Consider the following 54,137-nt stretch of genomic DNA (forward strand, 5'->3'; position numbering starts at 1 on the left):
CGTCGGTGCCGGCGGCGTTGGAGCCGCGGACCCGGGAACCGTAGGAGGTTCCGGCGGCGGCAAGGTCGTCGCCGGTGAGCGTGCGGAGCTTGACGAGAGCCAGGACCCGCTCGACCTTCTCCTCGGTCGCGTATTTGACGCGAGCGGCTTTGGCCAGCACCTGGCCGCGGCGGATGATGCCGCACCAGCCCGGTTCCGGGGGGAGGCGCCGGAGGTCGATGCTCTCGGCGGTGCTGGAGCCGGTGAGCATGGCGGCGGTGCCTTCGCCCGGGCGGTGGCCGATCATGGTGCCGTTGCCGGCCATCAGGCCGCGGGCCTTGCGGCCGCCGATCAGGTCGTCGCCCATGGGGTCCTGGGTGATCTGGATGACGCGGACACCGAGTTTGCGGCCCTCGCGCAGGATCTCCATGACCTGGGCCTGGGATTTCTCGGACAGTTCACCCTTCGCCGTGGTGGCTTCGTCGATGACGAGGGTGAGCACCGGGTCGGTCTCAGCCCGGCCGCGCCACTTCGAGACCTTCGCGGTGGCGCGGCGGCTCTTACGGGAGCGCATCACCGAGTGCGCGGCAGCGATGGCCTGCTCCCACTCCTGCTTGCCCTCGACGGCCCACCAGTCGCAAGCGCCGGCGAGGTGCGCGGCCGAAGTGCCCTGTCCGCCGTCGACGTAGAAGACGACCTCAAGGCCTTCGACGACACCTGGAAGCACCAGATGGACCAGCGTGAACGACTTGCCGGTGTTCGAGGTGCCGACGATCATGGCGTGCTCGACGCCGCTCTCGTTGTACAGCGCCACGCCGATCTCGCGCTGGTCAGCGGTGTCCGCGATGGGTATCCCACCGGTCTCGGTTAGGACTGGGCCGTTCCAGACCGCCGCGACCTTCTCCAGGTGCCGGGTCGGGGTGAGGGTGACCTGGATCTGTCCGGAGTCCTCGCGGTTGGCATTGAGGTCGACGGTGCCGATACCCATGTGCAGGGCACGCTCGAGGTGCTTGCGGAGCTCGCTACTGACGGCATCTTCGGCGTGGACCTCGTCGGCCAGGTCGAGCGCGAACGCGATCGTGCCAGCCACCGGCTCGCGCAGCGTGGCCACAACGATCCGGGAGCCCTGTAGTTGCTTGGGGCCGCTCGGGCCGCCGACCGTGTGGGGCCAGGCCGTCAGCAGCGCTTTCGCCTCGTCTGACAGTTCGACGAGCTCGTCCTTGGGTTCGCGGATCTGCCGGGAACGTATCCACGCGAGGGTCTGCGGTCCGGTTGCGGCACCCAGTGCCGCCGCGGCGAAGCCTGTACTGAGCCCGGTCCAGTGCATGCCAGCCGAACCGGCGACCCACACGCCTGTGCTCCATCCGGCTGCCCCGGCGAGCCATCGGGTGGCGATGAGCCGCTCGAGACGGCTCAGCCAGGTCCGGCCACCGATCGTGTCCGGACCCTTGTGGGCGGCCAGCAAAGCGAGCGCGGCCGCGATGCTCATGCTGATCGTGGCCGGTCCGGGCACACCGGCAGCAGCCCCCATCGTGACTGCCGTGGCCACCGCCGGCGTCAACTCCCAGCGGTGCTGCCACGCGGCCCGCCGTACCGCGCGGATGGCAGCCGCGGCTTCGTCCCCGCGTCGCGGCGCCTGATCAACCACCTGGCCGGGAACGACCTGGCCGGTGTCTGGGTTGCCGAGCCGAGGCAGTGCCGGGAGCTGAGTGTGAGTGGAGGACCGCCTGCCCACACGGCGGCCGGTGCCGGGGTTCGGGGCCTGGGCGGCGAGCTGGTGGGCGGTGAGCAAGGCCTGCAGGTGTTGGAGGTAGCCCGGGGAGAGCTGGGCTGGTGTCTGGTGGGGAGGTTTGACTTTGCTGGTGAAACGAGACGCCTTCCGTGGGGCGGGCTGCCGCTTGATGACCATCGGGCTGTGCTCCTTCGGGAGTATCCGGTTGCCGCGTCGTTGGCGGTCCTGGCTGGCTCTGAACCGTGCCCCTCGTCGATCAGGGGGCCAGGACCTTTCGGGGTTAGTGGGATAGGAAGCCGCTTAGGTCGCCCTTGGCGCGGGCCTCCGCAGCGGCCTCGCCGACGGTGCGCGCCTTGGCGATCTCCTCGCCGATCGCCGTCAGCTGCTCCATCAGGCCCTCAGGGCCCTTCAGCTCCGAGGCCGCCTCGGCGATCGCGCTGATCGAGGCGTCCAGGCCGTCGGTGCTCCAGGACGTTCCAGACCAGCGGTCGGGCAGACCGCCACCCCAGCCCTTGATCTCGCTCAGCGCCTCGATGAGTGCCTCGATCGCGTTCTTGGCGGCGTCCACTTCGCCGGAGACCTCGTCGAGGGTGGCCAGCTCTGTACCTGCGATTGACATGGCTGTCGTGTCCTTCCGGGTAATGGTGTTGAGGTCGGTGTTGCCCATGGCCGGGTAGGCCGTGGGTGTCTGAGAGGCGGCCGAGTCGGCGGGCTCGCTGGAGCCCATGAAGGGTTCAGCAAGCGCGTAAGGCGCTAGATCGTTCCGCGTAGCCAGCTCGTTCCGGCTGTTGTAGAAGCTGGCCACGAAGTCGGCCTCGTGCTTGTCCTGGGCACGTATCGGCGCGTCCAGGTTCATCCGGTCGAACACGAAGAAGTTGCCCGTCTCCGGGTTCTTCCACGTGTAGTACCGGTCATCGTCGACTCGCGGTTCCTCGAGAACCTCGCTCGCCGACTCGCTGGTCTTCTGTTCCTGCAGCGCCGAATCGCCGACCGCGGCACCTAGGTCGTCGGTCTTCGAGCTGAATAGCAACTCGCCATCCTGCTTCGGGTCGGTCTCGCTCACGGCAGCTTGCGGGCCGCTGGCAGCCCGCCTGAAGGACGCGGGCCAATCCGGATGGTCCGGGTGCTGATCGAGGCGTTCGTGGACCTCGTCGCGACGCGTCGGTTCGGCGGTGGGATCTGCCACGACGGGCTGAGTATCTGGTGTGGGCGTGCTGCTGTGGTGGCGACGGTCGCGCCGGGTGCGGACCGTCGTACGAACGCCACCAACGAGGTTGCGGGTTCCGCCGGCGGCTCGACCGGATATCCGCGAGCCATGCGACCACAGGTCCCGGCCTTCCTCGCGGGCCTGTCGAGCCGCGGTGACGCCTTCGCACCATCCGGCCAGCAGCGGCCGGCGCCCGTTGCTCTTGCTGTTGCTGGCGGACCCCTTCTTGGAGCGGTCACGCGACGGTCTGGGAGGCATCCCCAGTACCGCGCGGAGCGCGCCCGCGGCGCCGCGGGTGCCGGTGAGGGTGGCTTTGTCCGGGGCCACGAACAGGTAGGCCACCAGGAGGATCACGACCAGTGTCATGAGAACCAGCCCCCGACGAACTTGACCAGCTCGTGGCTGCCGCCCAGTACCACTGTCTGCAGTCCGTCACCGGCTTTGCCCGGTACCGAGGCCAGCAGCGAGGGCAACGGGAACCCGGCGAAGATCAACCAGTCCGGGTAGTCGTAGCGGAAGAGCCTCTCGGGAAGCAGCGCACCGACCCACAGGGCACCGACGAAGGCTGACAGCAGCCACATCAGCGGTGTGCCTACGGCGCCCTTGCTCAAGTAGTTGACCAGGTCGGCGAAGCTGCTCAGAAGCCAGGTGAAGGCGTCGCCGAGCCAGCCGGTCACGCCGAGTGCGCCGGCGCCCGCGACCAGCAGCGCCGAGACCCTGATCAGGATCGCGTCGAGCCAGTTCGGCGTGAACTTCATCAAGAACATCGCGGCGACGCCGAGGAGGAGCGCCGAGATCCACGTCATCGTCGTCACAGCGGCTCACCGCCTCGGGTTGTGGTGTGCAGGAACGTGCTGTGCATCGGTTCAACCCCTCTCGGGACGGTGGAAGTCATGCGGGTTGGGGCCGCCGGGGAGGTCTGCGGCCCGGTGGGTTGCAGTACTCATGCCGCCACCGCCTGCAGACGGCCGGAGGCCAGGTCGGCGGCGTACGCGTGATCGCCGCATAGCCGGTCCGCCAGCCGCACGCAGTGGTCGGCCACGTGGCCGGCAGCGCAGGTACGGCGGGCCTGCATGGCCTTGTTCCAGGCTTCTTGTTGCGCCGGGGTTTGGATCCGCGACGGCTTCGCGTACGCGGTGACGTAGACCCAGGCCCAGTTCCGGCCGGCCTTGCCCCATCGGATCCGTCCGAACGGCTCGTGTCCTCCGGGAGACAGACCGGCCTCTCGCAGCTGCCGGCGGGTGGACAGCCCTGGGGGCGCGCAGCGGAACTCGAACTCGGGGATCCCGTCGACCAGGCGGCCGGGCCAGCAGGCGTGCGCGCTGCCCTCCCACAGGTCGACGTTCACAACTGTCGCCATGGTCACTGCACCGCCTGCAGCCAGGTGCCCGTCAGCGCTTCGAGCCGCTCGCTGTTCTCCGGGGCCAGGGGGAGCTTGTTGATCGGGGATCGCAGATCGGCCAGCACCTGGTAGGCCTGGTGCATCAGGCTCCTGTGGTGTCGGATGAGGCCGTCGACGAGGGCGATCTCGTCGCTGAGGGCCAGGTACTGCCTCGTTCCACGGCGGCAGGCCTTCCGTTCGGTGCGCAGCTGCTCGATGTCAGCCAGCAGTTCGCACACCTTGGTGTAGTGGCTGGGGCCACTGGTCATGACGTCGGTGGTGTTGGTGGTCATCGCTTCTCCTGCGGGCAGTAGTGGTCGAAAGTGGCCAGCTCGGCCGCGAGCTCGAGGCTGTGGCCGGCGGCCTGGTCGGCTTCCACCTGCAGGGCCTCAGCCGGGACTCCCCAGGTGAAGGCCGGCCCGAATCGTTCGTCGGCGGGGGACTCGACGACGTCGCCTTTCGGCTGTACGCCGTACCGCTCGCACAGGAGCCGGGCCGCGGTCGGCGATAGCGGCGGCCGGTCGGTGTTCACGACTTCTCCTCGAGGTCGCCTGGGTTGCAGCCGCGGGTCACCACTGGCTGCGGGCAGCAGCGGTGCCGGCGGGCTGCGGTCCGGCCGGCGTGCTGGCGGCGGTAGAACCGTGACCACCCGCATGCCGGGCACTTCTTCGAGGCGCTCATGCCGCCTCCTCGACGTCGGCGGCCGGCGCGTCCGCGGCGTGGCCGCCGCCCAGCACGCGCGTTCCGGAGAGGTTGAACTGCTGCCCGCCCAGGACCATGGAGCCGCGCTGGGACTCTGGCAGCGCGTCGGCGATGAGTGCGCACTTGGCCAGGACCGGGCACCACGTGCAGGCCTCAACCAGTTCGGCCGCCAGGGCGATTCCGCGGGCATCGTCGAGCTGCGGGGACGTGAACAGCCCGGGCCACTGCCGGCATGCCGTGCGGCCGCCGACTGCATCGATCTCCCGGCCGAGTTCGCCGTACAGTTCGATGCCGAGCTCTACCTCGGCCTTGTTGCCAGATGGGATGGTGCTCACCACTCCACTCCTTTGCCGAGCTGGATCCGGGCCTCGTGCACCAGGGCTGCGACCTGGCCGACGATCACCGCACTGCCCAGAACCAGGGCTGCGAGCTGGAGCCAGAGCCCGGACCAGGCGGCTGTCGCGAGCGCGGCCAGAACGGCGGCGATGGCCGGCGACAGGTCGCGGCCTCGGGGCAGGTGCCCGTCGCGGGCGTCGTTGAGGATCTCGACCACCGGTCCGGCGGCGATCGCGATCGTGCCGAGGGTGATCGCGACCCCGGCCGCGGCCGCGAGTTGTCCGGAAGCCCGGTCGCCGAACAGCCAGGTCGACGTCGCGGCGGCGACGGTTACACCGGCGGCAGGCGTGATTCGGGCCTGCATGTGGTCCAGGGAGGGTCTGGAGGACCGCGCGTACGGTGCGGGTCGTACGTGCGGCGTGTTGATGGTTGGGGTGCTCATGCTGCAGACCTCCCGGTCTGTCCGTGGCCGGGCACTGGGGCCGGGCCGAACTCGCGCGCCACCGTCTGCCGTGCAGTTCCAGACGGGGGCAGGGTGAAGGGCTGCACGCTCAGCTCGTCGCGAAGCGGCAGCAGCGGGTCCGGGGCGCCGGTCTCAGCGGCGGTCACAGACGCGCGGGCAGCGGCCAGCAGGTCGCCGTACTTCTGACAGGTCAGTGCATGCAGCAGTCGCAGCCGCTGCAGTTCTCGCCCTGTCTCCGCCGGACTCGTCATGGGAAGGTTCCTCTCTGGTCACTCACTGTGCGGGAATGGAATAGAATGGAATCAGTCTGCATATTCCGGTATCACTCGGTCAAGGGGACGGCGGAATCATTTGGTATCGATCCGGGGTTTCTCATCGCCGGCTGGTACGGCCGCGGGTCACACTGAGGGAAGTGATGCGGTCACGGGGTGTGTGGGCTACCGCGCCGAGCGAGGTCTCTAGGTCATGTCACCAGGGAACCAACGGCGGCCGGGTCTGACCATGAACTGAACCTGCACTGAACCTGCACTGAACCGCACTTTGACGGCGGCCGGGCGCGCGGCGCGAGCTCGGGGAGGAGAGCTGATGAGCACGGTGGTGACAACTTGGACGGGTGCCAAGGCGAGGGCTCTTCGCACCGCGCTCCGGTTGACCATCGACGAGATGGCCGAACGGCTCGGCAGCTCTCCGCGTGGCATCGCGAAGTGGGATAGCCAGCCCGATCTCCACCCGGGCGTGGCGAGTCAGCGGGATCTGGACGTCCTGCTCGGCGCCGCGACTGAAGCTGAGCAGGCGCGCTTCGCGCTGTTGCTGAAGGATCTCGGGGACACCGGTAGCGCCAAGGCCACCGATCAGGGCGTTGTCGTCGGGGGCGAGGGTTGGGTTCCAAGCGATCAGCAAGGCGAGGACCTGGCTGGCATTGGCGCCCGTCGGCCATCGGCTTCGGTCTTAGCTGACCCGATCCAGATAACGGTCCAGGCTGCTGCGGCATCCTTCGAGTTCCTGGCCTGGGCGGAGGACCAACTGCCTGGCGCGGTGGTCGATTATGTGATGTCGGAACTTCAGCGGCTCGCGACGGCGTACGTGCACCAGCCGGCTCTTCCGATCTTCGTTGACCTTGTTCAGCTGCGCGACGTCACGTTCCGGCTGCTCAAGAACCGGCCGCACCCGCGCCAGTCCCGCACGTTGTTCTTCACGGCAGGCTCCGTCTGCACGCTCCTGGCACATGCTTCGCAGAACCTGGGCAACTCGTCCGCGGCTCGAACGCAGGCCGCGACAGCGTGGGCGTGTGCTGAGCAGGCTGATCACGCTGGCCTTCGGGCATGGGTGCGAGGAACTCAGGCGCTGATCGCCGAGTGGACCGATTCTTATGCTCAGGCGGTTTCGTTCTCTCAAGACGGCCAGCGCTATGCCTCGGGCGAGCAGTTGGTCCGGCTTGCCGCGATCGAGGGTCGCAGCCTGGCACGCACTGGCGATGCTGAGGGAGCCATCGACGCAGTGGCGCGGGCTACCCAGGCGAGGGATGCTGTCGACGGCCCGGACGAGCTGGGGGAGCTCGGCGGCATCTTGACGTTCCCGGAAGCGAAGCAGCTGTACTACGCCGGCAGCACGCTGAGTTTGGTTGGTCGGCATGCCGATGCGGAGAAGGCCGCGCGGGATGCCATCTCCCTGTATGTGGCTGGCTCGCCTGCCGATCGCTCCTATGGTGATGAGGCTCTGGCCCGCGTCGACGTCGCGGCGGCCCGGCTGGCTGACGATGATCTCGACGGGGTGCGAGAGTCCCTCGCCCCTGTCCTGGCGCTGCCGGCCAACCAACGAATCCGGCAGATCGGCGACGGCCTCTCGCGGGTTCAGCAGGTTCTCGCACGTCCACGCTATGTCCGGGCCGCGCCCGGCATGGAGCTGGCCGAGAGCATCGCTGGTTTCTCTGCGACTGATGCCTTTCCCCACCTACGCTGAGACCGTGCTAGCCACCGATGCGTCCACAGTCCACGCCGCCTGCACTGAAGCCGATCTGACCAGCACCAACGCTCTCCCTCTGCACGAGCACGCAACCAGTGTCTGGTGGTTGCCGGACGTCGATGCTGTTGCTCGGATCAGCCCGGGGGAGATGCGAGCCGATCTCGAGCGCACCATCTCGGTCACACGCTGGCTCGTTGACCATGGATTTCCTGCGACCGCGCCCTTGCCGGTCGACCAGCCCATCGCAGTCAACGACAGCCAGGTCACTTTCTGGCGGTACTACAGGCCACCGTCGCCGCTCCCGGCGGCTGAGCTGACCGCAGCTGCGCTCGGCCAGATGCTGCGTCGTTTGCATGATCTCCCCGCGCCCGACGTGCAGCTCCCGGTGTACCGGCCTCTTGCAGGCCTGGGAGATCTACTGACAGCCGATACAACGCTGCCGGCCGTTGATCGTGACTGGTTGCAATCCCGCCGCGTCGAGCTCCTGGAGGAGTACGCGGGGATCGAGTCAGCCTTGGGGGTTGGGTTCATCCACGGTGATGCGTACCCCGGAAATGTGTTGTGGCACGACACGCACGCTTTGCTGGGCGACTGGGACGAAGTCGCGCTCGGCCCCCGTGAGCTCGACCTGGTCAACACCCATCAGGGAGCACGCGTCGGCCGGTCGGCCGCGGTCCGCCGACGTTTCACCGAGGCCTACGGCTGGGATATGACGACGTGGCCCGGGTTCGGCGTACTACGAGAGATCCGCGATCTCCACACTCTGGGTAGCTTCATCCGGAGGGCGGAGCGGGGTGATCAGGTCGCTTCTGACGAGCTGACCCACCGCATCAGCACCTTGAAGGCTGGCGACATCTCTGCCGCATGGCACATCTGCTGATTCGCAGCCGGACGCGCTCGTTCAAGCAGACAATTGGTCGGCGAGGGCTCGGCACAGTTCGGCTGCTTTCTCGCCGGTGAGGGCCTTCGCGAGCCATTGGCTGTGCAGATCGGCGTAGAGCTTTAGGTCGTCCTCACCGGTGACGGTGGCTTCGCCGTGGGTCAGCTCCGCGGTTACAACCCTGCTTCCGTCGCTCAGTTCGTAGAGGTTGTAGCCGCTCCATGGAATCGCCGGCCACGGTGCGCTCTGGGGCACAACTCCGATCGTGAGCCAGTCCCCGCGGATGGCGAGTTCAGCGAGGTGCTCCAGTTGCCCTTGTGTGACGAACGGCGCGTGCAGGACTTGCTCGAGCATGACGAAGGAGAACTGCCGTGCAGAGTCGTCCAGGAGCTTCTGGCGCTCCAGGCGCGCGTCGAGCGCGGCCTCGTGGTCGAACATGTGCTCAGAGTCGGCCAGCTCCATGATCGCCATGGCGTACTGCGGGACTTGGAGCAGCCCGTGGATCGTGATCGGGTCGACGGCGTACAAGACGCGGGTGTCGCCCTCGATGTTTGTAACGTGGGTCTGCAGGTGGGTTTGATCGCGCAGCTGCAGCCGGTAAGCGACCGTCTCGGAGTGGCTTGCTTCGGCCAGTGCGAGGACGTTGTTGCGGGTGGCGGTGTCTGCGCCGACGGCGTCGAGCCAGGCGCGCGTCAGCTGGAGGTTCAGGAGACGCGCGCCAGACTCGGCTCGACTGATGGTCGGCTGGCTCACCCCGAGGCGTTCCGCCATCGACCTGCCGCTGATGCCGGCCTGCCGGCGGAGCCGGCCAAGCTCGACAGCGACCTGTCGACGTGCAGGAAGAGATTCGGTGGTGGTCAAACCCATCAGCCTCCAGGGCTAAGCGCTCATCTGTTGCGCGCTACGTGCTGCTTCGAACGTGGTCAGGTAGTTGTTCAGGGTTGGGGCGGTTCGCCACAGTTCGATGACTGCTGCGAGGTCGGCCAGCTGGTCAGCTGGGGCTTGGTCGGTGCCGTGGAAAGCGCCGTGCTCGTCGTACCGCATGAGATAGCCGACGGCGGTCGGCGTGCCGGCGTCGAACAGCCAGAAGTCCTGATGGCCGGCGAGCTCCGGATGCTCCGCGCGATCGAGCAGACGGATTTGTTCGCCGCATGCCTGCGACTCGACGTACCGGCCGACCTCCCAGGACTCATAGAGCGTCGGCGTGGCGCCGATCAGGCGTAGCCGTTGCCATTGCTTGCCCTCGGCGGTTGTGGCGGCCATCTGGGCCAGCCAGGGCATGGTCCGGACCGAGCGCTCAGCCAGCGGGCGGCCGTCGCGGTATGCCTCGAGCTCAGCCGCTTCGTCGGGGACGTCATAGGTGGGCAGCGTCTCCAGCCGGAAGGCTGAATGCTGGAAGTTCTGGAAGGCGTCGACGAGCGTCACGGCTGGGCCTTTGTCAGCTCGTCGTAGGCGCTGATGATCAGCTCCCGCGGGATGCGGAGGAGGCCCTCGTGGACGGGAATGTCACCGACAGCCGCCGTGCTCGTGGGGTCTAGATGGTCGCCCTGGATGATCACGGTGTCGGGCGCTTGATCGTCGACGTAGACGGTGGGGCAGTTGCCGTTGGAGCAGCCGGGGTCGCCGCCGGCGATACGAGAGATCATGGGCCAACACCTTTCGTGGTGATTCCAAATGATGCCACCACGGTCCCGGACTGCTGGCCCTTGGTCAAGAGCAACAGGCCTGGAGCTCGGTCAGAAGGCGCCCATCCTGTAGGTCTTGCTGGTTCGGCCTGTCTTGACGGTGAGTTCGCAGTCGGTGGGCTTGAGGCCGTGCCGTTTGGCCATCGCTCGAAGGAGGTCGAGGCAAGCGTCGGAGTCCTTGACATCGACGTCGATGTCGGGTGCGGACTCGACGGTTCTGGTGCCGCGGCGAAGCAGCTCACGTAGTGCGACGTATGACGTCAAGGCGCTGTCCTTCCGATGGTTCAGGTCGGTCTCTCAGCCTGCACCAGTCGTGACTGAAAGTCCCGCCGCGAAGGCCCCGGCGTGCCGACGACAGCGGCAGGTCTATTCCGCGCGGGAATCACGGGCAGCGGAACACGGCGATAGGGGCGACGCCATGGGCGTCACCCCTATCGCTGGAGGAGGCGTGGGTCAGATCGAGGCTGGAGCGGGGTGGATCTCGGCGGGGGTGTGTGGCGTGGTGATCGTGGTGGTGTGTGCGCGAAGGCTGGGTCCGACGAGGTCGGCGATGATCTTCTGGGCGGATCGCTTCTGCTGGGTTTCCTTGTCGGTCCAGGTGTCGGTGGTGATGGTGCCGTGGACGATGACGAGGTCGCCTTGGGTGAGGCTTTCGATGATGTTCTCGCCGAGTTTGCGGAAGGCTTTGACGCGGTGCCAGGTGGTGTCTCCGTCTTGCCACTGTCCGTCGATCTGGCGGCGTTCGTTGACGGCGACGGTGAACTCGACGATGTTCTTGCCGCCTGGTGTGATGGTCAGTTCGGGGTCTGCTGCGAGCCGGCCTTCGAAGGTGACGGTGGTACGCATGGGGTCCTCCTGTGAGGGTGTTCGGGTGTGGTGGTCTTCGGGGTGTGGGTGTTGCGGGGCTGCGGTGGTCGGGGTGGGCGACCATGGCGCGCAGCTGCGACCGAGAGGCTCGATGCCCTGAGGTCGCATTCCTGAAGGCGGCAGGATGGAGGCGGGTCGGCCTCGATTCGAGCGAGGCCGACCCGTCTCCCGTCGTTAGCCGTTGTGGGCGGTGAGGTAGGGGTTGAAGGTGGCGTAGTTGGCGTGTGTCGCTGCCTGGTGACGCCAGCTCGGGAGCGCGTCAGCCCATGGGCCGTTTGGGTCGGTGTTGTCGGCCAGCTCGGTCAGGCCTTCACACGCGAACTGGTGGATCGGTGCGGTGAGCTCGCTTCCGATGTGGATCCGGCGGATCTCGTCGAACCCGCCTCGTGTCGCCTGGCGGCCGCGGCCCCAGACGGTGAGTTCGGCGGTCCAGCCTTCGCCTGTCGTGATGCTGCGTAGTTCGTAGCGGTAGCTGAGGTCGCCGGGGTCGAGGTCGTCGACGGGGTAGGACTCGGTGAAGTGGTCGCCGGTGGGGTCGGCCTGGGCGTGGTCCCAGTAGTTCTGTGCGCTGGGGGCCTGGCCGCGCCAGCGGCATGCCTCGATCCAGCGGGCGAGGGCGGACAGTTTGAACTGCGGTGTGGCCCATTGGGCGTAGAACGCTCCGGCGTGGTCGTCACTGTAGATGCGGAAGACTGCTCGTTCTCCCATGGCGCTGTGCTCCAGACACCAGGTGACGGGCCGTCAGTCCTTGGGTTGGCCGACCGTTTTCCGCCCCCTCCTGGCAAGCGGAATCCCGACCCGTAAGCGACTGGAGTGCACCCGCTGAAACCCGCAGGGTCACCGCCAGGTGGGCGGTTGCGCGAAAGGCGCGTCGGGTCATGATGAAGTGGCCAGGAGGGGGCGAAAGAGCGCCTTTTCACTGCGCCGGCGGAGTCGGCTCGATCATGCGGCCGCAGGCCGGCCGGATCATGTCCCTGACCGGTCGCCGAGTGAGCTACAGAACGCCGATGACTCTAGAACGCATGTTCCCTTAGGGCCTCGCAACTGTGTCTCTGATGTAGTCGACGCGGCGTCCTGGCGCGTAGCACGCGCGACAGAGCGTGGTTATCTGGAGTGTTGTCAACGCTCTGGAGGCGCGCCGGAGCTCCTTCCGGGCGGCCGTGAAGGCGGCCGGATGAACCCGATCAGGAGCCCCCTCCAAGCCGGCCGTCGTCGCGACTTCAGGCCGGCCGCGGGTGCAACTGAACGTCGATGCGCCCAGATCGCCAGGGTCTATGTGGGTGCGCTGTACCTAGCGGTGCGCATCAGCGGTCGGTCGAGGACCTCCAGGTACTCCAGTACGTGCTGGATGCCTCGGTCCGGAGCAGTGGACGTCACCTGGAAGATGGTGGGCCGGTTCTGCGATTCGTGGTTCAAGCGCTGACCTGGGTCCCCTACGACGGCGTCTCGCGGGCGTCTGCTGCAGCCATGGCCCGCTCTTACTGCGGAATTGGTCCCGAGAAGGTGAGTTGGTGGCCTTCGGGAAGGATGAGGGTGAAGGTGCGGCGGTACCAGGGGGTGTTGGCGGGTGGGGTGGCGGTTAGCCCGGCCGCGACGGCGGCGTCGTAGAGGGGATCGACCAGTACGCCGACTTCGAAAGTGATCGTGCTCGGCGAAATCTCGCTGGTTGCCGACTGAAGATCGATTCCGCTGCCGCCGTTCCACTGGGTGAGTTCGAGTCGTGCGAAGGAATCGTCGTCGCTTTGGAAGCGAAGGTGCAGGCCGAGCAGGTCTCGGAGGAGGGCCGCAGTGGTGGTCACATTGGGGACCTGGAGGATTGGACGGATCGCGAAGGTGGTTGGGTCGGAGGGGGTCGCGGCGCGGGCCATGATGATCGATTGGACGATCTCGCCGGGGTTGGTTCTGGGGAGGCGGCCGGCCAGGTCGAGACCGGCATTTCGGGCCACCCCGATCGAGCGTGTGTTGCGGGAATCGATCCAGGCCTCGACGCCGGTGATGTCGGGTTGCGCCAAGAGATGATCGACAACGACCCGGGCTGCTTCACTCATCAGCCCGGCGCCCCAGTGTTCGCGGCTCAGGTACCAGCTGAGTCCGCGGATCGTCGTACCTTGGTCGGAGAAGACAGCGATCACACCGATCGCCGTCTCGTCCGGCCGGAGTCGTAGGACCCACGTCCGGCCGCCGTTGTCGCCGAACTCCCGGTCAAGGCGTTCGACCGACTCGGCCTCGGAGCGACTCGGTGTCGAATAGCCGCCGCGTGCCCACTCGGGGTCGGCGAACATATTGTGCAGAGCCTCGAGGTCGCGGTCCAGATCGTACGGCGCCAGGTCGAGCCGGCGCGTTGTGAGCAGCTGCATCGTCCGATTGTGCCTGGATCCAGCCGGTGCATGGCGTTCACCGGGTCGCGGCGCGAGGATCATCCGCGATGAGCCGACTCGGCTAGGAGCCTTCGCTGTCGCCGGCGAAGTCGGCCGGCGCCTGGCGGCGGTGACGCCACCGGAAGTGCCTGAAATATCGGCAGGACGCCGCGGTCACCGATTCCGATGCCGACAAGTGGTACTGCAATGACACACCGCCCTGCGTCGAAGACGCCGTCCACACCGCAGACTCCCAGGTCATCGCCACATCTCAACCTCGAAGCTCAAGGGAACATAGGTTCGAATGTGTGGCATCCTGGCGGCATGGTGGGACGGTTCAATGTGCGCGAGGGTGCCGGCGATGCGGACTGGTCGGTGTGGGACAACGCGGCCAACGGGACTCGCGGGGCCGGCCTGTCTGAGGAGGCCGCGTGCAGGTTGGCTGCTGACCTCGAGTTGCAGTACGACGTGTACGGGCCGCGGTCACCGGATCATGTCCGCCGGGTGGATCCGCCGGTGCCGGTGGAGAAGGCCTGGGTGGCGGCCGGTTTCGTGGATGCGTGGGTCTTCGAGCAGGGGACCTGGATCGGTCGGGTCAAGGGCAGGGACAACAAGTACTCCTGGATCCCGGGCATCGAGCTTCGCCAGGCTGACCAGATCTGATGGCCGGCTCGACGGCGACCAGCAGGGGACCGGTGATCCGGCTGCAGGGCGGTCCGCGGGACCGGTGGGAGTACTACGAGCAGGACTTCCTCGACTGCGTCCGCTCCGCCCAGGTGATGGGCCAGTTGCACGGTCGGCCGATCGATCACCCGTCGAGCTGGCCGCTGTCGTACGAGCGGCCGATGTCGGGTCTCATCTGGGTGTGGCGCCCGGGTCAGAACTGTCATCCGAACCCGATCGGCTGATGCTGCCTCTATAGCCCCGGTTATAGCTTCGGTTGTAGCTGCTGGCGCAGCTGCGGCTGCAGAACCTGCGTCGGCGGGCGGAGTGCAGCGGGCAGAACACTGCGCGGCAGGCGGGGTTCTGGCAGGTCACCTCGGTGCCGTAGCGGCCGGTTCCGGCGCGGGCGGTCCGGTTGCTGGCGCGCGCTGCGGCGGTCCATGTGAGTGGCTGGCTGAGGCGGGCGGTCTGGGCGCGTTGCGGATCTCGTGCGGCCGCGAAGGCCTGTCCGGCGGGGGTGGTCATGCGGGCTTTCGCGTTGGTCTGGATCCGTTGCCGCAGCTGACTGCTGACCAGGCCGCGGCTGCGCTGGAGGCCGTGGGCCTCGCGGTACTGAGCGGCGGTCATGCCGTGGCCTCGCCAGGCGTGCAGGCCGAGGCTGGGGAACGCGCGGCCGCAGTCGTGGCACACCAGGCCGTCGCTGGTTTCGTCGAGCATTCCGTAGCGGCCGTGGCCGTCGGTGTCGCCGAGTTCCATCCGTGTCCTGCGCCTTCCGGGTCCGGTGGCATGCTGCCACAGCTCGCTGATGCCGGCGGAATCACCGGTCGAGGTCGGCGAGGCGCTGCTGTCCGGCGTCGCGTCGCTGCTGGGCGATGGTCGCGTTGCGGGTCGTGCGGTTCAGCTCGACCTGAAGGGCGCGGGTACGGCGGCTGGCGTCGCGCAGCAATTGCCGAGCCTGCTCAAGCTCCTCGGTGAGCCGGTCGATGGTGGCCTTGAGGTCGGCGAGCTGGTGCTCGTGCGCGTCGAGCTCGGCCTGGGCCTGGGCCCGTTCGGTCTCGGCTGCGGCGTACTCGCGTTCGGCCTGCTCGGCGCGGGTTCGGAGCTCGGCGCGGCGACTGCGCGCCGCGGTCGCCGGCGCCGACTGCGCCGTACGACGGGTGGTGGCCTTGCGCGGCGGCTTCGCCGGTGGTTTCCGCGGGGAGCTGCGGACGACGCGGGGTTTCACCGGTGTGAGCTGGGCGGGGTCGCCGGTCTCGTCGACGACGCCGAACCCGACGTGCCGCAGAGCGCTGGTGAGTTGCCCGGTCCGGAGCAGTTGCGCGGCGCCGGGGTCGATGACCGCGGCGTCGAGTGTCTCGATCAGCCGCTGCTCGGTCGATGGGCTGACGGTGTGGCCCTGGGCGCGGGCCTGCGTCCGAGCGGCGATCACGAGCTTGTGGACGAGTCCGTGCCGGCGCAGCGTGAGCTCGCGGAGGCTGCGCCCATCGCGCGCTACATGCGCCTGGCGTAGCTGTTCGCCGAGGTCGGTGAGTTCGGCGATGCCGTCGGGGTCGGACCGGACGAGCAGGTTGGCCAGCCAGGCCGCGAGTGTCGGTTTGCGCAGTGCTTTCAGCGTGGCGCTGCTGCCGTTGTCGCCGGCGTCTTTGGCCTGTTGGGCGACCTGGTTGCGGGCAGCGGTGAACTCGTCGGGTGGCAACCCGTAGAGCTCGAGCGCGGCCGCGGCGACGTCCACGTCACCCACCATGCGATCTGTGAGCGGCCTCGGGCAACGCCCGTACGGCAGGCCGCAGGGCCTCCCGGTCGCGGCTCTGCGGCACGCCGGATCCGGCGTGCTGGCGCATGCTGGTGTCGTGGCCGAGTGGCACTGCGGAAAGTGTGAAGGGGCTGCTGTCCCGGAGCATCATCGGCTGTGCCCGAAGCGTGATCCTCGCCTGCGGATCAAGCGGATCGTCGTGGTGGTGTGGCCGCCGTTCGTCCGCGAGGACGGCGGGTCCGATTCGACCCGCTGAATCGGGCAGTGACTACAGCAGGTTCTATAGCGTCGACTATCGCTGCGAGGTCGGGGCTCAGCCACTGGCGGGCCGAGCGCGGGAGGTTCACCTCCGTGATCCGAGCGGCTGGCATAGTCCAGGTGCTATGGGACGCTCGGTCGCGGAGTCGTGGGGTCAGATCATCGGGTGGCTGGAGGAGCATCTGCCGCAGGCGTTGGATGATCTGCAGCCGCCCGCTCGGGGGAGCGACATTACCGCCCTGCGTACCGCCATGGACCGGCGGTTGCCCAGTGACCTCGTTGCCTGGTTGACGTTGAACAACGGGTTCGGCCGGCGGGCCGGCTTCGGGAGTCTCATCCCGGTGCTCTACGTCCCGATGTCGGTCGAGGACATGCTCGGTGACCGCGAAATGTTGCGGTCCGTGTGGGCGACGATCGTTCCCGACGAATCTGGAACTGGCGAAGGGGAGCCGGCCGGTACCCCGACCTTTCCGTGGCTTGATGCCTTCCTCCCGATCGGTGACGCCGGCACCGACTGTCATCTGTTCGTTGATCTGCGCGAGGGCGAGCATTTCGGTTGCGTCGGCACCTTCGACGTCGAGATCGGCGGCTTCACCGAACCGGAGTGGTTCAGCGTCAGCGAGATGCTGGCCGATGTAGCGGACTCGCTGACTCTCAACCAGCCGGCTCTGCAGGCTCACGCCCGCCGAGTCCACGCCGCCACCCAGTTCCCCACGTCCCCGCCCCGGGCATGGACACCGCACGTTGACGACGGTTATCTGGACTGGAACCTCGTCGACCTGTGATTCCGCACCGACCGGCGGGACTGCGGTCCGCTGACGAGTCGACGGACTCGGCGATTCGCTGCGACAGGGCTCCGCAGCTGGTGTCAGTGCACAGGGGTGGCCGGCCACCGGCGGCAGCATCGTGTCTGCGGGCTCGATGCCCTGCAGATTCGACTCTCGCGCGGCGCCGACCCCGGGAGGCGCGGATACGGGTCGCGTCTCCCGGGGCCGGCTTCGTCACGCGGTGGCGGCGAGTTCCATGGCCTTGATGCCCTGGGCTTCGACCTCGTTCGCGACGTCGGCGCGATGGTCTGCGCGTACGACGTGACGGCCTGCAGGACACCGCCGGCGGTGCGCTGACCGCCTGCGATGAAGTGGTCGAGGATGCCGTCGATCTGGTCCTCGGAGAAGGCGAGCTTCTTCCCGACCGCCCGCACGACCTTGTCCGCGCTGCCGATCGGCTTGCTCGCAGTCGCCTCCAGGTCGGCGATCGCGCGGGTCACGTAGTCGACGTCCAGGAAGGTCGTCACGGCGTCCTTGGTCTTTGAGCGGATGAGCTCGATTTCCTTCTTGCGGGTCTCGTCCGACCACCGGATCAGGCCGTCGGCCAGCGGGCCGCCTCGGTGGATCTCGCGGCGGATCTCCTTGTTGATCGTGAGGCCGTTGTCGCAGACCTGCACGACCAGCTGGGGTGCCAGCGTTAGGGCACCGGCGCCGACCTCGCTGTTGGAGAACACGAACCCGGCGAACATGGTCGGGTTGTCGTCGCCGGTCGCTCCGCTGAACGGTGACCGTAGCCCTTCAGCAGGGTCGGCGCGTAGGCCTTGATCTCGTTGGCCAGGATCCGCACGTACATCCGCGACTCGGTCAGGTCGCATCCCCGGATGTCGACGTGGATGCCTGCGGCGTCGACGCCTTCGAGGATCGCCATGAGGACGTCGAGGTGGTCCATCAGCTTGTACCCGTCGGACAGGAACGCGCGGCCCAGTCCCGGGCCGTCGGTGCCCTGGAAGGTCCGGACGAGGTAGGAGTCGTTCTTGCCCGGTACCGCCGGGCGGGTCAGCTCGTGCTTCCCGTTGCGCAGCCGGGCCTTGGCCCTGGCGCCGTGCAGCCAGCCGTTCACGTTGGCGTCGAACAGGTCCGGGCGGGTCTGGTGCATCCGCTTGAGGTAGCCCACCGGCACGTCGAGCTTGCTGGCGATGCCGTTCAGGAACGTCGAGGTCGGCCGGTACGCGCCGTCGACCTGGGTCACGCCGTCCTCGGTGAGCTCGGCCTCGGCGCCGCTGACGATGATCAGGCCCTCGTCGGCGCGGATCGCGGGTGCCGGGGCCACGAAGTCGACCTTTCGGGTCTGCTGGGTCTTCAGCATGTCCACCAGCGACGTCAGGTCGCTGTCGCGCAGGGTGGTCTCGTCGGGCGTGGGGAAGGTCTGCTCAACGGTCATCACACCCTCCGGTTCCTGCCAGGCGGCGGGCCGTCGGTCCTTGGGTTGGCCGACTGTTTCCGCCCCCTCCTGGCAAGCGGAGTCCAGACGTGTCGGGTCATGATGAAGTGGCCAGGAGGGGGCGAAAGAGCGCCTTTCACTGCGCCGGCGAAGTCGGCTCGGTCGTGCGGCCGCAGGCCGGCCGGATCATGTCTGGCACAGTCACCACCGCGCCGTTCGGCCGCCCTAGTCTGGGGTCGATCGCAGTAGTGGCGCGCTGGGCCGCGGTTGAGGGCTCGATGCCCGATGACGCGGGAACCGACCCGCGCGCGGCGGCACCCCTGAACCTGCCCAGGGACACCGCCGGGGCCCGGGGGTCAGGCCACGAACAGGTGGCCTTGCGTGGGCCGGTAGCGGCACTCGACGGGCTCGCCGTGGTGCAACCCGGCGCACTCGATCCCGGTCAGGGTCCGGTCCTTGCGGGTCAGTCGACGGCGGGTGTCGGCCGCGATGTCGTCGATCGCCGCGCCGTGCAGCGCCTCCACGTGCTCCATGTACGCCCCGTCGCGGATCTCCTCGCCGGGGAACTGCTGATCGGGAAAGACCACCCTGAACGCGCGGGCGTACAGCCCGAACGCGGGCGACGTGAGCGGGGCCTTTTCGCTTGCCTCGCTCGCGACACAGCAGATCTCGGCCGCCGTGCCGGGCCGGGTGTCGGACCCGGCTGCGACCCTGTCGAGGATCTCGCGGCAGTACGCCCGGAACAGCGGCTCGCTCCGCTGCATCAGCGGATGCACCGGGGTGAGGAGACTGAAGCTGTGCCAGATCGCGTCCGTCGCGCCGGGGTGCCGCAGCTGGGCCTGTTCGATCTCGTCCTCGGCCCACCCCATCGCCCCGAACACCGACTCAATCGACTGCACCTCCGCGAACAGGTCGGCGATCGTGACGGACGTGGTAGCGGTTGTGGTCGTGCCTGCGCTCATCGCGAAGACTCCGGTTCTGCCAGGTGGCGGGCCGTCGTCCTTGGCTTGGCCGACTGTTTTCCGCCCCCTCCTGGCAAGCGGAATCCGGATCCGTAAGCGACTGGGGTGCAACCACTGCGAACCCGGAGGGACCGCCGCAGGCGGGGTGGTTGCGGGCCAGGCGTGTCGGGTCATGATGAAGACGCCAGGAGGGGGAGGAAACCCAACCGGTACAGGGCCGACGGCAGTCGGCTCGATCGCGCGGCCGCAGGCCGGCCCGGATCGTGTCTGTCGTCGAGCACCGGGCAGGTCAGGCAGCTCGCGCGCGGCAGCTCGTGGTTGAGGGCTCGATGCCTGAAGACGCGGTACGGCGTACGAACCCACTGCGGTGAGGGGCGCGCCTGGAATCGGCAGGCGCGCCCCTCGGTCTGTCCGGCGGTTGGGTTAGTACTGGTAGCGGGCCACGATCACGTCAGCGACGGTGTCCGGTACGGCCGGGCCGATGACGGCGAACTGTGCGGAAGCTGGGTCGGTCCACAGGTGGGTTCGTCGTTCTCCAATTCGCCGGCCAGGCGCCGCGCTTCGGCCTCGTCGGGTCCCCCGCAGTGGAACGGTGATGACTGTTGTTGCCGTCTTCAGGCAGCGTGTAGGGGCCGCGATCCGTAGATCGATGAGTTCGCTGGAGGGTTCGACCGAGAACTGACAGAGGCCCCGACCTAGTTGCAGGTCGAGGCCTCATTGCTGTGCCGCTGGTTCTGTTACATACCGGAGCGGTTGGTCACCCGGGCGCCGGCGCATACAAGCTCCGCCGAGGCTACGGATGCCTCTTCAGCTACTGCCGTGGTGGCTGCTAGCCGAGGTGGTCGATGGTGAACGACCGGCCAGTGGACACCCTGGACAGGTTGACCAGCGTGTTCGGCTGGAAGACGTAGGGCGAGCATCGAACGTAGAGGCCGTCCTGCCAGCACGCGCTGGCCCAGTAGGCGCCGGTGTAATAGCCGGTGCGGTTCGCCCAGCTTCCTGAGATCGTTCCCGGCTGGCCGTAGAAGCCTTGGTTGTAGTTCGGCGGATTCGCGCGCCAGCAGCCGTCTGAGGCCTTGCACGAGTTCGTCGTGCTGATGGCCGGTTGCATGATCGGGCCCTCGTTGACGGACAGCACCTTTCCGGTGTGGACGTCGACGGTGAACGTGCGTGGGCCGGGCTTGGCGATGAGCTCCCGGACCTCTGTATCGGACAGTGGGCTCCCGCTGATTGCGGTGGTCCCAGTGACAGCAGAGCCGACAGTGGCGACGGCTGTTGCCGACGTGAACGAGCCGATTGCCAGGACAACGCCCAACACGGCCGTAACGACAGAACGTAAACGCAAGATTCCTCCCCAGGACGGATCGCTGCCTTATGTAACGCAACGAATAGGAAGAACACTATGCGTGATGCGTCAGGGACCGTGTGTGATGCGGCGAGTCGCGCCAGATCTGCGGCTGCAAGCTGGATGCAACTTCGGGCTGCGTTGCATCCGGTGACTTAGCTCCGGCTGATTGCCAGAATTCCGCCGGTATGGGCGTCTTGCGTGTAGTGCTTGGCTCCCGGCAGGCGGTCGAACTGCTCGACCACCGCGGGGGGCAACGGCTTGGACGACGTCACCGATAACAACTCGCCGGAGTGAACATCGACGATGACCGTCGATCCGCCGGTCGGTAGGGCCGGCTGGGCTCCAGCGGGAGCCGCGGAGGCCGGCACCAACTGCACTGCCGCACAGATCGCGGCACCGATGGTGACAGCAGTAATCGAGCGCAGACGAGTCATCGTTTCCCCAGAGGTCAGTACGGTCCAGGCGGCCGCCCAGGAGACCAATCTAGTTCTGATCAGGACGCAGCTGGCGATCCAACATCCCATCTGTGTCCCGGAATCGTGCGAGCGATTCGATCGTCGAGCAACCGCCGCGAGATTCGCATCGTGGTTGCGTCCCAGACCTGGGGGCTGCCGACATCAGCGCGGCACCGGTGGCTAGTCGAGGCCGGGGGAGTTGTCCGGTGCGGTCTCCGGCGCGATTCCGGGGGGCCGCGGCGGTGGAGGATCTGCTGCCGTCGGTGGGTCGGTCAGCGCCGAGCGCGGGGTCTGGGCGCTCAGCGTGCCGATCGCGTCCTGGATGTCCGGGTCGAGTGTGCGGGGTGAAAGAGCGGTATGGAGCTGTTCGCGGACGAGGTTCTCCGCAGCGAGCTGCACAGGTGTGAGCTCGGTCCGACGTGCGGCTTCGGCCGATACGTCGTCGAGCCTGCCGGCGTTCGCCAGCCGTGCGTGCAGCTGCTCGTCGGCCTGCAGGCGCAGTGGGAGGTTCGGCTGGAGCGGTTCGTCGACCAGGGCCTGGAGCAGGAGTTGTGCTGCTTCGTAGCCGCTGCGCAGATCCCCGTCGGGTCGAGGGGCGGCCATGGACATGATCCGTGCCGCGTCCTGGTGGGTGATCCGGACCAACGTGGGACGGGAGGTCTCGTCGATCGCGTCACGGCCGGCGTAGGTGAGTACGGTGTCGCGTTGCCGTGCCATCCAGGAGTTGGCTTCTTCTGCCGGCAGTGGACGCCCCCGGACGAACTTCAAAGCGGTCGCGGCCTTGTCTGCGGCGAAAGGAGTGGGGTTCGAGGATTTGTCGAGGACATACAGGTCTACGCCGGTGCGGTCGGTGATGGTGATCCGTCGTACCGCCGGGCTGCCGGCCAGGACCCGGATGGTCTCGGGCATCATCCGGTACGACAGGTCGTGGAGTTCAGGCGGTGTCCACCGCCCTGATTCCAGGAACCGGTACTCGCCGTCGAGGCGGCTGACCTCCTCGCGGACGGCCAGGCCGATGACCTCGACGGTGTGGCTGCCGGCGAACGCCTCGGCGGTGGCAAGCGGCATCTGCGGGTCGCGGAAGACGCCTTCGAGGATCAGGCTGTAGTTCGCCCGGCGGGCGTGCTCGATGCTCCACTTCACCCAGTGGGCAGTGGCCTGTCCGGTCGCCTCGAGGAACAGCCAGGGCTCGGTCTCCATGATCGTGTCGTGCTGCGGATGCAGAAACCGCAACGCGTCACCGGTGAGCGGCACCAACTGGCTGTCTGCGTGCCGGTGACGGGCCCGGGCGATCGTCTGGCTCTTGCCGGCGGCCTGCTGCGCACCGACCAGCACGAGCACCGGACGGTCCTGCGGCTGGTACGGCCCGAAGACGTAGTCGATGACCCGTTCCTCGAACCGGGTCCTGAGCTCGTCCTCGCTCAGGAAGTAGTCGCTGGCCTCAGCCACGCGCCCGGGTTTCTAGGGTTTTCAGCTCCGTCCGCCACCGCTGGATGTGCTCGATCAGCGCTGCGCGGTCGTCGGCGGGGACGTCGCGCTGCGCGTCGCGCAGCGCGAGGACCTTGGTCCACCAAGCCTCGGTCTCTGCGGTGGTGGTGGACTCGTCGGACAGTCGCATGTAGCGGCTGCTCAGCGAGGCCGCCGTCTCGGTGAACGCGTCGAACACCATCGCTGTCGGAACGTTGTCGAAGTTCTCGCCGAACGCGGAGTACCGCGAGGCCGGTCCGGCGGCTGGGTCGGTCACGTAGGTTCCTTTCTCGTCGTCCTGCGGTTCGCGGTCAGCGGGGGACCTTGCCGAGGGACCACACCCGCACGGTGTCGTCGCTCACCTCGTACATGACCCGGTAGTCCTCGATGTGCAGCCGGTAGATCAGGCTGCCGCCGAGGTGCACGCTGTCTTCTGGTTCGGGGTCGCGGGCGAGTGAGTTGACCAGCGCCATCACCCGCCGCGCCATGATCCGGTCTGTTGCGATGAGGTCTTTGAACCCGGCCAGGTAGCCCTGCTCGAAGAGCAGGTGCCGCTCCTGGCTCACCGAGTCTGGTCCGCGGCGGCGTCAGCCTCGTCCAGCCACTGGTTCATCTGGCGCTGCGCGTCCTCGTTGCTCACCCACACCGGTCCTCTGGCCTTGATCGCCTCGATCTCGGCCAGATCGGCGGCGTCCTCGAGTGCCTGGTATCGCGCCATGGCCTCCGGAGAGATCACGATCGCGGCCGGCTTGCCGTGGTCGGTGATGACCACCGGCTCCCCGCCGTACCGGGCCTCGTTCACCAACTCCGCCGTACGCCGCGTGGCGTCGGTCATCGTGTACGTCGACATGACACCAGCATATCCCGCAAGGTGTGCAAATTTGGGAAATTTCGAACCTCTATCAATGGGTAGCAAAATTGGCACGGCGTGTCATGTTTGGCACTGTGCCATTTGTGCCATGCTGTGGATATGACTCCTCCGATTCCGCTGTCTGAGTGGGCCGAGCAGAACGGCATCCCGCGCCGTACGGCGTACAACTGGGCCAAGAACGGGACGCTCCCGGTTCCGTTCCACCGAAGCATCACAGGGCGGATCACGGTCCTGGTCGACGACGAGGACCAGGCCGATGCCGACCGGCTGCACCCGTTCAGCCAGGCGTACGCCGAGGCACTGAATCTGCCCGCCAGCGTCTACACCGGCGCCAACTACTACTCGCAGGTGCTCGAGGCGTGGGGACGCAACCTGTACGACACCGTCGATCTCGAGCTGCGCCCGGCCGTGCTGCACCTGGCGCTCCCGGCGGCCTGCAACCGGCCGAAGCGGGACGTGTTCTTCCGGCTGGCCGACTGGCTCGGCCGGATCGAGCCGGCGGCCTGGTTCGCCGACACCGGTTTTCTGCGGGCCGCCTGGATGCTGCGGGACCGGCCGGTCATCAAGGACGCCGACAGCTTCCTGCGCGGCTGGCCGACTGGTGCGCACTCGTTCAAGTGGCGCGACGAGCTGGACCGGGTGGTGGAGGAGTACGCCGAGCAGAACGCAGCGAGTCCCGACGACGAGGAGCCTGCGCTGGAGCTGGTCGCCGAGTACGGCCTGATCGCGCTGGACAACTCCGGGTTCGTCTGGCGCCGCGAGTCGATGCGCAACGCCATGGAGCCGCTGGCCCGGGAACGCGCCGGCGACAAGACCGTGAAGGTCCTCGGCCCGGATCGGGGCGACCTGTGGGACCTGAAGGCCCTGCTCAACGAGCCGATGTACACAGCGGTCCGTCCGGCTGCCCGCGCGACCGCGCGCCTGCTGTGTGCTCAGACCGGCGTGGCTCCGGACGACCCCGCCCCGGCCGATGGGCATCCGATCTACGAACTCGCCTACCCGGCGTGCAAGGCCGCCGTCCGGGCCGCGATCGCACCCCTGGTGCACTCGTCGCACGTGCGAGAGATGGACGCGTTCCGGCTGATCGCGCTGGGCAAACCGTTCCCCGAGCTGCCGACCTGGCTGCGGCCGGCCGAGCAGGACATCTCATGACTGCGACGGCATCGGATCACCGGGTGAGGCTGTCCCGGGTAGCCGGTGCCCGGCTCCCGGCCGATGCCGCGTCGGTCGCCTGGCCGACGAAGTGGCACAACCCGCACAAGCCCGCTCGGCGGTCGCCGGAGGCAAACGCGGCCGCCGTCGCGGCGTACCGCGGGCACCTGCGCGAGCATCCCGAATTGGTCGCGGCCGCCAGGGTCGAGCTGGCCGGCAAACGGCTGGCGTGCTGGTGCCCGCTCGAGCTGCCGTGCCACGCCGACGTCTTGGCCGAGGTCCGCGACGGCCTCGACCCCTGACCCGTCGTCCGGACTGTCGGTCCGGTGCGACACCGTGAACGATGAAGCAAGGCGGCCGGGACCGCCAGTAACGGCCCCGGCCTCTCGACAACACTACGAGAGGACCACCGATGAGCAGTGATGAAGAGCTGGTGAAGCTGGCTGACGACGTCTACGAGTGCGTGCGGGCTCTGAACCACGGCACGTTCCGGACGACGCCGGCGCCGCTGGTGTATTCGCTGACCGGCAATCTGAAGGCGGCCGGGTGGGGACTCGCCCAGCTCGCCGAGCAGCTCGGCGCCGGCCTGCGCCGGTCCCTGGACGAGTACAACGTGTACGACAACAACCGAGACCCGGCCGCCAGCGTCGACCAGGCTCAGGCGCACCTGGAGCGCGCCGCCCAGCTCGCCCGCGAGCTGGCACAGGCCTTCGAGAACGCACAGGCCGCGATCAACCAGCAGGGCTACAACACGGAGGATAAGGCGTGAGCGAGCTACCGACCTGGAACGAGATCGCCGGGCACGCGTTGGCCTCATTGAACGAGGCCCGGCTCGGGCTCAGCAACGCCCGAGACTGGATGAACTCCGACTGGTCCGACGGGCACGGACCAGCCGACCACGAGAAGCGGCACGAGGCCGCCCAGCTGATCCGCGAAGCGAAGCAGCTCATCGAGCAGGCGAAGGACGCCCTTCGCGCAAGCGCGGAGCGGGTGGCCCGATGAGCCAGGTCATCGCCCGCGCCACGTACCGGAATCCGTGGGCCGACGCATACCGCTCCCTGGTGACCGAGCAGCCTGGCCGTGATCACCGCTTCGAGCTGGTGCGTGTCGCGAGCGCCGTCAGCTGGGACAGCGGAGAACGGCTGACGGAGGACGAGATCCGGGAACGAGTGGAGGTGCTCACGCGATGACCGGCAACCCCCGCCGTACCGGGCTGCTCGTGCTTGGAATCTGGATGCTCGGGATCAGCGTGCCGGCGCTGTTCATCCGTGGTCTGCACGGTTGGCAGGTCTGGGGCATCCCCGGCCCGGTGCTCTACATCGCCGTCATTGTCGGCGGCCTGCTCACACTCGTGCTGGCAGCCCGGGCCCGGCCGTCACGAACGGCCGAGAATCCGGGGACCCCGGAAGGCGACTGACAGACCGTCACCACCGCGAGGCCCCCGAACCTCAAGCTCGGGGGCCTCACTGATCAGAGGTCGTCAGATCCCGCCTTGTCTCACCGACGGGCGAGCAGCTCGCCCTGGAGCAGTTGGCGGCCTTCAGCTTGTTGGCGCGCTGGGTGGATCAGGCCGACATCGAGCAACCGTAACCGAGTGGCTCCCACCGACCGACGCCTTCCAAGAGATGCCGCAGCCGTTCACCATGATCGAGGCCGCGTTCTATGCCGATCCCTGGTGTTTGACCAGCGCAGATGGCCAGATCGCCCTGAGTACCGTCCAGCGGTACCTGCGCGACAGCGCGGCCAGGTTCGACCGTGGGCATCCATCCCGATGATCGGTGAAGACCGAGGGACCTGCGCCAGATCTCGTCCTGGGTGGCGATCCCCGCGGTCCCGACCTGTTCGTGCGCTAGATCGCGGAGGCGATCAGCGGCAGCCGCGGCACGGTGCGCCGCGCACTCACCGTCACTTGACGCCGTACAGCGAAGGACCCCGACCGCATTGGTCGGGGTCCTTCCGCGCAGGGCGCAGAGGTCACCAGGTGACGCGCAACTCGGTCAGGCCGCGGAAGAAGTAGTCCGGGCGCCATTCCGGATCGCCAACGAGCGTGGCTTTGGGGAGTCTGGTGGCCGCGACGCGTGCCGCGGTGCGGATCTCGTAGCGGGCCATCGTCGCGCCGGGACAAAGGTGGGGACCCTTGCCGAAGGCAACGTGCTGCTTCGCGTTCGGCCGGTCGACGACGAACTGGTCTGCGTTGGGGAACACGTGCTCGTCGCGGTTCGCGGAGGCGAACATCAGCAGTAACGGTGTGCCGGCCGGGAGGTCGGTGCCACTGATGGTGACGGGCTTGGTGGTGACGCGCATCAGGCCGCGGTGCGGCGCCTCGAACCGGAGCGCCTCCTCGGCGATGTGCTCGGCTTCCCGGGGATCGGTGGCACGCTCCCACAGGCCGGGGTGGCGAAGCATGAGGTGCAGCGTGGACAAGATGCCGTTGCGGGTCGTGTCGTACCCGGCGACCCAGTGCAGCAGCATCGCGTACAGCAGCTCGTTGTCCTGCAGCGGTTCGGCTTCCCCACCTTCGCCGGCGGCGAAGGTGGAGAACACGTCGTCGGTGGGCGACGTACGGCGCTGGTCGCGCCACTCCAACGCGAACGCCTGGTAGTCGTGCAGCTGGCGCGCGGCCTGCAGCTTCTGTTCAACCGGCACTGTCGGGGTCAGGATGGCGGCCATCGAGTGGGCCCAGATCTCGTACCGGTCGTGGTAGTCCTCCGGTACGCCGAGCAGCATGCTTGTTGCCCGGCTCACCAACGGGTGGGCATACGCCGCAAGCAGGTCCGCCTGGCCGTCGCCGGCGATCCGGTCCAGCAGGGCGTTGGCGTGCTGTTCGACGTCGGCCGCCAGCGCACTCACGCGGGGACCGCGGTAGGCGCGCTGGATCGTTGTACGCATCCGTTCGTGGCGGGTGCCGTCGACCTCGACGCCGCTGGCGACGTCGGGATCCGTCGCGAACTCCGGCAGCGCCGCGATCACCTCCGGCACGTTGGACGCGACCGGAACCGGCAGCGAGCCGACCGACGAGTACGTCTCTGGATCGGACGCGATCCGCTCGATGTCGTCGTACCGCGTCACCAGCTGCACACCACCGAGCGTCTGGTTCGGGGCGACAGGGAACCGTTCGCGCATCTGCGCGAACAGCGGGTACGGATCATTGCGGTGTGCTTGGAAGGGGTCGAACTCCGGGCAGCCCACGGCGGGCATAGCAGCGTCGCTCACTGCGCTCCTCCACAGATGACGATCGCCCTCCGACGCGCCCCGCTGGCAACTCAGGTCGCCGCCCGACCGAAGGGAATTGCCAGCCTACGCTCCGCACACGCCGCCGAGCCATCAGTCACCCGTGGCGCGGCTGACGGGAACCAACCAGGTGCTCCGCCCTAGCCCCCCCGGCACCGGCGGGTCCGTGAAGCAGCGGTCACACAGAAGCGGTCGGACTGTCGACGTACCCCTGCCGGGAGTGTGTGCGCCTGCCGGGAGTGTGATTCTGCCGGCATCACAGCTGTTGTCTGTGTCGCGTGGCAGGCTGGCACACATGTGCGGTCGATACGTCTCGGTGGCCAGCCGGGCCGAGCTTCTGGAGCGGTTCGTCGTCGACGAGAACAGCGCCGATGAGCTGCGTGGCCAGGATTTCAACGTGACACCGACCAAGGACAATCCGGTGGTGATCGCCCGTGTCCCACAGGACGCCGGCGAGAACGCAGAACCGGCGCGCGAGCTCCGCGCCTTCCGCTGGGGATTGCTTCCGTTCTGGTCGAAGAGCATCCAGTCCGGCGCGAAGATGATCAACGCCCGGGCGGAGACCGTCCACGAGAAGCCGGCCTACCGGCGCGCCTTCAAGTCGCAGCGGGCGCTGATCCCGGTCGACGCCTTCTACGAGTGGCTCGAGACCGACGAGGTCGGAAAGGCCGGCAAAAAGCTGAAGCAGCCATTCGTGCTACGCCCGGCGGACAGGTCGACGACGCTGGCGCTGGCCGGGTTGTACGAGGTCTGGTACGACAAGTCGCTGCCCGATGACGACCCGAACCGGGTCGTGCCGACGTACACGATCATCACGACCACTGCGACCGACAGCGTTGGCCGGATCCACGACCGGATGCCCATGGCAATCGCCCCCGAGCACTGGGCCGAGTGGCTCGACCCCCGCAACCACGACGTCGACCAGCTACGGAGCTTCATGGCGCCGCCGGTCGACGGCAGTCTCGACATGTACGCCGTGTCGAAGGCCGTGAACAACGTGAAGAACAACGGACCTGGCCTGCTGGAGCCTGTTCCCGCCGAAGGCTGACCGGTGTCGTCCTCCCGCGCTGGTGGCTAGAAGCACCTGTATCTTTTGCGCGGTTTCGCGTATCTGACAGATGAGGAGCAGCCTCGGGCGTGGGCTGGGGGACCTCGGGCCCTGATCGGACAGCCAGAGGGGGCGAGGGGGACATGTATCTGACAACGTCCCCCGCGATCTCTGGGCTCGACCGGCCATGCGGTCCTGGACAGCCTGCGGCGATGAAGGCACCGTGAGTGGGGAGCGGCTTTCGCTCGGGGCATTCACAGGGGGACTGGTGTCAAACGAGCGGGGCAGGCGTGTCCTCGGGGTCACACCCAAGATGATGCCGCTGGTGCTGCAGGCGACCGTGGCCGTGGCGGCTGCGTTGCTCGGTGCGGTGGCGCTGTATCTCTTGCTCGCCTGGCTGCTTGAGCTACCCCGTCGACCGCAAGCCGACCAGGTCGATCAACAGAAACTGTTGGCGGACATGGTCAAGATCGCCCTCGGGCTGGCGGCCGGAGTCGGGGCCGCGGTCGCCCTGATCGTTGGTTACCGCCGCGCCCGTGTGGAGGAGTCTGCCAGTCACCGCGACGACCAGCGGCTCTTCAGCAGCCGCTACCAAGACGCCGCGGATCTCATCGGCCATGACAAGGCCGCCGTTCGACTTGCCGGCATCTACGCTATGTCGCGCCTTGCTGATGTCTGGGAAGACCAGCGGCAGCAATGCATCGACGTGCTCTGCGCCTACCTTCGGCTGCCCTACGACCCCGACCCGCAGAAAGGCGAGCCCGGCGAGCGAGAGGTCCGCCTCACCGTCATCCGACTCATCACCGCACACCTGCGACCCGGCACGACAACCTCCTGGTCTGGGTACCACCTCGACTTCACCGGGGCCGTCTTCGACGGTGGCGACTTCGGCGGCGCCGAGTTCTCCGGCGGCACCGTCACCTTCAATGACACCGAGTTCTCCGGCGGCACCGTCCACTTCAACGGCGCAACGTTCTCCGGCGGCACCGTCACCTTCCACGGCGCCAAGTTCTCCGGCGACGCCGTCGATTTCCACGGCGCCACGTTCTCCGGCGGCGACGTTGTCTTCGGCGGCGCCGAGTTCTCTGACGGCACCGTTGTCTTCGGCCAGGCCAAGTTCTCCGGCAGTACCGTCACCTTCAGCGGTGCCAAGTTCTCCGGCGGCACCGTCACCTTCCACCGCGCCGCGTTCTCCGACGGCACCGTTGTCTTCGGCCAGGCCAAGTTCTCCGGCAGTACCGTCACCTTCGGCGGCGTCGAGTTCTCCGGCGGCACCGTCTACCTCGGCGGCACCGAGTTCTCCGGCGGCACCGTCGACTTCGTCATGGCCAAGTTTTCCGGCGGCACCGTCGACCTCCACGGCGCCAAGTTCTCCGGCAGCACCGTCACCTTCCACCGCACCACGTTCTCCGACGGCACCGTTGTCTTCAACGGCGCCAAGTTCTCCGACGGCACCGTCACCTTCGGCGGCGTCGAGTTCTCCGGCGGCACCGTTGTCTTCAACGGCGCCAAGTTCTCCGGCGGCACCGTCCACTTCGTCATGGCCAAGTTCTCCGGCGGCACCGTCGACTTCCACGGCACCGAGTTCTCCGGCGGCACCGTCGACTTCAGCGTGGCCGAGTTCTCCGGCGGCATCGTCACCTTCGGCGGCGCCAAGTTCTCCAGAGGCACCGTCGCCTTCAACGGCGCCAAGTTCTCCGGCGGCACCGTCCACTTCAGCATGGCCAAGTTCTCCAGCGGTAGCGACATCGTCAGCCGTGGCGGTGACGAAACCAGCAGCCGAGGCGGCGCTGACTTCTCCGGCGGCATCGTCGCCTTCAACACCGCCGAGTTCTCCGGCGGCATCGTCGCCTTCAACACCGCCGAGTTCTCCGGCGGCATCGTCACCTTCAACGCCGCCAAGTTCTCCGGCGGGACCGTCACCTTCAACGCCGCCGAGTTCTCCGGCGGCATCGTCACCTTCGGCGACGCCGACTTCTCCGGCGGCACCGTGGACTTGGCCGACACGATGGTCAGGAGCACTAAGGTGCTACGCGATCTTCCGGACGGTCCCGTCTCCGGCCTGCGGGTTCCAGAGGATCGGGGATCCGCTCAATCATCTGCGGAGCCGTAGGACCGGGCTGGATTGGATGTCCGGCCGATCGGTTCGCCAGCGCCCTTTGTGCGACTGCTACACAGCTCACGACGTCGCGATCCGGATCGCGCACGACTCCTACTGGTGCTGGCCGCACATCCAGTGCTCGCCGCGGCGAGTCCAGCCCCGGCCAGCAAGCCACAGCACGACCGCGTCGGATTCGTACTTCGCGTCGACGGCCGCGAGCTCGCCGCCGAGCATGACGGTCGAGCCGCACATATCGCACATGATGATGCGAGCCTGGTGCGGTTGGCACCGTTCGCAGTGCCAACGCTCGACGACGGCCGTGGCGGGCTGGGCAGGATCCGGCAACAGCCAGACGGTTTCGAGGCCTTCGCGGTGCAGCTGCAGTTCGTGCTTGCTCGAGGGACGGTGCCGGCACGTCGGGCAAGCCCTCGCGTGTGGTGGCGTAGGTACCGGCAGCGGTTCGTTCGCCGTACCGTGAGTGCCTGCGGCCTCTGGTAGCTCGAGGGGAGCTGCGGCTACGCGCAGCGCGGGCGAGCTCAGTTCGGGGACGTACTTGTAGATGGTGGCACGGCTGACGCCGAGCAGCCGCGCGATCGAGGACACCGTGTTGTCGGGGTTACCGAGCAGGTCCCGGGCGTGCTGGACCTGTTCTGTGGTCATCGCCGGCGGCCGGCCGAGGCGCGCGCCGCGGGCGCGGGCGGCGTCGAGGCCTTCGCGGGTGCCCTGGACGATCATCTCGCGTATGAACTCGCCGAGGGCCGCGAAGACGTGGAAGACCAGCCGGCCGCCGGGCGTGGTGGTGTCGAGTGCCTCGTGCAACGACTTGAAGCCGATCTCGCGCCTGCGGAGGTCACCAACAATGGCGATCAGGTCCTGGAGGTTGCGACCGAGCCGCCACAATTCGGTGACAGTGATGGTGTCGTTGGGCCGGGCGAACTCGAGGCACTTCCGCAGCTCGGGCCGTTCGGCGTTCTTGCCGCTGAGCTTCTCCTGGAAGATCCGGCTGCATGCGGCCGCGGTCAGGAGGTCGAGCTGGCGGCCCAGGTTCTGATCGCGAGTGGAGACCCTGGCGTAGCCGAGGAGCATGCCACCGCCGATGACACCGAGCGGGTCCGGATCGAGCAGCAGCGCGGCGCGGTGGTCGAGATCGGTAGCGGTCACACCGCTGACTGTACGAAAAAGGGTAGGCGTGAAGTTGTTGGACACTCCGACTTTGCAACACGTTTTACGACAGTCCGGCTGCGGCGCGTCGAGGTCCTGGCCGGCCATCTGTTGGAAGTGTTGAGAAACGATCGATTCTCAACACCTGACCGCCGCACTTTCAAGCGATCGATGCCCCCACCACGTTCACTGGTACGTCCTGGTTGGGTTTGGCAGCCCCGGGCGCCAGGACGGGCCTTACCCGAATCCCTGGCCACTGTTCGACGCTCCGATGCGGTCAGGCGGTACTACGATCGCTCATTTCGGTCGGCACTCGCCGCCGCGGCATCCCATAGGCCATCAATATCCGCAACGTTGACGCCGCCTATCTGCTCTGCGGCAGCCAAAGCAGCAGAAGTGATCTGCTCCTGCGGAACCTCGGCAAGCAAGGGAGCCGCCAAGCCGGCCACCAATACCAGGCCACGCGCGAGCTCGTTGAGGGCGAGCAAGAACCCTGCCTCGTCGAAGATGCCGCCCATACGTGGTCGAGTACGCGGATCGTGATGCTGCGGTGTCCGACCTGGGTGGCTGCCGAAAGAACTGAGCTGGCGATAGCGCTCTTCGGGCGTTGGAATCGGCGCCCCTATCGCTTCTAAGGCGATGCGAACGCGTACAGCGGAGAAATCTCGCCGCCGAGTGCGTTCGTCCGCTTGCCGCCACCGCTCCATCGATACCGGCTGCGTCCTGAACAGCGCGAGCAGGTTCGCGCGCTCGCCAACAAACCTGCTGAGGCTGAGCGCCTCGTCGTAGAACCCGAGATACGCCAGTCGCAGGCCGGCGCGCGTCGTCCCGCACGAGCCCCCAACTGCATGCTCTACGAGGTGGTCGCCTTTAGCACATCCCCACCAGCAGCTGCCTGCCCGGTCCAGCCACGACAGCAAGGTTCCCAGCTCACTCACCAGGGCGGGCGCCTTCTGGCCCATGAAGGGCAATCGCTGCCTCGTCACCCCGTCACAAGCATCTTCCTGACCGCGAACGACCTGCATGAAATCAGTGCCAACGGGGAGATCTGGGGTCTTGTCGAAATCACTCACGGGAGGAGTCTTCGCCCGAACCACGCGTCGCGCCAGTAGCTACCGAGGCGATGCCCAAACCGTCTCGGCATGAACTGCGACGTGGGGCAATAACCGTAGCCCAGGGACCCGTGCTGGTGGTTGTCGGTCGGCCGGGGACGCGGCGGGCCGTTCATCGATTCTCAACACCCATGCGGCCAGAGCCTCGACTGGCAAGGGCTGAGAGTGGCCACAGCGGCGGCGGACATCAGACCGGCCTCGGCACGGTCAGCGAGCAGCCATCGGCAAAGGCAACAGGTGGTCATCCCACTGGATGACCACCTGTGCCCTCAAGCGCACGGAGAACGTCGTGTGTTACACCGTGCGCCCTATCGCTTGTTGCTTCTTCTTTTCCTCAGCCACATTACGAGTGAGATGACTGACTTTGTCAACTCAATCGCGATTAGGATGATGTGAAGCATCGCAATGAAGATGTCCACGCATGTCCATCTCCTTTCATTTGAATTTGCAACCTCACCTCCTACCTTTTCTTAGGATACGATTCGAGCTTACTGTTCTATTATATTCGCATTCTTGTTATGATGCCAAATTCAAGAATGCGCTCTCCTCCGCCTGTTCTTGCCCGGCCTGACCGTACTTCCAAGCCACTCTTCACATTGGTCAGAACTCTCGTATTGTCGTGTATCTCCTCCTCTTACTCGTCTATGAGGAGTGCGGCCGTGGTCAGCGCCATCGCCGTCAAGGTGACCGCAACCATGTCCAGAGCGCGGCGTAGGTGTCGCGTTATCCGCTTGCGGATCCGGACCAGATGCCCCCGTCGCATCTGATGTCCCGGCAGCGGGGCGCTACCCCTGCGATTGACAGAGCCCGCTGCGCTCCGGTCTTGAGGTTGGGAGTGTCCCGTGGTCAGCTCCCGACATTGCGGGCGGCGCTCAAGGGCTCGACGTTCCACATTCTGGCAACTTCCAAGATCCCTGATGAAAGATGCCCAGGGGTCCCCCTCATCCTTCGCAAGCACGAGCGTGAGCCAGGACCTGGATACGAGGGGTACAAATCTGCTCTCAGAGATACATGTGGTTCTATCTTCCCTTGCGCTGCGATCCCAACTCGATGTTTCACCGAAGAAGTCAACCGTTTCCATTGCCTGGGTGCAGGCGCGTAGGAAGGCGGGCGGCATCCTTCTGTGGGGCTCGAATGCGAGATGAACGAGCATGCGTGCAATGTCGGGGCGGATCGTCGCGAAGAGGTTCTCTTCCAGTAGATCCGCGACGACCGCGTTAGCCGTAATGGGGTCGCTGTACTCAACAAATGACACCAATTCGCGAGAGCGCCACTCGGGGAGATAGTGCAGGTAGATAACAGCGTCGCCAGCACGATCGACAACCCAGTTGTCGCTTGTGTCGTGGATGATCCAGGTAGGCCGTGATGGAGTTCGGCCGTGGCTCGGCTCGGTGCAGGCCGAGGCGCGGTCGATAAGTTGGACGAGTGCGTCATCGACGTCACCTCCATAGTTGTCTTCTCGGTCGAACGCGCGCCGCTGTCTGAGAGCTTCGTCCAGACGCGCGTGGGCGCTCTCGGGAGCGCCGCCGTAGTTGTCCCAGTTGCGCGGCGTCGCCGCCGCCAACAGTTCGGCAAAGCTGTCCTCGCCGGCACCCCCGGCCGCCCCTGAGGGCGGCCGGGCCTGCTCGTCGATGGCAGAGATGTTCTTGGTCACGTGTTAGCTCCCTAAGCCTCGGGCGCGGTCGACCTGGTCGGCCTGCTCGTCGTCCAGTAGGGCTTCGGCGGGCGAGTGGGCGGCCGGGGGTGTTGGCGCGCCTGATTCGGCCCCTTGTTGGAGAAATCGTTGGTGCTGCTTCTTCCGGGTCTTGACCTTGGAGATGCTGAGGCCCGACCGCTTCCGGGCCTCCTCCTCGGAGAAGCCGGCGGCTTTGCACACCTCATGCGTTACGTAGTCCTGGAAGTCGTCGACCGGTGCCGGTGCCAGTGCTCGTTCGATCTCGATGTTGCGGATCGCCAGGTCATCTGGACCTGGCTGGCGCTCAGCGATCTCGACTCGGTTGTCCCAGTCCGGGATCGCATCGTAGTGAACGACTTCGACGTACTCGCCCCCTCGCTCGGTGATCGACTCGGAGAACCGTGTCTCTCGGACCCAGCGGTTGTACGCGTCGGGGAAGAGCATCTTGCAGGTGTTGATGAAGTAGGTGAGCAGCCCGGCGCGTTCCGGAGCCCACTCCTTCAGTCCCCTGCGCTCGAAGAACGTGCACGCGTCGGTGATGGTCTCCTCGATGACCCGGATCTGGGCCTCCTCCGGCCAGTACGGCGGAGGAACCGGCCGTTCGAGCGGGCGCCGGCTGTACTTGCGGGCCTCGGAGAAGATCTTCTTGCTCCGTGCCAGATCCAACAGCGGGCCCCGCGTCTCGTCCAGCGCCCAGTGCGCGAACTGGTCGATGCGCCGTTTTCGCTCCTGCGGAGTCGGGGCGTGCAAGATGTTGTGGACGATCTGTACTTCAGCTGATCGCCGTCTTGCGATGTCCTCCGGAGTTTCATCCGAAGCACGTGCCGGCGGGGGCCGCTGGGCCCACGGTTGCTCTCCTGCGGACACCTCGTCGTGAGGATCCTCGGCAGCCGGCCAGGTGAAGCTCATGGTGGCTCCATGTGGTCAGGGGATGGTGGGCACCCGCAGCAGCGAGTACCTCTGGGCAGGGGCCCGGCGGAAGGGCCCACTGCCTTATAAGCAGCCGGATCCGCGGATTGGTCATCCAGATCGTGGACAACCCAGAAATTGTTCCAGCGCTTAACCGGGTAACACCAGGAACGCACTGGTCTGAACCGCACTCAGCGCAACGGACACCGTTTGCCGCGTGCCGGCGGCCGCCGGTAGCGGCCGCCGGCGGCGCTCAGCGGCCGCCCCGGTTGCCGGACCACAGGGTCCGCGCGAGCCGAATCAGGCGGTCGAGCAGTTGCAGCGTGTAGGCCTGCTCGCCCGGAGACAGGCGCACCGACCGCCACGCCAGCGCACAGATCACGATCACGAAGATCGTCACCGGCAGCAGCGCCCCCACAGCGGCCACGGCCGCCCAGTCCACGGCGGCCCTGGCCATCGTCGTCGGCTCGCTGAGCTGGACCAGCACCTGGTAGTACGTCGTACTCTGCATGTGAACCCGCCTCCGTGTGGGTCTCACAGAACGGGTCCCTCGGTCGCATCGAGGGCCCGTTCGTCTGTTCGGATCTCTTCGACGTGATCGGACGTGTCCAGTCACTGATCCGTGTCCGAGATCGACCGACCCGGTGGGCCGGCAGAGCACTTATATGCAGTCCGAACCAGGAGTTGGCGACGCCGAGGCTCACCGGTATCTGGGCATGAGGCAGGCCGGGCATTTTGCGGCGTCGACGGCGTCCGGCGGCAGGCGGTCGAAGACCGCCATGATCTAGCTCAGAGCAGCTGACTCAGACGGCGTACGGCATCCGAGATCAGAACGGGGCGGTCGTCGTTCAGCACGATGTCGATCTGAGGGACCGGAAGAACCTGTTCGGGGTCGATGCTGGGCGACGGAGGCGTGGTCATCGTGCCTCCCTTTCTACTCCTGCACCTGTAGCTGGCTGATCTGCCACGGCGCCTTGGCGCTGGCCCTGGTCAGGGTGATGTACAGGGCGTACCGCTGGGGTGTGCCGCGCCAGCGGTCGCGGCCGACCGGCTGCATGGTGACCGCGATCGTGCGATCCGCGCGGGTTGCGGTGTCGGCGGGGGCGCCGTCCTCGGTCGCGTCGACCGCCGTGCTGGTGGTGTAGGCGCGGTGCTGCACCCATGTGGCCCATTCCGCGCCGGCAGGTGCAGCGGGGCCGCCGTCGAGCTGGGCGGCGAGCGCGGGGGCCAGCCATGGTTTGGCGCGGCGCTGTGCGTCGCTGGGGGAGTTGTCGATCGCGGTGTCGTACCGATACGTCACGGCGGCGACCACGGCGGCGACCGTGCTCGCGTCGAATCCGTTGACCTGCGATGGCCGCGGCAGTCCGCCGGCCGGTGTCTTGGTGGCGTTGCCCGGCGGGATCGGCTGAGGTGTGATCGGCGTCGACGACGTACCTGGCGTCCCCGGCGTCGGCTGCGCCCCGGTAGGAGGAGGCTCGGGCTGGCGGCCGGCATCATTGCCGCCGCAACCGGCGGCGAGGAGTACGACGGCAGCGGACGCGACGACGATTCGTGTGTTCACAGGAATCTCCGGACGGTCCAGGGCAGCTTGGACCAGTAGGCGTCGGTGAGGTCGACTGGCTCGACGTTCTTGCCGGTGCGTGGAGCGTGGATCATGGTGCCGTTGCCGGCGTAGATGCCGACGTGGTCGATGCCGCCGCCGTGGATCGAGAAGGCGATGATGTCGCCGGGGGCCATGGCGGCGAGCTTGGGTTCGACGGGTCGGCCGGCGGTGGCTTGGGCGCTGCTGACGCGGGGGATCTGCACGGTGCGCCCGGAGGCGATCCAGATGGCGTGGCGGGTGAGGCTGGAGCAGTCCCAGCCTGGTCCGCGGCCGTCGCGGCCGAGGCCGGTGGGTTGTTCGAGGTCGCCGCCGCCCCACACGTACGGCGTACCCATCCACCGCGTGGCCGCCTTGACCGCGGCGACGTTGCCGGTGCCGCCGGTGGGGAGGGTGACGTCGGCGTACTTGGTCATCAGTTTGCGGATCCGGCTGATGTATTGCTGGGTCTCGACCGGGAGCTGACCAGAGATGCCACCAGCGGTCAGGACGCGGCCGATGCCGGCGTTGTAGGCGGCGAGCATCAGGTCGGTTGGGTCGCCGGCGATCCGGCCGGACTTGAGGTAGGCGTTGACCTGGGCGAGGAGTTGGCAGTCGTAGCGGGCCTGGGCGTTGATCGCGTCGGCCGGGTCGAATGGGCTGTTGATGCCGTTGCCGTTGGCATCGCGTCCGAGCTCGGCCCACGTGCCTGGCATGAACTGCGACAGACCTTGCGCCCCGACCGGGGATTTCGCGTCCGGGTTCCACCCGGACTCCTGTTCGATCTGGGCCGCGATCAGCGGAGCCGATACCCCTGGGCACACCTTGCCTGCAGCAACAACGAGCTCCTGGTAGGCGGTGGGGACTGTGCCGATCTTCAGCGCGGCATCGATGATCGAATCCAGCACGCCGGGTTGGGTGACGCTGGGTGGAGCGCATCCTGCGGCTGCAGCGACCGCTGCCACCGCCGCCGCCAGGCTGGTCAGTCGGCGGCGGAACCGTCCCCCGTGCATGCCTCGTCTACTCCTTGCTGCCGGCGGTGGCCGCGACGGTGGCTTGGGGGTCGAGGTGTTGGTCTTGGTTCCAGCGGGTTCGCAGTACGGCGATCACTTCGGACTTCACCAGCCGCCACTGCGCCTTGGCTCCAGTGCCGAGCCGGTAGCCGGGCAGCTCCGCGGCGCGCAGCTGCCGGCGCACCGAACTGGCCTCGAGTCCGAGCGCTTCGCCGACTTGTTCCGGAGTCAGGCACTCGTCGCCGTAGCGCTCGAAGAGCTTCTCGATTCCGGGGTTCACGGCAACCATCATCGTGCCCATCGGGTCACGATGGGGGCTTTCTGCAACAACATGCACCATTCCGCTCACGCGGCCTCATGGCTAGGTATTGTGACGCCCGGTGAGCAACAAGGGGTAATCCGGTGATTGAGGAGTCGATGACCGAACCGGGTCACAACCCCTGGCTGGATCCAGGGGAGAACGTCGCCCCGCAGCCTGAGGTAGCGCGACCGCGGATGGTCTCCACCGGACCGACGCAGCCGCATCCTGGGCTGCAGGCGCAGCTGAGCGGCCTAGCCGTCTCGGCGCCCTCGCCTACCCCGACGCAGCCGGAACCACCGTCACCTGGCGTGTGGATCGTCGGCGTCCACGGCGGGGCGGGGGAGTCCACAGTTTCCGAGCTCAGCCCCCACTTCCGTGAAGCACATCACCGGTGGCCGCAGCCGCCGTCGTACGGCAGCGTGCTGTGCCTGATGGTGGCCCGCACCAATGCGGCCGGCCTGCACAACTCCCGGGCCGCGGCCCGGGAGTGGGCCGCCGGTGCGCAGCCGCACGTCGTCCTGCTCGGCCTGGTGCTCATCCCTGACGCGCCTGGCCGGCTCCCGAAGGAGCTCGCCCGCCAGGTCACGTTGACCAGCGGGGGAGTGCCGCGGGTGTGGCAGCTGCCCTGGGTCGATGACTGGCGCCTGCATGCCCCCGGCTACACCGCGCTGGACACCACCGATCTGCCCCGCCCGGTGAAGAAGTTGCTCGTCGACCTGGACGAGTTGACCTCGCTCAACATCTCGAAGGAGAACCCCTCGCTATGAGTGCGTTGCTCGCTCTGCACGAGGCCATCGGGCATCTTGCCCCGCTGGCCGATCCACCTGCCCCGATCCCGAGCGTCGGATCCGGCGCCCCGCCCGGGGGAGCGAAGCTGTCCACGATCCTCGGCTGGGCAGCGTGGATCGCGACCGGACTGTGCCTTCTGGGGATCTTCATCGTGGCCGGGACGATGGCCGTGGCGCACCGCCGCGGTGGTGCCGGTGAGCACGCCGCAGGCCTCGGATGGGTCCTGGTCGCGTGTGTCCTGATCGGTTCGGCCAGCACGCTGGTCGGGATCCTGGTCTGATGTCGTCGAGGATCACTCCGCCCGGCGCCGACAACGACTCGACCTCGAGGCGCCGCTGGACTCTCGTCCTGGCCGGCCTCGTCCTGGTCGTCGTCGTGGTCGGCGCGATCCTTCTCCTGGTCAACCGCGACGACCAACCCGAAGCGACCCCGCCACCTTCACAGCCCACCGACACGACGTCGACGTCGACGCCCACCGAGCAGCCGTCGGCCACGACCAGCGGCCCGCAGACGTGCGACCTACCGGCTGGCAGCCAGACGATCCCGTCGACGCCGATCCACGGCGCAAACTGGGACCTAGTCAATCGGTACGCCGTGCCCTCCGCGGAGAAGTTCGGGCCTCAGATCACCGACCCGGACAGCCTGCGGCGGTGCTTCGCGCACTCGCCCGTCGGCTCGGTCTTCGCTGCGTACAACTTCTTCGCGGCGATGTCGCCCCCCGACGACCCGACCGGCGCGAAGACGTTCCCGATCCTGCGCCGGATCATGACCACTGGCCCTGACCTCGACAGCTACATCCAGTTGTTGAAGAACATGGACGACACCGGCAGTGGCGGCGGAGGCGTTCAGCTCGTCGGCTTCAAGGTCCTCGACGCCACCACCGACCGTGTCACGATGCTGCTTGCGGCGGAGGCCAACGGAGGCTACGCCTCGTCGACCTGGACCCTGGTGTGGCAGGGGGACGACTGGAAGGTCGTCGCGCCCCAGCCAGGTGAGAAGGCCGGCGACCCGTACACCACGCTGCAGGACCTGACCGGGTTCGTGCCGTGGCGGGGCGCCTGATGCTCCCGCTGATCCCGAGCCCGGGGGACTGGGCCAGTAACCAGGCGAGCCAAATCGCAGCGAACTGGCTAGTTGACCTGGCTGGCAAGACCGGGCAGTCCGCGCAGGTGTTCATCGAGAAGTCAGCAACGTTCTGGGTCACCGGCATCAAGACGCCGCAGCTGACGACGGCGACGTCGCAGGACGCCTATGCGCCGGCCAGCACAGTCGGGTATCTGTGGTCGCACCTGCATTGGTACGTGTCGGCGCTGGCGATCTTCTCGATCATTTTCGCGGCCGGGAAGATGGCCTGGCAGCGCAACGGCGCACCCGCCCGTGAGCTGCTGCAGTCGATCCTGACCCTGGTGGTTGTGTCGGGAGCCGGGGTCGCGGCGATCTCGCTGCTGACCACGGCCGGCGATGAGACCGCGTCGTACATCCTCAAGGACGCGACGAAGACACCGGACGGTCAGCCGACGACGTTCCAGACCGCGTTCGGGGCCATGTTCAGCCAGCCGGCCGCGACCGCTCAGACCGCGGTGCTGCTGATCGTCTTGTACGGGCTGATCCTGATCAGCACGTTCGTTCAGATCGCGCTGCTGCTGGTCCGTGGCGGCATGCTGTTCCTGCTCGCCGGGGTGTTGCCGTTGGCGGCCGCGGCCACCAACACCGAGACCGGGCGGCAGTGGTTCCGCAAGTCGGTGGCCTGGGCGGTCGCGTTCATCCTGTACAAACCGGTCGCGGCGATCGTGTACGCGACGGCGTTCCAGCTGACCCGCGAAGGCTCCGCAGGCACAGCGTCGGGCGCGCTGGCTCCGGCGTCGGGCGACCAGGTGCTCAAGGTCGTCACCGGCCTGGTGATGTGTCTGCTCGCGGTGTTCGCGCTGCCGGCGTTGATGCGGTTCACCAGCCCGGCGGTCGCCGCCGTCGCCGGTGGCAGCGGCGGTGCCGTCGCCACGCTCGGTGGCGCGCTGGGGATGGGCGCCAAGGCCGCGATGGGCCGCTCGGCCGGTTCCAGCTCGAGCAGCGCCGGAGGCGGCCGTTCAGGTGGGTCCGGCGGCGGCCGCGGTGGCGGCGCGGAGTCGGCGACCGGCAGCAAGGCCGCTGGCAGTCGCCCGGCCGGATCCGGATCGAGTCAGGCTGCGGGCAAGACCGCGGCGAAGGGTGCTGGCGGTGGCCCGGCCGGGATGGTGGCGGCCGCCGTTGCCCAGGGCATCAAGACTGGCCCGAAGGCCGCCAACAGTGCGGTGAACAACTCCGGCGGCGACTCCAGTGCAGGCGCCTCGACCGCCAAGACAACCGCCTCGGGCGGCGGCTCGGGTGCGGCCCGGCCGGGCCCGCAGCAACCGGTCGCCGGTAGCACCGGCCGTGGCACCCCGCCGTCCAGCCCGTCGACGAAGGAAGGACCGTCCGGTGGCAAACGTAAGTAGCGTTCCTCGCACCTACGGCAACTGGCGCAAGCCGCTGTCGACCGGGCTGGGCAAGCTCGGCCTGCTCGGCACGATCGCGCTGTTGATGCTGTGTGTTGCCGTGGTGTTGGCCCAGCAGCTGGCCGGGCTGGTGTGGGCGATGCTGGTCGCCGCGATCGGCGGCGGCCTGCTGCTCGGCCTGATCCTGAAGGACAAGCACGACCTGTCGTCGGCGCAGCGCATCGGCCCGCGCCTGGGGTACCGGGTCGCTGCCCGGACCCGGGGGCGTCTGTACCGGTCGGGGCCGATCGGCAAGGCCGGCTGGGGCACTTATCAGCTGCCGGGGTTGCTTGCGTCGACCCGGCTGATCGAGGCTAAGGACTCCTACGACCGGCCGTTCGCGATTGTGTGCTGGCCGCGGCTCGGGCACTACGCGATCGTCATCGCCTGCGAGCCTGACGGCGCCGGTCAGGTCGACCAGGAGCAGGTCGATAACTGGGTCGCCGGCTGGAGCGCGTGGCTGACCAGCCTCGGCCACGAGGACGGCGTCATCGGTGCCTCGGTGACCGTCGAGACCGCCCCGGACACCGGGTATCGGCTCGGCGCCGAGGTCCGGCACAACGCGGCGCCGGACGCGCCCGCGGTGGCACGGCAGATGCTGGCCGAGGTCGTCGACTCCTACCCGCGTGGCGCGGCGCAGGTGAAGGCGTGGATCACTCTCACGTTCTCGGCGCAGACCCGCACCGGGCGCCGCGTCGACGCCGACGAGATGGCCCTCGAGCTCGGCACGAGGCTGCCGAACCTGACCCAGGGCCTGGCCTCTACCGGCGCCGGGCATGCCCGGCCGGCGGCCGCGCAGGAGCTGTGCGAGATCATCCGGACCGCGTATGACCCGGCCGCCGCGTCGATGATCGACGAAGCAAAAGCGACCGGTCAGCGCGCGAAACTGCGCTGGAGTGACGTCGGCCCGGCCGGCCACCAGGCGTTCTGGGACAAGTACCGCCACGACGGCGCGTGGTCGGTGTCGTGGGCAATGACCATGGCGCCGCGCGGCGAGGTCTACGAGACCGTGCTGCAGCCACTGCTCGCGCCACACAAGGCGATCGACCGCAAACGCGTCACAGTCCTCTACAAGGTCCTCGACCCGGGGTTGGCGGCCCGGATCGTCGAGGCCGATATCCGTGCGAGCACGTTTCGGGTGAACTCGACCGACCGGCCGTCGGCGCGGCTGCAGAACGACCAGGCGGCCGCGGAGAAGACCGCGCAGGAAGAGGCGCGCGGCGCCGGCCTGGTCGACTTCGGGCTCCTGGTCACCGCGACCGTCACCGACCCGGCCGCGCTGCCGGACGCGGTCGCCGCGGTCGACCGGCTCGGGTCGCAGTCGCGGCTGCTGCTGCGCCCGGTCTACGGGTCGCAGGACTCGGCATTCGCGGCCGCGCTCCCGCTCGGCATCGTCCCGGAGTCGCACCTGATGGTCCCCGACTCGATCCGCGGGGCGCTGTGAGCATCTGGCGCCGCAGCAGCGCGGCGCGCACCGGCCAGCTGGACCTGGTCGCGAAGCCGCCGCGCCGCCCGCTCGATCCCGGCGGCCGCGGCTGGGCCGCGCCCGGCGCCGGGGCGGCGACCTACGTGCAGGCGCCGCCGCGGTGGCGCGGCACCTCGATCCAGGTGTGCGGTCTGTGGCCGTTCGCGGTCGGGTCCGGAGCGCCGATGATCGGCGTCCCGCTCGGGCGCAGCCTGGTGTCCGACGCGACGATCTGCTGCGACCCGATCAGCTGGTTCATGCGCGCCAAACTGATCCTCAACCCCTCGGCCACGATCCTCGGCAAACCCGGCCTCGGGAAGTCGACCGTCGTACGCCGCATGGTGCTCGGCCTGGCCGGGTTCGGTGTCCAGCCCCTCATCCTCGGCGACCTGAAACCCGACTACCGCGACCTGATCGACGCCCTCGGCGGCCAGGTCATCGACCTCGCACCCGGCCGCGGCTACCTCAACGTCCTCGACCCCGGCGAAGCGATGGCCGCCGCCGACCGACTCACCGGATCGCAGCGCACCTGGCTGATCTCCGACGCGCGTCAGCGCCGCGCCAACACCGTCTCCGGGCTCATCACCATCCTGCGCGCCGGCACGCCGCCCACCGACCGCGAAGAGTCGGTGATCGGCCGCGCGATGGAGATCCTCGACGACCGCCACCACGGCGTACCGATCCTGCGCGACCTGCTGCAGGTCGTGAAGGACGCACCCGAAGATGTCCGCGCTGCCGCCCTCGACCGCGGCGACCTCGCCAAGTACCGCGACCTCACCGAAGGCCTCGAAGCCACTTTGACCAGCCTCGCCGAGGGCACCTCCAAACTCGGCTCGATCTTCTCCCGCCAGACCTCGCAGCCGATGCGCCGCGACAGCCCGGTCGCGTTCGACCTGTCCGGCATCGACGACGGCCAGCTCGACCTGCAGGCCGCCGCCTTGTTGGCGTGCTGGTCGAACGGGTTCGCCACCGTCAACGTCTCCCAGGTCCTGGCCGACGCCGGCCTCGAACCCCGCCGCAACTACTTCGTCGTCCTCGACGAACTGTGGCGCGCGCTGCGGTCGGGGCGCGGGATCGTGGACCGGATCGACGCCCTGACCCGGCTCAACCGGCAACGCGGCGTCGGCCAGGTGATGGTGTCCCACACCATGTCCGACCTGCTCGCGCTGCCGGCCGAGGAGGACCGGATGAAGGCCAAGGGCTTCGTCGAGCGCTCCGGCATGGTGATCTGCGGCGGACTGCCCCGCTCCGAGATGGAGCAGCTGAACGAGGTCGTGAAGCTGACCGAGGCCGAGATCGACATGATCACCTCCTGGCAGGACCCGGCCGCCTGGTCGGCCAACGAGGACGGCGAAGGCGACCCGCCCGGCCTGGGCAACTTCTTGATCAAGGTCGGCGGCCGCACCGGGATCCCGATCCACGTCGATCTCACCCCGGTCGAACGCGCCCTCAACGACACCAACAAACGGTGGCGCGACGCCGACGCCGTCGCCGAGCTCACCGACGAGCTGGCCGAGACGCTGTCCGAAGAGACCGGCGACGACCAAGCCGCCGACCTCGAGGAGGTGCACTGAGCGGTGGTGCAGCGCGAACGCGAACCGAACAGCCTGCTCGCACCACAAAATCTCGCCGTCGTACTCCTCGTCGGGATCGTGTTCGTCGCCGGCGCGATCGCGTGGGGAGCACTGAAACTCGGCATGGCCTGGGCCGGTACGACGGCCGACGTACCGACCAACCCGCTCAACCTGCTCCTGGAGCTCGCCGCCGGCGACATCGCCTGGCCGCGGCAAGCCACCTATTCCGCCGGAATCATCGGCGCAGTCGTCACCCTGGCCGCGACCACCGTCGTGGTCGCGGTAACCCGGGCGCGGCGCCGCCGGACCCGGGTCGATGCCGCTGCACGCCACCTCGGCCGCGGCCGCGACATCGAACCGACCTCACGGGCCGCGGTCACGGCCACCGCGCAGCGCCTCGGCGTCATCGCCGACACCCCCGGGGTGTTCCTCGGCCGAACCGTCGCCTCCAACGCCGACGTGTACGGCTCGTACGAGGACATGCTGATCGAGATCGCCGGCCCCCGGACCGGAAAGACCACCTCGCGCGCCGTACCGGCCATCGCCGACGCCCCCGGCCCGGTGATCGTCACCTCGAACAAGCGCGACATCCTCGACGCCACCCGCGGCCTGCGCGAAGCAGGCGACCACGGCAAGGACGGGGTCTGGGTGTTCGACCCCCAACAGGTCGCCGCCGAGCAACCGACCTGGTGGTGGAACCCGCTGTCGTACGTCGTCGACGACGACACCGCCCGCGAACTCGCCCAGCACTTCGCGTTCGCCTCCCGCGAGACCGGCGCCCGCGCCGACGCCTACTTCGACGGCGCCGGCCTCCAGCTGCTCGCCGGGCTCCTCCTCGCGGCCGCACGCGGCGTGCAACCGGTCGGTCGGGTGTACTCCTGGCTCACCGACGTCAACAACACCCAACCGGAGAACCTGCTGCGCGAGCACGGCGATGTCGCGATGGCCGAGACCGTCGAAGCCGTCCGCGCGGCGCCGGACAAGCAGCGCGGCGGCGTGTTCGGCACCGCCCAGCAGATGGCCGGCTGCCTCGGCTCCAGCCGTGTCGCCGCGTGGGTCAATCCCGGGCCCACCCCGCGCCCGGAGTTCATCCCGCACCAGTTCGTACGCCGCGGCGGCACCCTCTACAGCCTCTCCAGGGAAGGTGCCGGGAACGCCGGGCCGCTGGTCACCGCGCTCACCGTTGCCGTCGTCAAGGCCGCCGAGGACTACGCCACCACCTGCCCCGGCGGGCGGCTCCCGGTCCCGATGATCGGCGTCCTCGACGAGGCCGCGAACGTCTGCCGGTGGAAAGACCTCCCCGACCTGTACAGCCACTACGGGTCCCGCGGGATCGTGCTGCTGACGATCCTGCAGTCCTGGGCCCAGGGCGTGGACTGCTGGGGCGAACGCGGCATGGAGAAACTGTGGTCCGCGTCCAACCGGCGCATCTACGGCGGCGGCGTCTCCGACGCCGCGTTCCTCGACCGGCTCAGCAAACTCATCGGCGACCGCGAGCTGCTCCGCGCCTCAACGTCGACGTCCAAGCAGGGCACGTCGGTCAACCGGCAGCTGCAGCGCGAACAGATCCTCGACGTCGCCGAGCTCGCCGCCCTCCCCGCCGGCCGCGCGATCGTGTTCTCGTCCGGGTCCCGTGCGACCCTGATCAGGTCCATCCCCTGGATGGAGCGCCCGTACGCCGACAGGATCCGCGCCTCCCTCGCACGCTTCGACCCCGGCACACGGACCGACATCGCCCCAACCGCCATGCCGCTGCAGGAGCCCTCGTGACGTTGCCCGACACCGAGTGGGACGACGACCCGCAACCAACCGCGGCCGAGACGCCAGTCGACCCGGCGATGCTCGCGGCCGCGCGCCAGGCTCTCCGCGAGCTCCAGGCCGAGCAGCTCGAGGAGCAGGCCGCGGCAGCCGGCGACGCACTCGAAGCCGAGGCCTCCGCCGAGACGGAGCCGCGGCTGTACTTCGAGAAGCTGCCCGACTTCGTCGACCAGTTCCTCACCAAGGCCTACCGCCGCGAAATCCCCGCCAGGTCCACCTGGTGCGCCGAATGGTGGAAACACCCCGAAGCGGTGCTCCGGCTGTCCGCGCTCTGGCGCGCGTGGGAAGCACTCCGCCTCGAACCCGGCACCGGGATGAGCGTGTGGTGGCGCGACCACGCCGACCCCCACATGGCCCGGCTCCTCGACACCAACGGCCCGTTCAAGGGCTGCACCCGCGACCAGCACCAGCAAAACGGCAAGCTCGAACCGCTGCCCTTCGACACCCCGCCGCCGGAGCTGTACGACCCGCTCACGTACGCCGGTTGAGAGGACGCGGTCCGACGAGGCGCCGCACGACGACCGTCATTTGCGTAGGGGGCGACTGCCGGTTTCCACAGACCACCTACCGGACTGGTCCATTGGTACAGAAGTGCGCCGGGTGTCGCAGCTCGGCCAGCACACCCAAGGTGAATTGTTGCCTCCAGCAACGAGGCCAGGCATGACCGGTCCGATAACGACCGTATAACGGAGTGTCACGCTCCGTGACAAGGAGCGCTGTGCGTGACGGGAGGTTGGTGTTAAGCACGTATACGCTTTGGTACAGACGTTGGTACACGGCGATGAGCTCAATCGCCTCTTGACCTGCTGATTCTCGCAAATCTCTGTCCGAGGGAGTCCGTCAGTTCTACTCCGTACTGCCGGACAGATGCGGTCTTCACTTTGACCAATGGTGGTAACTGGTAGTCAACTGCAGACAGCGGCTGACGTGTCGAACCATACAGCCAGCGAGCGAGTCTCCCGAGCGACCGGCCATCTGGAGTGTCATCGTCTCGGGTTTGAAGCCGGGCCCCTGTTGCACCAGAGGCCCGGCTTTTGCTTGTCCGACGGTGCATCTCTGTCCGGTGGCCGTGAGGGGGGAACTTGCGATCGTGACGGTGACCAGCCGTAGGCTTCTTCTTCGGCAGGTAGTTACATCGTTCGGATTCAGTGGGTGCAACCACCCGGACGGCAGCTCCCGGCCAGACACTCCACGCTCCGCCGTCGGCGGAGAAGACCAAGACCGGTGGCCGGTCGCTCGCTCGAAAGGGGCACACCAGTGCTCGCTGTACCCGAAATGCAGCTGAAGGTCGGGGCCGACTTGGTGGTGGCCGGTGCCTTCGTATCCCTGGGCGCTGCCGCGATCGCTGGCGATCGCGGCAAGGCGGTCTGATGCCGCGCAAGGAGAAGGACCTCGACCCGGACGGCGGGCCGGTCGTCTGGTTCGCCGCTCGGCTGCGCCAGCAGCGCACGCGCGCCCGGCTCACCTACCGTGAGCTCGCCGCCCGTACGCCGTACTCGCACGCGCACATGGTGCGTGCGGCGAGCGGAGACGTGCTGGCCAGTTGGCTCGTCGTACGGGCGTACCTGGTCGCGTGCGGGGTCACCCATCCACCGGTACTCCGGCTCTGGGAGCAGCTGTGGATCGCCACGAACGACGCCATACGGGCCGACGCCGGCGATCCCGGGGTCGACCTCGCCAGTGCGCTGCACCACATCACCACCCCGAAGGGTTTCGGTGACCACCTGCGGGCCTTCAGCAACCGGAAGAAGCGTCACACGCTCCGTGCGCTTGAGCAGGTGACCGGCGTCCCGCGCAGCACGCTCGCGGACTGGTTCTCCGGCCGGCGAGTCCCGAGTGTGGGCCGGCTCTATCAGTTCGCCGGATCGCTCGACGCGACGCAGAAGGAGCAGGACGAGCTACGCCAGGTCCGCGACCGTCTCGACGCTGACCAGAAGTCGGCGACCGCCCTGGAGAACTTCACCCTGCAGGTGATGGCCGGGTCGACCGCTGACGCGTATGCCCGGCTCCACGTCGCACGCGCACTGCTTGGCGCCGGCGAACAGCGCCTGCACAACGACGGTGAGCTCAGTACGTGGAAGGAGACGGTACGGCCGAGCCGGTCCGTACTGAGCAAGCAGGGGTCCGGCAAGACGATGACGGCGATGTGGCAGATCCAGGCTGACCTCCTAGCTGAGGCCGAACGCCGTACGACCAACAACCGGGGCCTCGAACCCGGCAAGCTGCTCCAGACTCTGGACGAGCTCGAGCTCCCCACTGTCCCGACGCCGACGACAGAATTCCCGCAGGAGTAAGGCATGGTGACCACGGACGAACACGACGGCAAGGAGTACCAGCGCCTTGTCGAACGCTTCCTCGCGTTGTCGTACAAGCTGTACGACACACCAGGCTTCGAAGAGACCTGCACGGTGCTGTTGCACATGGCCCGCGAGGTGATCGGTAGCCGGCACGCCGGCCTGCTCGTTCACATACGGTCGAACCGTCAGGTGGGACTGGAACTGATGGACCCCGGGGACGACCTGGTTAAGCAGGTGCAGCTTGACGAGCTGCAGTTGGGTGAGGGGCCGGGCTGGACGGCGGACAGTGGTGAGGAGTTCGTCCTGGTTCCGGACGTGGCGTCCGACAGTCCATGGCCATCTTGGGCCGCCAAGGCAACCGAGCTCGGGATCGGCAGTGCCCTCGCTCTCCGGCTACCGCGTCCACAGGACCCGGACCGTCCGCGGCCTTGGGGACCGCTCGGCGTCCTCGAGTTCTTCCACCCTGAGCCGAACGCGTTCGGGCAGCGCGCCCGGGAAGCGGCTCCGCTCCTGATCGGGCACGCGTCCGTTGCTTTGGCCGCCAGCCGGCACGAGGAGAGCATGGCGCAGGCAGTCGACGCGCGGAAGCTCATCGGCATGGCGATGGGCCGACTGATCGAGCGCTACGGGATCGATGGGGATGCGGCGTTCCAGATCCTCAAGAAATACTCGCAGGACAACAACATCAAGCTGCGTACCGTCGCCGCGATGGTCGTGACCGGCGAGCCACCGTTCGCCCCAACACCCACCGTGAAGTGATCGCCCCGCCGCTGTCTCCCGGTATAGTCGGTCTCTGCACGGGGAGACAGCTCGATGCCTCGCGGCGTTCAGAAAATGTGCGCGCGGGAGCCCGAATCGTGCTGTCCGGGACAATACGGCGATCACTGAGCACGATCACGATCCTCGTCCACGCAGATCGGGCCTGCAGGACACGAGGTCTGTCGTGACAAGTGCTGGCTCTCCCAAGCCCTCCCGCTTCCCGAAGCGGCTCTTCCTGTGGATCCCGCTCGCCGGTGTTGCGGCGGCTGTGGGGTACTGGCTCCAGATCAAGGCCGACGACGCCCAGGGCCAGATCGACTGGTGGATCCTGGACGTCTCCACCAAGGGCCTGCTGGCGGGGATCGGTGCCGGTCTCACTTTCCTATCGGTGGTTGGCCTCGCGTTGGTCGCGGCGTACGAAACCGCGGCCGCCGAAAGGGTGCGGGCGGCGATCACGGCTCAGCAGCAGCGCCAGTTGGAGCTGAGCCAGGCGGTGTTGCGCCCCCTGGTCGATGCGGTCAACTCGGCCACGCACCTCCGCGCGAACTCCCCCCAGCGAAGGCACCTGCCCGGCGAAACTCGAACCGCCGTCCTGGCCGTACTGTGCAAGCTCGCAACCGGAGCCGCCGAACCAGTAGCCCGCTACTACGAGCTGACTAGGGACGGTGGGGGCAAACGGGTCCTTCAGCCGGTGAAATGCTGGGGAGGCGATGCTGGCCACGTCCTGAAGGAGGGCGACCCGATCGCCGCGCCCGCCTTCGACGCCCTCGACAAGTCCGAGGCCAAGTACTGGGTCGCCGGCGACCCAGAGGCTCCCACCACCGGCTGGAGCGAGGCCAACATCATCGTGCCGGTCGCCGGCTCCCGGCCGTACGGCGTACTCACCGTCGAGTCGAGCGACACCGACGCGTTCCTCCTCCAGGACGTAAACACCGCAGCCCTGATCGGGCAGCTCTACGCCGCTACTCTCGGTGCCCTCCCACCAGGATCCTGACGAACATGGAGATCAGCGTCGGGACGGCGTCGAACATGATGCTCGAGACGCTCCGGAGGCGTGAGACGAGACGGTCAGCGTCCTCCGCTGCCTCTCCTCGAACCTCGTCACGCACGTTCGACAGATAGCCATCCGGATCGCGAACTAGGGCTTCGAGACTCGCGCCCTGGGTGGGTACCGGAACTCGCCTCACGGCAACCACCTCCATCTCGGCACAGTCAAGAGTTGCATGCTGCCCACATAATCGCCATGACGACGGCCACGCCGATATCCGGCGTGGCGTCACTTTCCGCTGGTCACACCGAAGACGGGTTTTCCGGCTTCGGTGCGTTCGCGCCTGGATCGGCGGGGTGATCCGCGGATGCACCGTGCGCTCGGCGCCGCTGATCGTCTTGCCAGCGGATCTCCATGTTGGTTTCCTCGGCACGATCGGCGAGGTACTGGGCGAAACCGGGACTCTGCTTCAGGTAGTCCACCAGGGTCCCGTCGGTAACAGTCAGGTTGTTCCACAGGTCGTCGGGTCCGGGTTGCAGGTTGATCGACTTCAGCCGCCGGGCGATCTGCTCGGCGGCGGCGACGACGTCGTCCGGATCGGCCGACGTTGCGGCTGCCTCGCCGGCGGCGCCCGCGGCTGCCTCCGCTCCCCCGACCGCTCCAAGGGCGTAGGACCGTGGATCGATCTCGTTGTCGCCCACCTTGACCCGTGGAACCTGGCCGGTCAGCGCGACCACGGCGAAGAAGATCCCGGACGCCCAGGCCGCTGCCGTACCAACCTCGTTGTCGGTCATGAAGATGGCCACTGCGCCAATGCTGCCGCTGATCACCGAGCCCAGCGTTGCCGCGACCGACGCCCAGGTAGAGAGCTGGCGAGTCGGGCGCCGCCATGCGGAAGATCTCTTGAACGCCATGCGTATCAGTGTGGTGCGGGCAGAGGGTCTGGTCGGGTACGACGTTTGCGCAGGTCACACCGGAAACGGGTTTTCGGGCTCCGGTGCCCGGGCGCGCCGGTGGTGGCTCTCATCGCGCCGACGGCATTGGCCCTTGCCACGACTGGACGACGCGGGGTCCTCGAACTCCCCGCGAATTGCAGAGCCACGACAACAACTCGGTACGTCGGGCTCTGGGGTACCGGTCCGGCGCGGGCGAACTCCTCGGGTCAGGCGTGGGGCTGGATATTCACAGTTCCGGCTCGGCGCTGTCGAGTTGGCCGCTGTTGCCTGGGCTGACCGCATCGGTTGTTCCGGTTCCGGTGACAGCAGCTCTCGGTGGAAGCGGGTTCGACATGGCGGCCAGCTCGCTCACCTCATCCGGACTATTGGGCCAGGCGGTCTCTGATTCCGCGGCTTGGTAGGGGTTGTCCTTGATGAACTGCCGCGTCTCGTCGTACGCGCGCTCAATGTACTGCTCCAAGTCGTCGCGTCCGACGCGCCACTGACCGCGGCCACCGATCTTGATCGCGGCGAGCTTTCCTTGCCGGACAAGTGCGTAGATCTGGTTCTGGCTGGTGTTCAGTTCCTCGGCGACGTCGTCGAGGGTGAGGAAGCGGCTGTTCGGTGCGGGAGGCATCTCGGGACCCTACTGTCAGCGGCCGTGCTCGAGGTCGCGTGCTGCTCCCTGTCCGGGCCGTGTTGTCCGGGCGCGCGGGTGCCGGCGTCGGCTAACCGCAGCGCTGGGCGGCAGCGCGTTGCTGATGTCGTCGAGCATGCGCCCTTCGACCGCGTCGGCATCGGTACCGGTCGCCTGCAGGGATGCCTGGACTCGGTCGCGGCGCCGGGGGTTGTCGTACTCGGCGAGCGCCTGGTCGACGTCGATCTTGAGCTCTTCGATGATCCGGGTGGCGCGGGCGCTGTCGGCCTGGTGGTGCATCTGGGTGACCCGGGCGTCGACGCGCGCGGCGTGTTCCACCGCTGTCCGGTCGGCGGCTGCGGCGGCGGCCAGTTCTGCCTCGGCCAGCGGCACCTTCTGCGGCCCGTGCTGGTCAGCGGACTGCGCTGTGAGGAGGCGCCGGCGTGCTTCGATCGCCTCGTTCTGGGCCGTGATGCTCTCGGCCTCGGTCCTGGCTTCGAGGACCTGCAGCCCGATCCGTTCGGACAGTTCCGGGTCGGCCGCGGCGAGGGCGCGCTGGGCGTCCAGGTATGACACTCGCCGTTCGTCCGGGGTCATGTCGTCGAGGGCTTTGCCGACCGCGGTTTCGCGGGCCGTCCGGGCCCCGTGCGCTTCGCGGGCGAGCGTGTCGACGGCGACACCGTACCGTTCGCGGACCTGGTCGCGGATCCGCTCGGCCGCCTGGCGCGCGACCGTGTCGTACGGCTCGAACGCGGCGGCTGTCTCGTACGTCGTACCGATGCGTTCCGGGGTCGCGTGCTTCCACCAGTCGTCGCGCAGGACGGGCTGGACCTGGGCGCGCATGGCGGCCAGCTCGGCGTCGATCCGGCGCTGGTCTTCGGCGCTCCGTTGAGCCGCTTGCGCTTCGTCGATTCGGGCCTGGCGTTCGCGGACCCGCGCGATCTGTTCGAGCAGCAGCGTGGCTTGGGCGACTGCCATCCGCACCAGCGCTGCCAGTTCCTCGTCGATGCCGTCGCTGTGCTCCATCAGGACCTCAGTCTCCGATCTCAGAGTCCGCGCTCGAGGACGCGGCCGGGGTGGTGGATGGTCGGGTTCGCGCACCCGCTGGTCCGGTCGTTGCGGGCGCGGGGAGCGGGTTGGGCAGCGGCGATGTGACCGCCTGTTGTGGCGCCTGTCCGCTCGCCGCGCCGAGTGCTTCGAGCGCGGCCGCGAGGTCTGGATCCGCGGCCGTCGATGCCGCCGGGGCGTCGCCGGTGTGGACGAGTTTGTCAATGCGCCACGTCATCACCTGCACGGCGGATTCGGCGGTGTCGAGACTGCGCATCGCGTGCGCCTGGCGGAGCGTGCCGACCGGGTCCAGTCCTTGACCGGCCAGCTCGACGATGCGTTGTTCGAGCGCCGGCCAGGCTGGGTCGTTGCGCCACGTGGCGGCGTCTTCCGGGCCGATCGCGGCTGACACTGCGGCGGTCGCGGCGGACTGCCCTGGTGCCTGTGATGGCTGCCCGGTCTGCTGCACCGGCGCCGTCTTGTCCTCTGGCGCCGCCGTC

The 54,137-nt window shown here is 67.9% G+C and carries 67 protein-coding genes (1 of these 67 running past the window's edge); 25 read left to right on the plus strand and 42 right to left on the minus strand.

Features of this window, described 5'->3' with window-relative positions; genetic code table 11:
* The 10 genes from E0H75_RS42065 to E0H75_RS42105 all read right to left on the minus strand — a co-directional run.
* The coding region (locus E0H75_RS42065) for a hypothetical protein (protein ID WP_202873454.1) at positions 1-1,888 on the minus strand (1,888 nt) is incomplete at its 3' end.
* Positions 1,889-1,991: 103 nt separating this feature from the next.
* Positions 1,992-3,284 carry a hypothetical protein gene (locus E0H75_RS42070; RefSeq protein WP_131519337.1) on the minus strand — a complete coding sequence of 431 codons (1,293 nt, stop codon included), beginning with the start codon at positions 3,282-3,284 and terminating at the stop codon, positions 1,992-1,994.
* Positions 3,281-3,733, minus strand: a complete 453-nt coding sequence (locus tag E0H75_RS42075) for a hypothetical protein (RefSeq protein ID WP_131519338.1) — start codon at positions 3,731-3,733, stop codon at positions 3,281-3,283. The genes E0H75_RS42070 and E0H75_RS42075 overlap by 4 nt, the downstream gene beginning before the upstream one ends.
* 128 nt (positions 3,734-3,861) lie before the next feature.
* Positions 3,862-4,278 carry an RRQRL motif-containing zinc-binding protein gene (locus tag E0H75_RS42080; protein WP_131519339.1) on the minus strand — a complete coding sequence of 139 codons (417 nt, stop codon included), beginning with the start codon at positions 4,276-4,278 and terminating at the stop codon, positions 3,862-3,864.
* 2 nt (positions 4,279-4,280) lie between these two features.
* The gene (locus E0H75_RS42085; protein WP_131519340.1) at positions 4,281-4,592 is read right to left on the minus strand and encodes a hypothetical protein; all 312 of its coding nucleotides are present in this window, start codon (positions 4,590-4,592) and stop codon (positions 4,281-4,283) included.
* Positions 4,589-4,831: a hypothetical protein gene (locus E0H75_RS42090; RefSeq protein ID WP_131519341.1), complete on the minus strand. Its 243-nt coding sequence runs from the start codon at positions 4,829-4,831 to the stop codon at positions 4,589-4,591. Before E0H75_RS42090 ends, E0H75_RS42085 begins: the two co-directional genes overlap by 4 nt.
* Complete coding sequence (locus E0H75_RS43450; RefSeq protein ID WP_165554475.1) at positions 4,828-4,980, minus strand: hypothetical protein; 153 nt, start codon at positions 4,978-4,980, stop codon at positions 4,828-4,830. Before E0H75_RS43450 ends, E0H75_RS42090 begins: the two co-directional genes overlap by 4 nt.
* Positions 4,977-5,336, minus strand: a complete 360-nt coding sequence (locus E0H75_RS42095; RefSeq protein ID WP_131519342.1) for a hypothetical protein — start codon at positions 5,334-5,336, stop codon at positions 4,977-4,979. The genes E0H75_RS43450 and E0H75_RS42095 overlap by 4 nt, the downstream gene beginning before the upstream one ends.
* Positions 5,333-5,779 carry a hypothetical protein gene (locus E0H75_RS42100; RefSeq protein ID WP_131519343.1) on the minus strand — a complete coding sequence of 149 codons (447 nt, stop codon included), beginning with the start codon at positions 5,777-5,779 and terminating at the stop codon, positions 5,333-5,335. The genes E0H75_RS42095 and E0H75_RS42100 overlap by 4 nt, the downstream gene beginning before the upstream one ends.
* On the minus strand, positions 5,776-6,051 hold the full coding sequence (locus E0H75_RS42105; protein WP_131519344.1) for a hypothetical protein: 276 nt from the start codon (positions 6,049-6,051) through the stop codon (positions 5,776-5,778). The genes E0H75_RS42100 and E0H75_RS42105 overlap by 4 nt, the downstream gene beginning before the upstream one ends.
* A 334-nt stretch (positions 6,052-6,385) precedes the next feature.
* Here E0H75_RS42105 and E0H75_RS42110 point away from each other — a divergent pair, with 334 nt between their 5' ends.
* Complete coding sequence (locus tag E0H75_RS42110) at positions 6,386-7,759, plus strand: helix-turn-helix domain-containing protein (RefSeq protein ID WP_131519345.1); 1,374 nt, start codon at positions 6,386-6,388, stop codon at positions 7,757-7,759.
* A 4-nt stretch (positions 7,760-7,763) separates the two neighbouring features.
* Positions 7,764-8,642, plus strand: a complete 879-nt coding sequence (locus tag E0H75_RS42115) for an aminoglycoside phosphotransferase family protein (protein ID WP_202873455.1) — start codon at positions 7,764-7,766, stop codon at positions 8,640-8,642.
* 21 nt (positions 8,643-8,663) lie between these two features.
* On the opposite strand, the gene E0H75_RS42120 is transcribed toward E0H75_RS42115, so the two are convergent.
* The 7 genes from E0H75_RS42120 to E0H75_RS42150 form a co-directional block, all read right to left on the minus strand.
* Positions 8,664-9,509 (minus strand): helix-turn-helix domain-containing protein, encoded by an 846-nt coding sequence (locus E0H75_RS42120; RefSeq protein ID WP_131519347.1) that lies wholly within the window; start codon positions 9,507-9,509, stop codon positions 8,664-8,666.
* A gap of 12 nt (positions 9,510-9,521) precedes the next feature.
* Complete coding sequence (locus E0H75_RS42125) at positions 9,522-10,067, minus strand: DUF6879 family protein (RefSeq protein WP_131519348.1); 546 nt, start codon at positions 10,065-10,067, stop codon at positions 9,522-9,524.
* A complete protein-coding gene (locus E0H75_RS42130; protein ID WP_131519349.1) occupies positions 10,064-10,288 on the minus strand; it encodes a hypothetical protein in 225 nt (74 codons plus the stop codon). The genes E0H75_RS42125 and E0H75_RS42130 overlap by 4 nt, the downstream gene beginning before the upstream one ends.
* Positions 10,289-10,378: 90 nt before the next feature.
* Positions 10,379-10,591 carry a hypothetical protein gene (locus tag E0H75_RS42135; RefSeq protein WP_131519350.1) on the minus strand — a complete coding sequence of 71 codons (213 nt, stop codon included), beginning with the start codon at positions 10,589-10,591 and terminating at the stop codon, positions 10,379-10,381.
* Positions 10,592-10,780: 189 nt separating this feature from the next.
* Positions 10,781-11,173, minus strand: coding sequence for a single-stranded DNA-binding protein (locus tag E0H75_RS42140; protein WP_165554477.1), 393 nt, complete (start codon positions 11,171-11,173; stop codon positions 10,781-10,783).
* 195 nt (positions 11,174-11,368) lie between these two features.
* Positions 11,369-11,902, minus strand: coding sequence for a hypothetical protein (locus E0H75_RS42145; protein ID WP_131519352.1), 534 nt, complete (start codon positions 11,900-11,902; stop codon positions 11,369-11,371).
* A gap of 770 nt (positions 11,903-12,672) precedes the next feature.
* The gene (locus E0H75_RS42150) at positions 12,673-13,551 is read right to left on the minus strand and encodes a GNAT family N-acetyltransferase (RefSeq protein ID WP_165554479.1); all 879 of its coding nucleotides are present in this window, start codon (positions 13,549-13,551) and stop codon (positions 12,673-12,675) included.
* Between the two features lie 324 nt (positions 13,552-13,875).
* Here E0H75_RS42150 and E0H75_RS42155 point away from each other — a divergent pair, with 324 nt between their 5' ends.
* Both E0H75_RS42155 and E0H75_RS42160 read left to right on the plus strand, forming a co-directional pair.
* On the plus strand, positions 13,876-14,214 hold the full coding sequence (locus tag E0H75_RS42155) for a hypothetical protein (protein WP_238163595.1): 339 nt from the start codon (positions 13,876-13,878) through the stop codon (positions 14,212-14,214).
* On the plus strand, positions 14,214-14,459 hold the full coding sequence (locus E0H75_RS42160) for a hypothetical protein (RefSeq protein ID WP_131519354.1): 246 nt from the start codon (positions 14,214-14,216) through the stop codon (positions 14,457-14,459). The genes E0H75_RS42155 and E0H75_RS42160 overlap by 1 nt, the downstream gene beginning before the upstream one ends.
* Here E0H75_RS42160 and E0H75_RS42165 read toward each other — a convergent pair.
* The gene (locus E0H75_RS42165) at positions 14,407-14,970 is read right to left on the minus strand and encodes a MucR family transcriptional regulator (RefSeq protein ID WP_131519355.1); all 564 of its coding nucleotides are present in this window, start codon (positions 14,968-14,970) and stop codon (positions 14,407-14,409) included. The two genes, E0H75_RS42160 and E0H75_RS42165, sit on opposite strands and share 53 nt — an antisense overlap.
* Positions 14,971-15,031: 61 nt before the next feature.
* Positions 15,032-15,946 carry a hypothetical protein gene (locus tag E0H75_RS42170; RefSeq protein WP_131519356.1) on the minus strand — a complete coding sequence of 305 codons (915 nt, stop codon included), beginning with the start codon at positions 15,944-15,946 and terminating at the stop codon, positions 15,032-15,034.
* A 19-nt stretch (positions 15,947-15,965) separates the two neighbouring features.
* On the opposite strand from E0H75_RS42170, the gene E0H75_RS42175 reads away from it, so the two are divergent.
* The gene (locus E0H75_RS42175; protein ID WP_131519357.1) at positions 15,966-16,223 is read left to right on the plus strand and encodes a hypothetical protein; all 258 of its coding nucleotides are present in this window, start codon (positions 15,966-15,968) and stop codon (positions 16,221-16,223) included.
* Positions 16,224-16,350: 127 nt separating this feature from the next.
* Entirely contained in the window at positions 16,351-17,010 is a 660-nt protein-coding gene (locus tag E0H75_RS42180; protein WP_131519358.1) for an SMI1/KNR4 family protein, read from the plus strand.
* Positions 17,011-17,093: 83 nt separating this feature from the next.
* Here the strand turns inward: E0H75_RS42180 and E0H75_RS43850 are convergent, their stop codons facing one another.
* The 9 genes from E0H75_RS43850 to E0H75_RS42220 all read right to left on the minus strand — a co-directional run bounded on the left by E0H75_RS43850 (position 17,094) and on the right by E0H75_RS42220 (position 23,515).
* Positions 17,094-17,741 (minus strand): hypothetical protein, encoded by a 648-nt coding sequence (locus E0H75_RS43850; RefSeq protein ID WP_202873456.1) that lies wholly within the window; start codon positions 17,739-17,741, stop codon positions 17,094-17,096.
* The gene (locus tag E0H75_RS43855) at positions 17,690-18,433 is read right to left on the minus strand and encodes a hypothetical protein (protein WP_202873457.1); all 744 of its coding nucleotides are present in this window, start codon (positions 18,431-18,433) and stop codon (positions 17,690-17,692) included. Before E0H75_RS43855 ends, E0H75_RS43850 begins: the two co-directional genes overlap by 52 nt.
* A gap of 356 nt (positions 18,434-18,789) precedes the next feature.
* On the minus strand, positions 18,790-19,395 hold the full coding sequence (locus E0H75_RS42190; RefSeq protein WP_131519359.1) for a hypothetical protein: 606 nt from the start codon (positions 19,393-19,395) through the stop codon (positions 18,790-18,792).
* Positions 19,396-20,224: 829 nt separating this feature from the next.
* Positions 20,225-20,713, minus strand: a complete 489-nt coding sequence (locus E0H75_RS42195) for a hypothetical protein (RefSeq protein ID WP_131519360.1) — start codon at positions 20,711-20,713, stop codon at positions 20,225-20,227.
* A gap of 182 nt (positions 20,714-20,895) precedes the next feature.
* Complete coding sequence (locus E0H75_RS42200) at positions 20,896-21,177, minus strand: hypothetical protein (RefSeq protein WP_131519361.1); 282 nt, start codon at positions 21,175-21,177, stop codon at positions 20,896-20,898.
* A 201-nt stretch (positions 21,178-21,378) separates the two neighbouring features.
* Positions 21,379-22,647 (minus strand): zeta toxin family protein, encoded by a 1,269-nt coding sequence (locus tag E0H75_RS42205; RefSeq protein WP_131519362.1) that lies wholly within the window; start codon positions 22,645-22,647, stop codon positions 21,379-21,381.
* Positions 22,640-22,942 carry a hypothetical protein gene (locus E0H75_RS42210; RefSeq protein ID WP_131519363.1) on the minus strand — a complete coding sequence of 101 codons (303 nt, stop codon included), beginning with the start codon at positions 22,940-22,942 and terminating at the stop codon, positions 22,640-22,642. The genes E0H75_RS42205 and E0H75_RS42210 overlap by 8 nt, the downstream gene beginning before the upstream one ends.
* A 34-nt stretch (positions 22,943-22,976) precedes the next feature.
* Positions 22,977-23,231: a type II toxin-antitoxin system RelE family toxin gene (locus E0H75_RS42215; RefSeq protein WP_131519364.1), complete on the minus strand. Its 255-nt coding sequence runs from the start codon at positions 23,229-23,231 to the stop codon at positions 22,977-22,979.
* Entirely contained in the window at positions 23,228-23,515 is a 288-nt protein-coding gene (locus tag E0H75_RS42220; protein ID WP_131519365.1) for a type II toxin-antitoxin system Phd/YefM family antitoxin, read from the minus strand. Before E0H75_RS42220 ends, E0H75_RS42215 begins: the two co-directional genes overlap by 4 nt.
* Positions 23,516-23,635: 120 nt before the next feature.
* Between E0H75_RS42220 and E0H75_RS42225 the strand changes: the two genes are divergently transcribed.
* The 6 genes from E0H75_RS42225 (at position 23,636) to E0H75_RS42250 (ending at position 26,105) form a co-directional block, all read left to right on the plus strand.
* Positions 23,636-24,688: a hypothetical protein gene (locus E0H75_RS42225; protein ID WP_131519366.1), complete on the plus strand. Its 1,053-nt coding sequence runs from the start codon at positions 23,636-23,638 to the stop codon at positions 24,686-24,688.
* A complete protein-coding gene (locus tag E0H75_RS42230) occupies positions 24,685-24,990 on the plus strand; it encodes a DUF4326 domain-containing protein (protein ID WP_131519367.1) in 306 nt (101 codons plus the stop codon). Before E0H75_RS42225 ends, E0H75_RS42230 begins: the two co-directional genes overlap by 4 nt.
* Before the next feature lie 110 nt (positions 24,991-25,100).
* On the plus strand, positions 25,101-25,457 hold the full coding sequence (locus E0H75_RS42235) for a hypothetical protein (RefSeq protein WP_131519368.1): 357 nt from the start codon (positions 25,101-25,103) through the stop codon (positions 25,455-25,457).
* On the plus strand, positions 25,454-25,690 hold the full coding sequence (locus tag E0H75_RS42240) for a hypothetical protein (protein ID WP_131519369.1): 237 nt from the start codon (positions 25,454-25,456) through the stop codon (positions 25,688-25,690). The genes E0H75_RS42235 and E0H75_RS42240 overlap by 4 nt, the downstream gene beginning before the upstream one ends.
* Complete coding sequence (locus tag E0H75_RS42245) at positions 25,687-25,878, plus strand: hypothetical protein (RefSeq protein WP_131519370.1); 192 nt, start codon at positions 25,687-25,689, stop codon at positions 25,876-25,878. The genes E0H75_RS42240 and E0H75_RS42245 overlap by 4 nt, the downstream gene beginning before the upstream one ends.
* Positions 25,875-26,105 carry a hypothetical protein gene (locus E0H75_RS42250; RefSeq protein ID WP_131519371.1) on the plus strand — a complete coding sequence of 77 codons (231 nt, stop codon included), beginning with the start codon at positions 25,875-25,877 and terminating at the stop codon, positions 26,103-26,105. Before E0H75_RS42245 ends, E0H75_RS42250 begins: the two co-directional genes overlap by 4 nt.
* Before the next feature lie 557 nt (positions 26,106-26,662).
* Here the strand turns inward: E0H75_RS42250 and E0H75_RS42255 are convergent.
* The gene (locus E0H75_RS42255) at positions 26,663-27,901 is read right to left on the minus strand and encodes a cytochrome P450 (protein ID WP_131519372.1); all 1,239 of its coding nucleotides are present in this window, start codon (positions 27,899-27,901) and stop codon (positions 26,663-26,665) included.
* Between the two features lie 313 nt (positions 27,902-28,214).
* On the opposite strand from E0H75_RS42255, the gene E0H75_RS42260 reads away from it, so the two are divergent.
* A complete protein-coding gene (locus E0H75_RS42260; RefSeq protein ID WP_131519373.1) occupies positions 28,215-28,967 on the plus strand; it encodes an SOS response-associated peptidase in 753 nt (250 codons plus the stop codon).
* Between the two features lie 313 nt (positions 28,968-29,280).
* Positions 29,281-31,080: a pentapeptide repeat-containing protein gene (locus E0H75_RS42265; RefSeq protein ID WP_165554481.1), complete on the plus strand. Its 1,800-nt coding sequence runs from the start codon at positions 29,281-29,283 to the stop codon at positions 31,078-31,080.
* A 99-nt stretch (positions 31,081-31,179) separates the two neighbouring features.
* Here E0H75_RS42265 and E0H75_RS42270 read toward each other — a convergent pair whose 3' ends face one another.
* The 9 genes from E0H75_RS42270 to E0H75_RS42305 form a co-directional block, all read right to left on the minus strand.
* Positions 31,180-32,229 (minus strand): recombinase family protein, encoded by a 1,050-nt coding sequence (locus E0H75_RS42270; protein ID WP_238163596.1) that lies wholly within the window; start codon positions 32,227-32,229, stop codon positions 31,180-31,182.
* Positions 32,230-32,516: 287 nt separating this feature from the next.
* Positions 32,517-33,302: a hypothetical protein gene (locus E0H75_RS42275; protein ID WP_131519375.1), complete on the minus strand. Its 786-nt coding sequence runs from the start codon at positions 33,300-33,302 to the stop codon at positions 32,517-32,519.
* A gap of 673 nt (positions 33,303-33,975) precedes the next feature.
* Complete coding sequence (locus E0H75_RS42280) at positions 33,976-34,995, minus strand: hypothetical protein (protein ID WP_131519376.1); 1,020 nt, start codon at positions 34,993-34,995, stop codon at positions 33,976-33,978.
* Positions 34,996-34,998: 3 nt separating this feature from the next.
* Entirely contained in the window at positions 34,999-35,925 is a 927-nt protein-coding gene (locus E0H75_RS42285; RefSeq protein ID WP_131519377.1) for a hypothetical protein, read from the minus strand.
* A 253-nt stretch (positions 35,926-36,178) separates the two neighbouring features.
* Positions 36,179-36,436 carry a hypothetical protein gene (locus E0H75_RS42290; protein ID WP_131519378.1) on the minus strand — a complete coding sequence of 86 codons (258 nt, stop codon included), beginning with the start codon at positions 36,434-36,436 and terminating at the stop codon, positions 36,179-36,181.
* Positions 36,437-36,714: 278 nt separating this feature from the next.
* Positions 36,715-36,846 (minus strand): hypothetical protein, encoded by a 132-nt coding sequence (locus E0H75_RS44820; protein WP_272948992.1) that lies wholly within the window; start codon positions 36,844-36,846, stop codon positions 36,715-36,717.
* A 13-nt stretch (positions 36,847-36,859) separates the two neighbouring features.
* A complete protein-coding gene (locus E0H75_RS42295; RefSeq protein WP_131519379.1) occupies positions 36,860-37,486 on the minus strand; it encodes a hypothetical protein in 627 nt (208 codons plus the stop codon).
* Positions 37,483-38,517 carry a C40 family peptidase gene (locus E0H75_RS42300; RefSeq protein WP_131519380.1) on the minus strand — a complete coding sequence of 345 codons (1,035 nt, stop codon included), beginning with the start codon at positions 38,515-38,517 and terminating at the stop codon, positions 37,483-37,485. The genes E0H75_RS42295 and E0H75_RS42300 overlap by 4 nt, the downstream gene beginning before the upstream one ends.
* A gap of 7 nt (positions 38,518-38,524) precedes the next feature.
* Entirely contained in the window at positions 38,525-38,818 is a 294-nt protein-coding gene (locus E0H75_RS42305) for a helix-turn-helix domain-containing protein (protein WP_131519381.1), read from the minus strand.
* A gap of 116 nt (positions 38,819-38,934) precedes the next feature.
* On the opposite strand from E0H75_RS42305, the gene E0H75_RS42310 reads away from it, so the two are divergent.
* From E0H75_RS42310 to E0H75_RS42360, 11 genes are all read left to right on the plus strand, one after another.
* Positions 38,935-39,585: a DUF6668 family protein gene (locus E0H75_RS42310; RefSeq protein WP_131519382.1), complete on the plus strand. Its 651-nt coding sequence runs from the start codon at positions 38,935-38,937 to the stop codon at positions 39,583-39,585.
* The gene (locus tag E0H75_RS42315; RefSeq protein WP_202873458.1) at positions 39,582-39,887 is read left to right on the plus strand and encodes a conjugal transfer protein TrbC; all 306 of its coding nucleotides are present in this window, start codon (positions 39,582-39,584) and stop codon (positions 39,885-39,887) included. Before E0H75_RS42310 ends, E0H75_RS42315 begins: the two co-directional genes overlap by 4 nt.
* Positions 39,887-40,669 carry a DUF8175 domain-containg protein gene (locus tag E0H75_RS42320; RefSeq protein WP_131519383.1) on the plus strand — a complete coding sequence of 261 codons (783 nt, stop codon included), beginning with the start codon at positions 39,887-39,889 and terminating at the stop codon, positions 40,667-40,669. Before E0H75_RS42315 ends, E0H75_RS42320 begins: the two co-directional genes overlap by 1 nt.
* Positions 40,654-42,078, plus strand: coding sequence for a TrbL/VirB6 family protein (locus tag E0H75_RS42325; protein ID WP_131519384.1), 1,425 nt, complete (start codon positions 40,654-40,656; stop codon positions 42,076-42,078). The genes E0H75_RS42320 and E0H75_RS42325 overlap by 16 nt, the downstream gene beginning before the upstream one ends.
* The gene (locus E0H75_RS42330; protein WP_202873459.1) at positions 42,062-43,561 is read left to right on the plus strand and encodes an SCO6880 family protein; all 1,500 of its coding nucleotides are present in this window, start codon (positions 42,062-42,064) and stop codon (positions 43,559-43,561) included. The genes E0H75_RS42325 and E0H75_RS42330 overlap by 17 nt, the downstream gene beginning before the upstream one ends.
* Positions 43,558-45,156 (plus strand): ATP/GTP-binding protein, encoded by a 1,599-nt coding sequence (locus E0H75_RS42335; RefSeq protein ID WP_131519385.1) that lies wholly within the window; start codon positions 43,558-43,560, stop codon positions 45,154-45,156. The genes E0H75_RS42330 and E0H75_RS42335 overlap by 4 nt, the downstream gene beginning before the upstream one ends.
* Positions 45,157-45,159: 3 nt before the next feature.
* The gene (locus tag E0H75_RS42340; RefSeq protein WP_238163597.1) at positions 45,160-46,926 is read left to right on the plus strand and encodes a type IV secretory system conjugative DNA transfer family protein; all 1,767 of its coding nucleotides are present in this window, start codon (positions 45,160-45,162) and stop codon (positions 46,924-46,926) included.
* On the plus strand, positions 46,923-47,462 hold the full coding sequence (locus E0H75_RS42345) for a DUF4913 domain-containing protein (protein WP_238163598.1): 540 nt from the start codon (positions 46,923-46,925) through the stop codon (positions 47,460-47,462). The genes E0H75_RS42340 and E0H75_RS42345 overlap by 4 nt, the downstream gene beginning before the upstream one ends.
* Before the next feature lie 882 nt (positions 47,463-48,344).
* On the plus strand, positions 48,345-49,268 hold the full coding sequence (locus tag E0H75_RS42350) for a helix-turn-helix domain-containing protein (RefSeq protein ID WP_131519386.1): 924 nt from the start codon (positions 48,345-48,347) through the stop codon (positions 49,266-49,268).
* Between the two features lie 3 nt (positions 49,269-49,271).
* Positions 49,272-50,030 carry a GAF and ANTAR domain-containing protein gene (locus E0H75_RS42355; RefSeq protein ID WP_131519387.1) on the plus strand — a complete coding sequence of 253 codons (759 nt, stop codon included), beginning with the start codon at positions 49,272-49,274 and terminating at the stop codon, positions 50,028-50,030.
* A gap of 184 nt (positions 50,031-50,214) precedes the next feature.
* On the plus strand, positions 50,215-51,024 hold the full coding sequence (locus tag E0H75_RS42360; RefSeq protein WP_131519388.1) for a hypothetical protein: 810 nt from the start codon (positions 50,215-50,217) through the stop codon (positions 51,022-51,024).
* Between the two features lie 296 nt (positions 51,025-51,320).
* On the opposite strand, the gene E0H75_RS42365 is transcribed toward E0H75_RS42360, so the two are convergent.
* From E0H75_RS42365 to E0H75_RS42380, 4 genes are all read right to left on the minus strand, one after another.
* Positions 51,321-51,932, minus strand: coding sequence for a hypothetical protein (locus tag E0H75_RS42365; protein ID WP_131519389.1), 612 nt, complete (start codon positions 51,930-51,932; stop codon positions 51,321-51,323).
* Between the two features lie 268 nt (positions 51,933-52,200).
* Complete coding sequence (locus tag E0H75_RS44885; RefSeq protein WP_131519390.1) at positions 52,201-52,590, minus strand: helix-turn-helix domain-containing protein; 390 nt, start codon at positions 52,588-52,590, stop codon at positions 52,201-52,203.
* Positions 52,591-52,605: 15 nt separating this feature from the next.
* On the minus strand, positions 52,606-53,616 hold the full coding sequence (locus E0H75_RS42375) for a hypothetical protein (RefSeq protein ID WP_131519391.1): 1,011 nt from the start codon (positions 53,614-53,616) through the stop codon (positions 52,606-52,608).
* Positions 53,617-53,623: 7 nt separating this feature from the next.
* Positions 53,624-54,137: the final stretch of a relaxase/mobilization nuclease domain-containing protein gene (locus tag E0H75_RS42380; protein ID WP_131519392.1), read on the minus strand. The gene runs 1,478 nt beyond the window's last position; the window shows 514 of its 1,992 coding nt (coding positions 1,479-1,992); its start codon lies beyond the right edge, outside the window — the gene reads right to left on this strand; its stop codon occupies positions 53,624-53,626.

The sequence above is a fragment of the Kribbella capetownensis genome (assembly GCF_004331485.1).
Lineage (GTDB): Bacteria > Actinomycetota > Actinomycetes > Propionibacteriales > Kribbellaceae > Kribbella > Kribbella capetownensis.

Excerpts from the sequence above, each read along its gene's own strand:
- E0H75_RS42070 (WP_131519337.1), bottom strand. The coding sequence starts at position 3,284 with ATGACACTGGTCGTGATCCTCCTGGTGGCCTACCTGTTCGTGGCCCCG.
- E0H75_RS42080 (WP_131519339.1), bottom strand. The coding sequence starts at position 4,278 with ATGGCGACAGTTGTGAACGTCGACCTGTGGGAGGGCAGCGCGCACGCC.
- E0H75_RS42085 (WP_131519340.1), bottom strand. The coding sequence starts at position 4,592 with ATGACCACCAACACCACCGACGTCATGACCAGTGGCCCCAGCCACTAC.
- E0H75_RS43450 (WP_165554475.1), bottom strand. The coding sequence starts at position 4,980 with ATGAGCGCCTCGAAGAAGTGCCCGGCATGCGGGTGGTCACGGTTCTAC.
- E0H75_RS42100 (WP_131519343.1), bottom strand. The coding sequence starts at position 5,779 with ATGAGCACCCCAACCATCAACACGCCGCACGTACGACCCGCACCGTAC.
- E0H75_RS42105 (WP_131519344.1), bottom strand. The coding sequence starts at position 6,051 with ATGACGAGTCCGGCGGAGACAGGGCGAGAACTGCAGCGGCTGCGACTG.
- E0H75_RS42110 (WP_131519345.1), top strand. The coding sequence starts at position 6,386 with ATGAGCACGGTGGTGACAACTTGGACGGGTGCCAAGGCGAGGGCTCTT.
- E0H75_RS42120 (WP_131519347.1), bottom strand. The coding sequence starts at position 9,509 with ATGGGTTTGACCACCACCGAATCTCTTCCTGCACGTCGACAGGTCGCT.
- E0H75_RS42130 (WP_131519349.1), bottom strand. The coding sequence starts at position 10,288 with ATGATCTCTCGTATCGCCGGCGGCGACCCCGGCTGCTCCAACGGCAAC.
- E0H75_RS42140 (WP_165554477.1), bottom strand. The coding sequence starts at position 11,173 with ATGCGTACCACCGTCACCTTCGAAGGCCGGCTCGCAGCAGACCCCGAA.
- E0H75_RS42145 (WP_131519352.1), bottom strand. The coding sequence starts at position 11,902 with ATGGGAGAACGAGCAGTCTTCCGCATCTACAGTGACGACCACGCCGGA.
- E0H75_RS42150 (WP_165554479.1), bottom strand. The coding sequence starts at position 13,551 with ATGCAGCTGCTCACAACGCGCCGGCTCGACCTGGCGCCGTACGATCTG.
- E0H75_RS42155 (WP_238163595.1), top strand. The coding sequence starts at position 13,876 with ATGGTGGGACGGTTCAATGTGCGCGAGGGTGCCGGCGATGCGGACTGG.
- E0H75_RS42160 (WP_131519354.1), top strand. The coding sequence starts at position 14,214 with ATGGCCGGCTCGACGGCGACCAGCAGGGGACCGGTGATCCGGCTGCAG.
- E0H75_RS42165 (WP_131519355.1), bottom strand. The coding sequence starts at position 14,970 with ATGGAACTCGGCGACACCGACGGCCACGGCCGCTACGGAATGCTCGAC.
- E0H75_RS42180 (WP_131519358.1), top strand. The coding sequence starts at position 16,351 with ATGGGACGCTCGGTCGCGGAGTCGTGGGGTCAGATCATCGGGTGGCTG.
- E0H75_RS43850 (WP_202873456.1), bottom strand. The coding sequence starts at position 17,741 with ATGTTCGCCGGGTTCGTGTTCTCCAACAGCGAGGTCGGCGCCGGTGCC.
- E0H75_RS43855 (WP_202873457.1), bottom strand. The coding sequence starts at position 18,433 with ATGACCGTTGAGCAGACCTTCCCCACGCCCGACGAGACCACCCTGCGC.
- E0H75_RS42190 (WP_131519359.1), bottom strand. The coding sequence starts at position 19,395 with ATGAGCGCAGGCACGACCACAACCGCTACCACGTCCGTCACGATCGCC.
- E0H75_RS42200 (WP_131519361.1), bottom strand. The coding sequence starts at position 21,177 with ATGACTCGTCTGCGCTCGATTACTGCTGTCACCATCGGTGCCGCGATC.
- E0H75_RS42220 (WP_131519365.1), bottom strand. The coding sequence starts at position 23,515 with ATGTCGACGTACACGATGACCGACGCCACGCGGCGTACGGCGGAGTTG.
- E0H75_RS42225 (WP_131519366.1), top strand. The coding sequence starts at position 23,636 with ATGACTCCTCCGATTCCGCTGTCTGAGTGGGCCGAGCAGAACGGCATC.
- E0H75_RS42230 (WP_131519367.1), top strand. The coding sequence starts at position 24,685 with ATGACTGCGACGGCATCGGATCACCGGGTGAGGCTGTCCCGGGTAGCC.
- E0H75_RS42235 (WP_131519368.1), top strand. The coding sequence starts at position 25,101 with ATGAGCAGTGATGAAGAGCTGGTGAAGCTGGCTGACGACGTCTACGAG.
- E0H75_RS42245 (WP_131519370.1), top strand. The coding sequence starts at position 25,687 with ATGAGCCAGGTCATCGCCCGCGCCACGTACCGGAATCCGTGGGCCGAC.
- E0H75_RS42250 (WP_131519371.1), top strand. The coding sequence starts at position 25,875 with ATGACCGGCAACCCCCGCCGTACCGGGCTGCTCGTGCTTGGAATCTGG.
- E0H75_RS42260 (WP_131519373.1), top strand. The coding sequence starts at position 28,215 with ATGTGCGGTCGATACGTCTCGGTGGCCAGCCGGGCCGAGCTTCTGGAG.
- E0H75_RS42265 (WP_165554481.1), top strand. The coding sequence starts at position 29,281 with ATGATGCCGCTGGTGCTGCAGGCGACCGTGGCCGTGGCGGCTGCGTTG.
- E0H75_RS42285 (WP_131519377.1), bottom strand. The coding sequence starts at position 35,925 with ATGAGCTTCACCTGGCCGGCTGCCGAGGATCCTCACGACGAGGTGTCC.
- E0H75_RS42290 (WP_131519378.1), bottom strand. The coding sequence starts at position 36,436 with ATGCAGAGTACGACGTACTACCAGGTGCTGGTCCAGCTCAGCGAGCCG.
- E0H75_RS44820 (WP_272948992.1), bottom strand. The coding sequence starts at position 36,846 with ATGACCACGCCTCCGTCGCCCAGCATCGACCCCGAACAGGTTCTTCCG.
- E0H75_RS42300 (WP_131519380.1), bottom strand. The coding sequence starts at position 38,517 with ATGCACGGGGGACGGTTCCGCCGCCGACTGACCAGCCTGGCGGCGGCG.
- E0H75_RS42305 (WP_131519381.1), bottom strand. The coding sequence starts at position 38,818 with ATGGGCACGATGATGGTTGCCGTGAACCCCGGAATCGAGAAGCTCTTC.
- E0H75_RS42310 (WP_131519382.1), top strand. The coding sequence starts at position 38,935 with ATGACCGAACCGGGTCACAACCCCTGGCTGGATCCAGGGGAGAACGTC.
- E0H75_RS42315 (WP_202873458.1), top strand. The coding sequence starts at position 39,582 with ATGAGTGCGTTGCTCGCTCTGCACGAGGCCATCGGGCATCTTGCCCCG.
- E0H75_RS42320 (WP_131519383.1), top strand. The coding sequence starts at position 39,887 with ATGTCGTCGAGGATCACTCCGCCCGGCGCCGACAACGACTCGACCTCG.
- E0H75_RS42350 (WP_131519386.1), top strand. The coding sequence starts at position 48,345 with ATGCCGCGCAAGGAGAAGGACCTCGACCCGGACGGCGGGCCGGTCGTC.
- E0H75_RS42355 (WP_131519387.1), top strand. The coding sequence starts at position 49,272 with ATGGTGACCACGGACGAACACGACGGCAAGGAGTACCAGCGCCTTGTC.
- E0H75_RS42365 (WP_131519389.1), bottom strand. The coding sequence starts at position 51,932 with ATGGCGTTCAAGAGATCTTCCGCATGGCGGCGCCCGACTCGCCAGCTC.
- E0H75_RS44885 (WP_131519390.1), bottom strand. The coding sequence starts at position 52,590 with ATGCCTCCCGCACCGAACAGCCGCTTCCTCACCCTCGACGACGTCGCC.
- E0H75_RS42375 (WP_131519391.1), bottom strand. The coding sequence starts at position 53,616 with ATGGAGCACAGCGACGGCATCGACGAGGAACTGGCAGCGCTGGTGCGG.